This window comes from Isoptericola sp. NPDC019693 (assembly GCF_044389085.1).
In the GTDB taxonomy this organism is placed as follows: Bacteria; Actinomycetota; Actinomycetes; order Actinomycetales; family Cellulomonadaceae; genus Isoptericola.
Genome location: NZ_JBIRXP010000001.1, coordinates 56716 through 111125, shown reverse-complemented (window position 1 = coordinate 111125; position 54410 = coordinate 56716). Strand labels below are relative to the sequence as shown.

Annotated in this window: 57 protein-coding genes, 3 tRNA genes and 1 pseudogene (2 of these 61 only partly in view); 27 read left to right on the top strand and 34 right to left on the bottom strand. The window is 73.2% G+C overall.

The window, feature by feature from the left end; translation table 11 throughout:
* From ACH436_RS00550 to ACH436_RS00535, 4 genes are all read right to left on the bottom strand, one after another.
* Positions 1–1340, bottom strand: partial view of a DEAD/DEAH box helicase family protein gene (locus ACH436_RS00550; protein WP_430558233.1) — the 5' end (the start) only. It extends 1429 nt beyond the left edge of the window; 1340 of the gene's 2769 nt are visible here — the first part of the coding sequence; it begins with the start codon at positions 1338–1340; its stop codon lies off the left edge, out of view.
* Between the two features lie 226 nt (positions 1341–1566).
* Entirely contained in the window at positions 1567–4866 is a 3300-nt protein-coding gene (gene mobF, locus ACH436_RS00545; RefSeq protein ID WP_430558232.1) for a MobF family relaxase, read from the bottom strand.
* A gap of 63 nt (positions 4867–4929) precedes the next feature.
* Positions 4930–5106 carry a hypothetical protein gene (locus ACH436_RS00540; RefSeq protein WP_430558231.1) on the bottom strand — a complete coding sequence of 59 codons (177 nt, stop codon included), beginning with the start codon at positions 5104–5106 and terminating at the stop codon, positions 4930–4932.
* Positions 5107–5110: 4 nt separating this feature from the next.
* On the bottom strand, positions 5111–5392 hold the full coding sequence (locus ACH436_RS00535) for a hypothetical protein (protein ID WP_430558230.1): 282 nt from the start codon (positions 5390–5392) through the stop codon (positions 5111–5113).
* Between the two features lie 783 nt (positions 5393–6175).
* Here ACH436_RS00535 and ACH436_RS00530 point away from each other — a divergent pair.
* Both ACH436_RS00530 and ACH436_RS00525 read left to right on the top strand, forming a co-directional pair.
* Entirely contained in the window at positions 6176–7096 is a 921-nt protein-coding gene (locus ACH436_RS00530) for a hypothetical protein (RefSeq protein ID WP_430558229.1), read from the top strand.
* A 709-nt stretch (positions 7097–7805) separates the two neighbouring features.
* Positions 7806–8681, top strand: coding sequence for a CPBP family intramembrane glutamic endopeptidase (locus tag ACH436_RS00525; RefSeq protein WP_430558228.1), 876 nt, complete (start codon positions 7806–7808; stop codon positions 8679–8681).
* A 60-nt stretch (positions 8682–8741) separates the two neighbouring features.
* Here ACH436_RS00525 and ACH436_RS00520 read toward each other — a convergent pair whose 3' ends face one another.
* From ACH436_RS00520 to ACH436_RS00505, 4 genes are all read right to left on the bottom strand, one after another.
* Positions 8742–9257, bottom strand: coding sequence for a zinc-binding dehydrogenase (locus tag ACH436_RS00520; RefSeq protein WP_430558227.1), 516 nt, complete (start codon positions 9255–9257; stop codon positions 8742–8744).
* Positions 9215–9700: an alcohol dehydrogenase catalytic domain-containing protein gene (locus ACH436_RS00515; protein ID WP_430558226.1), complete on the bottom strand. Its 486-nt coding sequence runs from the start codon at positions 9698–9700 to the stop codon at positions 9215–9217. The genes ACH436_RS00520 and ACH436_RS00515 overlap by 43 nt, the downstream gene beginning before the upstream one ends.
* A gap of 360 nt (positions 9701–10060) precedes the next feature.
* Positions 10061–10372, bottom strand: coding sequence for a hypothetical protein (locus ACH436_RS00510; protein WP_430558225.1), 312 nt, complete (start codon positions 10370–10372; stop codon positions 10061–10063).
* Positions 10373–10416: 44 nt separating this feature from the next.
* Positions 10417–10863 carry a hypothetical protein gene (locus ACH436_RS00505; protein ID WP_430558224.1) on the bottom strand — a complete coding sequence of 149 codons (447 nt, stop codon included), beginning with the start codon at positions 10861–10863 and terminating at the stop codon, positions 10417–10419.
* 174 nt (positions 10864–11037) lie between these two features.
* On the opposite strand from ACH436_RS00505, the gene ACH436_RS00500 reads away from it, so the two are divergent.
* The 9 genes from ACH436_RS00500 (at position 11038) to ACH436_RS00460 (ending at position 17780) form a co-directional block, all read left to right on the top strand.
* Positions 11038–11271 (top strand): hypothetical protein, encoded by a 234-nt coding sequence (locus ACH436_RS00500; protein WP_430558223.1) that lies wholly within the window; start codon positions 11038–11040, stop codon positions 11269–11271.
* 67 nt (positions 11272–11338) lie between these two features.
* Positions 11339–11932, top strand: coding sequence for an RNA polymerase sigma factor (locus ACH436_RS00495; RefSeq protein ID WP_430558222.1), 594 nt, complete (start codon positions 11339–11341; stop codon positions 11930–11932).
* Positions 11929–12747, top strand: a complete 819-nt coding sequence (locus ACH436_RS00490; RefSeq protein WP_430558221.1) for a hypothetical protein — start codon at positions 11929–11931, stop codon at positions 12745–12747. The genes ACH436_RS00495 and ACH436_RS00490 overlap by 4 nt, the downstream gene beginning before the upstream one ends.
* Entirely contained in the window at positions 12744–13604 is an 861-nt protein-coding gene (locus ACH436_RS00485) for an ABC transporter ATP-binding protein (RefSeq protein WP_430558220.1), read from the top strand. The genes ACH436_RS00490 and ACH436_RS00485 overlap by 4 nt, the downstream gene beginning before the upstream one ends.
* Positions 13601–14146, top strand: a complete 546-nt coding sequence (locus ACH436_RS00480) for a hypothetical protein (RefSeq protein ID WP_430558219.1) — start codon at positions 13601–13603, stop codon at positions 14144–14146. Before ACH436_RS00485 ends, ACH436_RS00480 begins: the two co-directional genes overlap by 4 nt.
* Positions 14143–15039 (top strand): hypothetical protein, encoded by an 897-nt coding sequence (locus tag ACH436_RS00475; protein ID WP_430558218.1) that lies wholly within the window; start codon positions 14143–14145, stop codon positions 15037–15039. The genes ACH436_RS00480 and ACH436_RS00475 overlap by 4 nt, the downstream gene beginning before the upstream one ends.
* 15 nt (positions 15040–15054) lie before the next feature.
* Positions 15055–16014 carry an alpha/beta hydrolase gene (locus ACH436_RS00470; protein ID WP_430558217.1) on the top strand — a complete coding sequence of 320 codons (960 nt, stop codon included), beginning with the start codon at positions 15055–15057 and terminating at the stop codon, positions 16012–16014.
* A 517-nt stretch (positions 16015–16531) separates the two neighbouring features.
* Entirely contained in the window at positions 16532–16957 is a 426-nt protein-coding gene (locus tag ACH436_RS00465) for a sigma factor-like helix-turn-helix DNA-binding protein (RefSeq protein WP_430558216.1), read from the top strand.
* Positions 16950–17780 carry a zeta toxin family protein gene (locus tag ACH436_RS00460; RefSeq protein ID WP_430558215.1) on the top strand — a complete coding sequence of 277 codons (831 nt, stop codon included), beginning with the start codon at positions 16950–16952 and terminating at the stop codon, positions 17778–17780. The genes ACH436_RS00465 and ACH436_RS00460 overlap by 8 nt, the downstream gene beginning before the upstream one ends.
* Before the next feature lie 52 nt (positions 17781–17832).
* On the opposite strand, the gene ACH436_RS00455 is transcribed toward ACH436_RS00460, so the two are convergent.
* From ACH436_RS00455 to rnhA, 4 genes are all read right to left on the bottom strand, one after another.
* A complete protein-coding gene (locus ACH436_RS00455; RefSeq protein WP_430558214.1) occupies positions 17833–18048 on the bottom strand; it encodes an excisionase family DNA-binding protein in 216 nt (71 codons plus the stop codon).
* Between the two features lie 37 nt (positions 18049–18085).
* Complete coding sequence (locus ACH436_RS00450; RefSeq protein WP_430558213.1) at positions 18086–19381, bottom strand: tyrosine-type recombinase/integrase; 1296 nt, start codon at positions 19379–19381, stop codon at positions 18086–18088.
* Positions 19382–19555: 174 nt separating this feature from the next.
* Entirely contained in the window at positions 19556–20959 is a 1404-nt protein-coding gene (gene lpdA, locus ACH436_RS00445) for a dihydrolipoyl dehydrogenase (RefSeq protein ID WP_430558212.1), read from the bottom strand.
* Between the two features lie 65 nt (positions 20960–21024).
* Positions 21025–21444: a ribonuclease HI gene (rnhA, locus tag ACH436_RS00440; protein WP_430559124.1), complete on the bottom strand. Its 420-nt coding sequence runs from the start codon at positions 21442–21444 to the stop codon at positions 21025–21027.
* Positions 21445–21567: 123 nt separating this feature from the next.
* Between rnhA and ACH436_RS00435 the strand changes: the two genes are divergently transcribed.
* The 3 genes from ACH436_RS00435 (at position 21568) to ACH436_RS00425 (ending at position 23875) form a co-directional block, all read left to right on the top strand.
* Positions 21568–22431 carry an LLM class flavin-dependent oxidoreductase gene (locus ACH436_RS00435; RefSeq protein WP_430558211.1) on the top strand — a complete coding sequence of 288 codons (864 nt, stop codon included), beginning with the start codon at positions 21568–21570 and terminating at the stop codon, positions 22429–22431.
* A 92-nt stretch (positions 22432–22523) separates the two neighbouring features.
* Positions 22524–23471 carry a hypothetical protein gene (locus tag ACH436_RS00430; RefSeq protein ID WP_430558210.1) on the top strand — a complete coding sequence of 316 codons (948 nt, stop codon included), beginning with the start codon at positions 22524–22526 and terminating at the stop codon, positions 23469–23471.
* Positions 23468–23875, top strand: coding sequence for a GntR family transcriptional regulator (locus ACH436_RS00425; protein ID WP_430558209.1), 408 nt, complete (start codon positions 23468–23470; stop codon positions 23873–23875). Before ACH436_RS00430 ends, ACH436_RS00425 begins: the two co-directional genes overlap by 4 nt.
* A gap of 93 nt (positions 23876–23968) precedes the next feature.
* On the opposite strand, the gene leuD is transcribed toward ACH436_RS00425, so the two are convergent.
* Together leuD and leuC are read right to left on the bottom strand one after the other, a co-directional pair.
* Positions 23969–24607 carry a 3-isopropylmalate dehydratase small subunit gene (gene leuD, locus ACH436_RS00420; protein ID WP_430558208.1) on the bottom strand — a complete coding sequence of 213 codons (639 nt, stop codon included), beginning with the start codon at positions 24605–24607 and terminating at the stop codon, positions 23969–23971.
* A gap of 28 nt (positions 24608–24635) precedes the next feature.
* Positions 24636–26111 carry a 3-isopropylmalate dehydratase large subunit gene (leuC, locus tag ACH436_RS00415; RefSeq protein WP_430558207.1) on the bottom strand — a complete coding sequence of 492 codons (1476 nt, stop codon included), beginning with the start codon at positions 26109–26111 and terminating at the stop codon, positions 24636–24638.
* Between the two features lie 166 nt (positions 26112–26277).
* Here leuC and ACH436_RS00410 point away from each other — a divergent pair, with 166 nt between their 5' ends.
* The 3 genes from ACH436_RS00410 (at position 26278) to ACH436_RS00400 (ending at position 28135) form a co-directional block, all read left to right on the top strand.
* Entirely contained in the window at positions 26278–26997 is a 720-nt protein-coding gene (locus tag ACH436_RS00410; protein WP_079574616.1) for an IclR family transcriptional regulator, read from the top strand.
* Between the two features lie 143 nt (positions 26998–27140).
* Positions 27141–27308, top strand: a complete 168-nt coding sequence (locus ACH436_RS00405; RefSeq protein WP_176168850.1) for a hypothetical protein — start codon at positions 27141–27143, stop codon at positions 27306–27308.
* Between the two features lie 14 nt (positions 27309–27322).
* Complete coding sequence (locus ACH436_RS00400; protein WP_430558206.1) at positions 27323–28135, top strand: PH domain-containing protein; 813 nt, start codon at positions 27323–27325, stop codon at positions 28133–28135.
* A gap of 125 nt (positions 28136–28260) precedes the next feature.
* On the opposite strand, the gene ACH436_RS00395 is transcribed toward ACH436_RS00400, so the two are convergent.
* The 3 genes from ACH436_RS00395 to ACH436_RS00385 form a co-directional block, all read right to left on the bottom strand.
* Positions 28261–28333 (bottom strand) — tRNA-Glu (locus ACH436_RS00395).
* Positions 28334–28395: 62 nt separating this feature from the next.
* A tRNA-Glu gene (locus ACH436_RS00390) sits at positions 28396–28468 on the bottom strand.
* 78 nt (positions 28469–28546) lie between these two features.
* A tRNA-Gln gene (locus ACH436_RS00385) sits at positions 28547–28618 on the bottom strand.
* Positions 28619–28770: 152 nt separating this feature from the next.
* Here ACH436_RS00385 and ACH436_RS00380 point away from each other — a divergent pair.
* Positions 28771–29580 carry a class I SAM-dependent methyltransferase gene (locus ACH436_RS00380; protein WP_430558205.1) on the top strand — a complete coding sequence of 270 codons (810 nt, stop codon included), beginning with the start codon at positions 28771–28773 and terminating at the stop codon, positions 29578–29580.
* 30 nt (positions 29581–29610) lie between these two features.
* Here the strand turns inward: ACH436_RS00380 and ACH436_RS00375 are convergent, their stop codons facing one another.
* Positions 29611–30519, bottom strand: coding sequence for a LysR family transcriptional regulator (locus tag ACH436_RS00375; protein WP_430558204.1), 909 nt, complete (start codon positions 30517–30519; stop codon positions 29611–29613).
* A 69-nt stretch (positions 30520–30588) separates the two neighbouring features.
* On the opposite strand from ACH436_RS00375, the gene ACH436_RS00370 reads away from it, so the two are divergent.
* Positions 30589–31782, top strand: a complete 1194-nt coding sequence (locus tag ACH436_RS00370; RefSeq protein ID WP_430558203.1) for a YeiH family protein — start codon at positions 30589–30591, stop codon at positions 31780–31782.
* A gap of 20 nt (positions 31783–31802) precedes the next feature.
* On the opposite strand, the gene ACH436_RS00365 is transcribed toward ACH436_RS00370, so the two are convergent.
* From ACH436_RS00365 to ACH436_RS00345, 5 genes are all read right to left on the bottom strand, one after another.
* On the bottom strand, positions 31803–32543 hold the full coding sequence (locus ACH436_RS00365; protein ID WP_430558202.1) for an HAD family hydrolase: 741 nt from the start codon (positions 32541–32543) through the stop codon (positions 31803–31805).
* Positions 32540–34000 carry a glutamate--tRNA ligase gene (gene gltX, locus ACH436_RS00360; RefSeq protein WP_430558201.1) on the bottom strand — a complete coding sequence of 487 codons (1461 nt, stop codon included), beginning with the start codon at positions 33998–34000 and terminating at the stop codon, positions 32540–32542. The genes ACH436_RS00365 and gltX overlap by 4 nt, the downstream gene beginning before the upstream one ends.
* Positions 34001–34045: 45 nt before the next feature.
* Positions 34046–34612 (bottom strand): NUDIX hydrolase, encoded by a 567-nt coding sequence (locus ACH436_RS00355; protein ID WP_430558200.1) that lies wholly within the window; start codon positions 34610–34612, stop codon positions 34046–34048.
* A gap of 1 nt (position 34613) precedes the next feature.
* A complete protein-coding gene (locus ACH436_RS00350) occupies positions 34614–35396 on the bottom strand; it encodes a fumarylacetoacetate hydrolase family protein (protein WP_430558199.1) in 783 nt (260 codons plus the stop codon).
* A gap of 94 nt (positions 35397–35490) precedes the next feature.
* On the bottom strand, positions 35491–36402 hold the full coding sequence (locus ACH436_RS00345; protein WP_430558198.1) for a methyltransferase domain-containing protein: 912 nt from the start codon (positions 36400–36402) through the stop codon (positions 35491–35493).
* Positions 36403–36493: 91 nt separating this feature from the next.
* Between ACH436_RS00345 and ACH436_RS00340 the strand changes: the two are divergent.
* A pseudogene (locus tag ACH436_RS00340) lies at positions 36494–37576 on the top strand (heparan-alpha-glucosaminide N-acetyltransferase domain-containing protein); the annotation flags it as partial.
* Here the strand turns inward: ACH436_RS00340 and ACH436_RS00335 are convergent.
* The 4 genes from ACH436_RS00335 to ACH436_RS00320 all read right to left on the bottom strand — a co-directional run bounded on the left by ACH436_RS00335 (position 37572) and on the right by ACH436_RS00320 (position 41271).
* A complete protein-coding gene (locus tag ACH436_RS00335) occupies positions 37572–38708 on the bottom strand; it encodes a glycosyltransferase (RefSeq protein WP_430558197.1) in 1137 nt (378 codons plus the stop codon). The pseudogene ACH436_RS00340 and the gene ACH436_RS00335 overlap by 5 nt on opposite strands.
* Positions 38709–38711: 3 nt before the next feature.
* Positions 38712–39719 carry a phosphodiester glycosidase family protein gene (locus tag ACH436_RS00330; protein ID WP_430558196.1) on the bottom strand — a complete coding sequence of 336 codons (1008 nt, stop codon included), beginning with the start codon at positions 39717–39719 and terminating at the stop codon, positions 38712–38714.
* A gap of 108 nt (positions 39720–39827) precedes the next feature.
* On the bottom strand, positions 39828–40412 hold the full coding sequence (locus ACH436_RS00325) for a GNAT family N-acetyltransferase (RefSeq protein ID WP_430559123.1): 585 nt from the start codon (positions 40410–40412) through the stop codon (positions 39828–39830).
* Positions 40413–40416: 4 nt separating this feature from the next.
* Positions 40417–41271, bottom strand: a complete 855-nt coding sequence (locus ACH436_RS00320; protein ID WP_430558195.1) for a PhzF family phenazine biosynthesis protein — start codon at positions 41269–41271, stop codon at positions 40417–40419.
* Between the two features lie 55 nt (positions 41272–41326).
* Here ACH436_RS00320 and ACH436_RS00315 point away from each other — a divergent pair, with 55 nt between their 5' ends.
* Complete coding sequence (locus ACH436_RS00315; protein WP_430558194.1) at positions 41327–42253, top strand: 3-methyladenine DNA glycosylase; 927 nt, start codon at positions 41327–41329, stop codon at positions 42251–42253.
* Positions 42254–42327: 74 nt separating this feature from the next.
* Here the strand turns inward: ACH436_RS00315 and ACH436_RS00310 are convergent, their stop codons facing one another.
* Together ACH436_RS00310 and ACH436_RS00305 are read right to left on the bottom strand one after the other, a co-directional pair.
* Positions 42328–42780, bottom strand: coding sequence for a peptidoglycan-binding protein (locus tag ACH436_RS00310; protein WP_430558193.1), 453 nt, complete (start codon positions 42778–42780; stop codon positions 42328–42330).
* Positions 42781–42934: 154 nt separating this feature from the next.
* Positions 42935–43468 carry a CGNR zinc finger domain-containing protein gene (locus ACH436_RS00305; protein ID WP_430558192.1) on the bottom strand — a complete coding sequence of 178 codons (534 nt, stop codon included), beginning with the start codon at positions 43466–43468 and terminating at the stop codon, positions 42935–42937.
* Positions 43469–43506: 38 nt separating this feature from the next.
* Here ACH436_RS00305 and ACH436_RS00300 point away from each other — a divergent pair, with 38 nt between their 5' ends.
* The 4 genes from ACH436_RS00300 (at position 43507) to ACH436_RS00285 (ending at position 48738) form a co-directional block, all read left to right on the top strand.
* Positions 43507–44595, top strand: a complete 1089-nt coding sequence (locus ACH436_RS00300; protein ID WP_430558191.1) for an EamA family transporter — start codon at positions 43507–43509, stop codon at positions 44593–44595.
* A gap of 32 nt (positions 44596–44627) precedes the next feature.
* Positions 44628–45374, top strand: a complete 747-nt coding sequence (locus ACH436_RS00295; RefSeq protein ID WP_430558190.1) for a phosphotransferase — start codon at positions 44628–44630, stop codon at positions 45372–45374.
* 58 nt (positions 45375–45432) lie between these two features.
* Positions 45433–48192 carry a DEAD/DEAH box helicase gene (locus ACH436_RS00290; protein ID WP_430558189.1) on the top strand — a complete coding sequence of 920 codons (2760 nt, stop codon included), beginning with the start codon at positions 45433–45435 and terminating at the stop codon, positions 48190–48192.
* Positions 48193–48276: 84 nt separating this feature from the next.
* Positions 48277–48738: a hypothetical protein gene (locus ACH436_RS00285; RefSeq protein WP_430558188.1), complete on the top strand. Its 462-nt coding sequence runs from the start codon at positions 48277–48279 to the stop codon at positions 48736–48738.
* A gap of 13 nt (positions 48739–48751) precedes the next feature.
* Here ACH436_RS00285 and ACH436_RS00280 read toward each other — a convergent pair whose 3' ends face one another.
* Positions 48752–49507 (bottom strand): TSUP family transporter, encoded by a 756-nt coding sequence (locus ACH436_RS00280; protein WP_430558187.1) that lies wholly within the window; start codon positions 49505–49507, stop codon positions 48752–48754.
* Between the two features lie 108 nt (positions 49508–49615).
* On the opposite strand from ACH436_RS00280, the gene ybaK reads away from it, so the two are divergent.
* Entirely contained in the window at positions 49616–50128 is a 513-nt protein-coding gene (ybaK, locus tag ACH436_RS00275; RefSeq protein ID WP_430558186.1) for a Cys-tRNA(Pro) deacylase, read from the top strand.
* Between the two features lie 32 nt (positions 50129–50160).
* Here the strand turns inward: ybaK and ACH436_RS00270 are convergent, their stop codons facing one another.
* The gene (locus ACH436_RS00270; protein ID WP_430558185.1) at positions 50161–50559 is read right to left on the bottom strand and encodes a YccF domain-containing protein; all 399 of its coding nucleotides are present in this window, start codon (positions 50557–50559) and stop codon (positions 50161–50163) included.
* Positions 50560–50667: 108 nt separating this feature from the next.
* Here ACH436_RS00270 and ACH436_RS00265 point away from each other — a divergent pair, with 108 nt between their 5' ends.
* A complete protein-coding gene (locus tag ACH436_RS00265; RefSeq protein ID WP_430558184.1) occupies positions 50668–51441 on the top strand; it encodes a YggS family pyridoxal phosphate-dependent enzyme in 774 nt (257 codons plus the stop codon).
* Positions 51442–51696: 255 nt separating this feature from the next.
* Here the strand turns inward: ACH436_RS00265 and murQ are convergent, their stop codons facing one another.
* The 3 genes in view from murQ to ACH436_RS00250 are tightly spaced (each overlapping or abutting the next) and all read right to left on the bottom strand, a layout consistent with a single transcriptional unit that may run on beyond the window.
* Positions 51697–52683 (bottom strand): N-acetylmuramic acid 6-phosphate etherase, encoded by a 987-nt coding sequence (murQ, locus tag ACH436_RS00260; protein WP_430558183.1) that lies wholly within the window; start codon positions 52681–52683, stop codon positions 51697–51699.
* Positions 52680–53978: an anhydro-N-acetylmuramic acid kinase gene (locus ACH436_RS00255; protein ID WP_430558182.1), complete on the bottom strand. Its 1299-nt coding sequence runs from the start codon at positions 53976–53978 to the stop codon at positions 52680–52682. Before ACH436_RS00255 ends, murQ begins: the two co-directional genes overlap by 4 nt.
* Positions 53975–54410 carry the final stretch of a glycoside hydrolase family 3 N-terminal domain-containing protein gene (locus tag ACH436_RS00250; protein ID WP_430558181.1) on the bottom strand. It continues 1259 nt past the right edge of the window, so only the last 436 of its 1695 coding nucleotides appear in the window; its start codon lies beyond the right edge, outside the window — the gene reads right to left on this strand; it ends in the stop codon at positions 53975–53977. The genes ACH436_RS00255 and ACH436_RS00250 overlap by 4 nt, the downstream gene beginning before the upstream one ends.

Sequence of the window (54410 nt, the reverse complement as noted above, 5' to 3'; positions counted from 1 at the left end):
AGACGGATCTGGTTTGGGTTCGTGACCGCGCGGTCGAGCTGGCCCGCTGTGTAGTCGACGTCCTCGTCGATCTGCTCGATGCGTTGCACCCGAGTGCGCTTGTCCACCTTGGGGACGTACACGCCGGCGGGCAGGGTGGCACCCTCGTCGGTGACCTTGGTCTTGATGCGGTAGATGTCGAAGTCGACGTTCACCTGATCGGCGACCGACTCCTGGTACGTGTACGAGGAGACGAGGTTCTGGCGGAAGAACGCGAACGTCTGCTTCCCTGGCGTCGCCGTCAGCCCGACGACGTGAGCGTCGAAGTAGTCCAGGACACCGCGCCACACGCCGTAGATAGACCGGTGGGCCTCGTCGACGATGACCAAGTCGAACGTCTCCGGTGGCATGCCCGGGCTGTAGGAGACCGTGACCGCCGAGTCAGGGGTCCAGTCGTCAAGCTGCGGGTCGTCCGTGCCGGGGACGTCGTTGCCGTCCAGGACCTTGAAGACGCGCTGGATCGTGGAGATCACGACGTTCGAGGAGCCGAGCATGCCGGCGCCGGTGAGCTTGTCGACGTTATAGACCTCGGAGAAGCGTCGACCGTCGTCGGGCGTCGTGTAGTTCTGGAACTCCGCGAGGGTCTGGTCGGCGAGATTGTTGCGATCGACCAGGAACAAGATCTTGGAAAAGCCGCCGTACTTCAGCAGCCGGTACGCCAGCGTCACGGCCGTGTAGGTCTTGCCCGCACCGGTGGCCATCTGGATCAGCGACCGGTCGAACCGCTGCTGCGCCAGCGAAAGCTCGGTGCCCTTGATCGCCTTGATCTGCGCCGGGCGCAGGGGCGCCTCGTCCAACTCGGGGGGGACCTGGACCTTGGCCCGCCAGGTGGGGTGCTCGGGATCGGCGTCGGCGTCGCGCATCAGCCGGGCGAGCGTGGCCGGCTTCGGCAAGTTGAAGATCTTTCGGGCCCGCGGGTCGGGGTCGTAGCCGTTGGTGAAGTGGGTCTCCGATCCGGATGCCTCGAAAACGAACGGCAGACGACCCTCGACTACCCGTGCCCGCTTGCGGTGCGCGTCGGGAAGGCCGGTGGCGTACATGGCGGACTGCCACTCGACGCCCGAGAGTGTCGTCCCCTCGGGTTTCGCCTCGATGACGCCCACGACCCTTTTGTCGACGTACAGGAGGTAATCGGCTCGCCCGTGTCCGGCGGCCATCACTGCTTCACGGACGGCGATGCCCGGTCCCGCGAAGAGATTCAGAGATTTGCCGTCTTGGACTGCCCAACCTGCGGCTCGTAGCTGGGCGTCGATCAGGACACGCGCGCGCTGCTCCGCTGGGATGCGGACCTCGTCGGACACGTGCTCGAGTCTACGAAGGTCGGATGCGGTTCTGCTCGGAATGCCGCCGTGACGTCGAATTTCACCCTTGTCTCGGTTGGGGTGGCGTGACCGGTACGTTGAGCCCCTGTGGACGATCCACCGGGATGGGCGGGGCCGGCTCGAAAGGCCTCAAAGCGCCCCATACGCTCCGTCGGCCGGGTGTCGTCGGGTTCTTCCACACGGTGGTGCCGAACTCGCGAACGTCTCAAGCGATGGTCACACCGTCTGGGGTGGCCCTAGTCGCGTCGCGCGACGGGAGCGTCTTTATCAACATCCCCTGTTGCGCGGGGTCGAGGGCGCGCACCTCCTGCGTCTGGTCCTCGATGAGCATGCGGCGTTCCGCCAGGGCCACGGCGGTGTCTTCAGGTAGTGGGCCGCGGGCGGCGGAAATGCGGCCGGCGATGAGGTCGGGCATGACGCCGCGGCGGGGCTTTGCGGTCGCGCGGGCGAGGCGTGCGGTCAGGACTGCGGCGACGTCGTCGGCGTCGTGCAGGCTGCGCCAGGCGACAAGGCGTGGCATCAGCGTGTCGACGTCGTACCCGTACGCCTCGGCTCGCCGCAGGCCTGCGGCGAGCACGCCGAACGCGTCGGACTTAACCGCCCGGTCGGCCTCGACCTCCGTGAAGCCTCCTGCCTCGCAGAGGGCAGTGTGCACGAGCCGGGTCCACCGGTCACGTTGTGCTTCGGTGGCGATGGCGTCGTACCCGGCCAGGAGCTGCCGGATGCTGGCCCACCGGTCGCACTCGTCCTTCGCCACCTGGTGTGCGGACTGCTCGACGCCTGGGTGCGCCAGGACTCCGAGCAGGACGCCGCGCGCGGTCACGTCCGGGTCGGCGGGTGCGGAGTGCAGCGGGTCGGGCTTGTCCAGGGCGACATAGGCGGTATTGGTGTGCCGGCCGCGGGTCATGGAGACGTACAGGTTCTCGCGGGTGCTCGACGGGGAAACGACGACGTGCGCTGTGTCGACGGTCATCCCTTGGGAGCGGTGGGCGGTCACGACGTAGCCGAGGTCGACGTGCTCGGCCACGTAGGCCGCGGGCAGCATCACGCTCCCCCGCCGTCGCCCCTCGGGGCGGACGTCGAGCGCGCCGTCGCGGCAGACTCGGTCGATGGTCCAGCGGTCGCCGTTGCGCACCCACCCGTTCGCGCCGGAACGCAGACGGCGGTCGTTGCGGCGAGTGATGACGACATCGCCCGCGGACGCCCGGGTGTCGTCGTGCAGGACGACGTCACGCCCCGCGGACACCTCGCTGGCCTGGAGGCGTTCGGCGCGGGCGCGGTCGTTCAGCTGTCGAACGGTGTCGGCCGACTCGGTGACCAGGATGCTCGCCCGTCCGGCGTCGACGTCGCGCCGCCAGGCGGTGTAGGCGGCGTCGACCATCTCGTCGGTGGCGCCCTCGCGGATCCTGCCGCGGGACTCGTACTGGTCGATGACGGCGGGGTCGCCGTCACGCAGTGCCAGGGACGCGTCGCGCTCCCACGGACGCACGAAGCGGTGCACCTCGGTCAGGCGGGGCGTGTCTTCGCCGCGGGCGGCGGCGAGCATGGCGAACGCGCCGCCGGCGTCGACGGACTGCAGCTGGCCCGGATCTCCGACGAGAACGACCTTGGCGCCCACCCGCGCCGCCCGGGATGCGATGGTGTCCAGGGTGCAGGTGGAGGCAAGGGTCGCCTCGTCGACGATGACCAACTGCCCTGCGGTGAAGTCCGCACGGCCTGAGCGATGTTCGTGGATCCACTTCGCGGTGTTGTCACAGGCGATGTCGAGGTCGTCGGCCAGCACCTGGGCCGCGACCGCGGACGGCGCCATCCCGACCACACTCACCGATCCGTGCGCCGCCACCCAGGCCGTCATCAGCGCGCGCATCGTCGTCGTCTTCCCGGTGCCAGCGGGCCCGACCAGCAGGTCCAAGCGACGCCCCGACGTCAGGATCTGCTCGACCGCGCGCGACTGCTCGTCGTCCAGTCGGGTGCCGTCAGACGTCGTGCGGCCGACGGCCGGGCCGCCGACGTCATCCGCGAGGGCCAGGAGCCGGTCCTCCATCGCCAGCATCTCCTGGCTGGTGAACCGCTCGCCGTGGCGCGGGCGCAGCGTGCTTGTGCCGTCAGACCGACGCATGGCCGCCGGCGTGGATGCCAGCTCGCCGGGCGTGAGCCGAACGGACCGGCGCGTGGCGGCGTCCACCACGAGCGCCACGACCTGTTCCCGGTCGGCGGCGGACGCCATCCGCCAGCCCATCGTCTGTCGCGACGCCTCGGCCCACAGGTTCCAGTGCGTCCACGTGGTGCGCTTCTCCCCGACCGCAGCGAGGACCCGCCCCGCAGCGAGCCTGACCGTCCTCGGGTGGAGGTCGGCCGCGGTCACCATGGGCGCGGCCTGGCCGGCGGCGAGTCGGCGCGCCCACGCCGTCGGATCCGACCCGAGCCGCATCTCAGCGCGGCGACGCCAGTCGGCCGTCAGCTCCGCCAGCGAGTGGATCGTCTTGTCGGGACGGGTCTCGAGGGTAGCCTGAGCACGCAACCGCACGACCTGCCGCGCCGTCGGCCGGCGACCACGCGCAGCGACGAACTCCTCGATGAGCCGCCTCTTGGCGACCTCGATGTCCCGGCTGCGGGAGGAGAACTCCGCCAACAGCTCGTCCGGGACGCCCGCGATCTCCCACTGGGTCGAGCGCTCGGCCCCACGGTCGCGGCGGTCCCACCCGACGCCGAACGCGCCGGTGAGCCGGTCGGCCAGGACCGCGTTGTAGTGCTCGGACAACGCGACGAGCGCGTGGTGCAGCGCACGCGAGTCCAGGGTGCGCCACCGACCGTCATGAGCGGTCTTCACCTTGTTCGAGACGACCAGGTGGGTGTGCAGCTGCGGGTCGTTGGACCGCGAGTCCCAGTGGTCGTATGCCGTCGCCGCCACCCCCACCACCGGCACCTGCGCCACACCACCATGTCCCGTGCGCGTGGCGGCGACCTCCCGCTCCAGCAGGTCCAGCACCTGCCCGACGGCGTCATGATGGGCGGCGACGATCAGCTCCTGCGTCGTCGCGTCCGCCAACCCCCACAGCACCGACACCGACTTCGGCACCGAGAACGTCACATCGAACCCCGCCGTCGCGGTCTGGCTGCCGCGGGCCCGCTCCTCGACCTGGATGCACGCCACCTCGGCATCCGACTCCTCCGCCGACAGCGTCCGGTCGATCCGCTCGATCCGACGCCGGACGCGGTCGGCGACAGTCGGGTACTGCTGAAACGGCCGCCCCAGCGACTCACCGGTCACCGGATCGGCGCCGTGACCCAGCAACGCCTGCAGCTGCCCCGGCGCGACAGACATGCCGGGCTGCAGCACGCCGTCACCAAGGTGCTCCACACCGCGACCCATCCACACCCCAGGCGGCGTGCCCGCCTCCGTGAAGTACCGCGTGAACGCCGACATCCGCGGCTCGTCACCGTCGCCGGTCACCACCGACCGGAGCAGGTATGCGTACCCCTGCCCGGCGGAAATCACGCGCATCGAGACCGTCACACCTGGCAGGTGTGCGGCCTGCGCACTCAGCGAGGACCTACCTCAGTCGGTTCATCGCGCGCCGTACGCCGCCGAGGTGCCCCAACGCATCCGGGGCTTCCAGGGCATCTCCAGCAACGCGGCGAGAGCACCCTTCTCGCTGTCATCCATGACCGTGCCGTCGGGCATCGGGAGGCGGTAGGCGCGCACCCTGCGTCCGGTGCCGACCTCGACTCGTCCGGCCGCCACAGCATCAAATGATCGCGCGCACCACTGCCACGCTCTCCAGAGTCCGCGGCAACTGCCACCCCGGGCACCCGTCCAGTCCGACGACGACGCCGTCGGCGTCATGCATCAACCAGACCTCCACCGAGCCCTCCGTCGCCGACCTCACGGTGAGGCCCTCGACGCCACCGTCGACCGTGGGTCCGGAGATCTCCGCTCTCTCGCCCAGCTGGCTCCGCAGCGTCGTCGCCAACCGGCGTAGCTCAGTAGTCACCTGATCCATGGGCAACTCGCCGCCAGCACCCTTCATGCGGGCATCATGCCGCAGGTTCGCGAGTCCGTGATCGCGCCCGACTGGGGCTTGCCCCGCCTCAGGTGCCAGACGTGTGGAAGTCCGGGTTCGGTCAGGTCGGCGAGGACCCCGTGCGGGGTCGGAAGGGATCGCCAGCGGGGTGCAAGGACGGAGCACCTCGAGGTCGAAGGAGGCCCGGCGGACGTCGCGGGTTCGGGTGCCGAAAGGGGTGGGACCTCCGCGGGGCGAGGGTCCAAGCGGCAAGGCACTGGCAGAGCCGGCGCCAGTCAAGAAGACCGCTGTCGCCCTCGCCGGATGAAGAACATCCTGCGACCAGAAGGCTGTCCGCCACCTCGGTCCACCGGGCAGAGTGCCCGGCGGACCGAACTGACAACTCGCGATTCACTTGAGCCGAAGTTGAGCCCCAGACAGTGGTGTAGCGCGCCTGCTTTCCCGCCAGGGCCGGGTCGAGCCAAGAGCGCTCACGAGCACCTCCCAGCCCTGATGCACCGTACTGAGTGCCGCACCGATGACAGGCAGACCTAGCCGCCCATCGCTCATGTGGTGCCACTCCCACCCCCTAGCCACAACATCTTGTGCCTCGGCCGGCGTGTCCATGGGTTTTTGTACGTATGTTCGGGTAGGCTGTGTGATGTGCCACACAAGCGTCGAGCCCCATCTCGACGTTGCGGGATGGGGCTCGAACCTGCTTGGTAGGCAGTTCGGACTCTACTGCGCCCGCGTCGGCCCAATGACCGGTGCGGGTGTGTGTCGCGCTCGCTACACGAGACAGGAGTTCTCATGCAAGTGACGACGCACTACAACATCCCGGGCCCGGTCCCGTTCCTCGACGTCGACGTCAGCGCCGACAAGCCGATGTTCGTCGACCCCCACGCGATCCGCCTCTCTGGCGCCCCGCAACCGTTCGCCGCCGACGCGATCAGGTGCATGGAGACGTTCTTCCACGAGGTGACCGCCTGTGCCCTGAGCAACACACAGTCCGACCAGCGGCGCGGACTCGCGCTGCTCCAGCGGTTCACGGAGCCGTGGGAGACGCGCCTCGGTCTCGCGGAGTCCGGGATCCAAGGGCACGGCGGCTCCGACGACGTCGGCGAGTGGATCTGGGACGCGCTGCGCGGCGACGCGCGCATGCTGGTCGACGTGGGGATCCTCACCCAGATCGAGGACATCCCCCTGTTCGTCGAGGGCGTCGCAGAGGACATCACCTCGGACCTGACCACTCGCATCATCTTCGGGCCGCTGGCCGAGTTCACCGCTCAGATGGTGGCGCAGTTCCCGCAATTCACCGCTGCAGGCCACGGGACCAAGAAGGTGGAGCGACAGGTCTGGGACCCACAGGGCAGGCAGTGGATCAATGCTGTGCTCGACCTTCCCGTCGCGGACGGTAGAGCGCTCGTGCTCGTCCCCAGGAACTGGGCACGGGCCACCCTCCTCATGAGCGCGGGGCGCTTCTACGAGACGAGCACGCTGAGCTACGTCCAGCTGGAGCAGGCCACAGTCACCCAGGATGGCAAGGTCATCAAGACACGCAAGGAGGACCTGAAGAAGCAACAGGCTCTCGGACGTGGGCGCGCGACGATCCTCGAGGTCGTCCGCCGGGCTCACGCGAACGGCGAGAACCTAGTCGGGGTGTTCAAGTCGTTCGTGGACTCGAAGTACAAGCCGCTCGACGACGACCGCATCAACAGCAAGCTCGCGTAGCAATGGGACGAGGGTCGCGGCGAGAGTTGCGATCCTCGTCCGTGCACTTCCAAGAGCGTCGACGCCGGCCACGTCTGAACCTCGAGCACCCCGCCTTAGAACTCGCACCTCACGAGCACGCACCTCTACCAGTTTCTCCCCGTGCGCTCCCACACCTGCACAGATGCCAGGATCCGCTTCGCGCACCTGGTGCGCACGTGGTGCGCACGGGGTGCGCTTCCACGTGCGCCCCGAGCAGACGATCGACCCATGACGCGAATGCCGACGCAGGTACATGCGGAGCCGGTGCCGGGGGTTGCGCCGCGTGCGGCGTCGACCCGGTGTTCCTCCTGGTCGGACGGTCCCGTCACAATGACGGGACCGTCGATCCGGGTGTGGGGACTCTCCAACCGAGAAACTGCTGGTCACCACGGTGGTGCCACATTGGCACCACCGTCGAAGGCGATGTCCAGCTCGTCGCGGACAGCCCGCGTCGCCCGATTCTCCCCACTCAGGGAATCGTGCAGGTCGCACGGTGGTGGCCACGTGCCACCACCGTCAGCGGACGCCCACGCGGTCAGCCTCGGCAGTGCAGCTCCAAGTCGACCCACCCACCACTCCGGTCGCCGCGCGGATCGTGGTGCGAATCCCTACGCTCGCCCCTGTCGGTGCTGGTCGCTCGCTCCGACGTGGTCGCCGACCACCGGCGAGAGACGAGAGGACCACCACCGTGGCAGACCCGACGGGTTCGATCGAGCAGGCGTCGCCGACCTCCGGGTGGCAGCGGTTCTGGGGCCGCGGCGGCTGGTGGCGGGCCTTCCTCTTCGCCGCGCTCTACATCGCCGTCTATCTCGGCGTGGGCCGGCTGGTGGGCCTCCTGGGCCAGGGCCCCGACAGCCCAGACGAGCTGCTCGACTCGGCAGGGAGCGTGTTCTTCGGCCTGGCCCTGCCGATCCTCGTCATGAGCGTCCTGCTCCTCGTGTTCCTCCGGAGCATGCGGTGGCGGCGCGAGGTCTTTGGGCCGCAGCCCGTCGCCGGCCGCCCGTGGATGTGGGGCGCCGTCGCCCTGGTCCTCGCGCCGATCGCGCTGCACCTCGTCGGGACGAGCTGGTCGTCCTACAGCCCCACGGTCGTGCTGACCGTACTCTTCCTCGGCCTGTGCATCGGGTTCGCGGAGGAGGTGCTCACCCGCGGCGTCGCGGTCACGATGCTGCGCCGGGCCGGCTACGGGGAGAAGGCGGTGATGGTGCTGTCGTCGCTGCTGTTCGCGCTCCTGCACGCCAGCAACGCCCTGTCCGGGCAGGCCCTGCTCACCGTCGGCACCACGATCGTCTTCGCGTTCGGGTTCGGCACGATGATGTACCTCTCGATGCGCGTCACCGGGAGCATCGTCCCGGCGATCCTCCTGCACGCCGCGACTGACCCGACGACGATCCTCGCGACCGGCGGCGTCGACACGCACGGTACGAGCGCCGGGGCCGAGTCGATCAACGCCCTCGCCGGGACGTTCAACATCGTCTTCGTCGTCGCGGCCGTGGTCGCGGTCTTCCTGGTCTCGGGTCGCGCCCGCGCGCTCGACACGGCACCGGCGACGTCCCGGCCCTGACCTGGCGCCCCGCGTCGGTCGTCATCACTGCTCGAGCCAAGGGCGGTCGATCTCGGGTGCTCAGCGCACCTCGACCACGATCTTGCCGCGGTTGTCGCCCGCGGCGAGCCTCGCGAACGCGGCGGGGGCGTCCTGCAGGCGGACGACGGAGTCGACGCCGGGGACGACAGCGCCGTCGGTCACCAGGCCGGTGACCTCGGCCAGTGCGGTGGCCGACTGCGGCACCATCAGCACCCCGACGTGCTTGCCGGTCGCCAGGCCGATCAGCGTGCCGATCGTCGGCATCGCGAGCAGCAGGTCGGTGCGTCCACCGACCATCTGGTAGCGGCCGCGGGGGCGCAGCGCCCGGTGCACCCGCCACGGGGTCCGGCTCGCGACGAGGTCCACGACGCGGTCGTAGCGGTGACGGTGAGTGGCCCAGTCCTCGTCCTCGAAGGCGATCGTGCGGTCCGCGCCGAGCCGGCGCAGGTGCTCGGCCTTGTCGCCGTGGTCCACGGCCGTGACCTCGGCGCCCCGGTGCCGTGCGAGCCCGATCAAGAATGCGCCGCCGGCGCCGCCCGCGCCGTTGATGAGCACCTTGTCTCCCGGGTGGAGGCCGCGTGTAGCGCGCAGCGCGCGATGCAGCCGGACTGCGGGATGGCAGCGGCCTCGGCGAACGACAGGGCCGGCGGCTTGCGGACCAGGTTCGTCGGCGACGTCGCCACGAGCTCGGCCAGGCCGCCCCGGTACCCGGGCAGTTCGCCGAAGACCTCGTCGCCGGCCGCGAAGCCGGTCACGGCGCTGCCGGTCGCCACGACGACACCGGCGACGTCGGACCCGGGGACCGGGTTCCTGGGCCGCCGCAGCCCCGCCACCCGGGAGTAGAACGGACGGCCCACCAGGTTCTCGCGGTCGGAGCCGTTCAGGGAGCAGGCGTGGATCTCGAGGAGCACCTGGTCGTCCGACGGTGTCGGGTCAGGCAGCTCCCCGACTCGCACGACGTCGGGCGGCCCGTAGACGTCCTGGATCACCGCAAGCACCGGGTCTCCGCTCCTCGCGCCACGTGGACGGACTCACCGTAGCGGTCGCCGTCGGCCCGGCGCGGTGCCGCCGGGTCAACCGGCGCGGTGTCCAGGGGTGACGGCTCGAACGCCCGCGGGGACAGCTCCGGCCGTCTGACGCACCGGGATCTGCGCCGACGCGCATGCGAGCCTCGCGTTCACGGCGTTCGGGAGTCGCTGTACCCCGGCCCTGCTCCCGCGCACGACCTGGCACCGAAATAACCGGCTCGCCGAGCTGGGCGACGACGCCGGCCTCGTCGAAATGGCCGACCAGGTTGTGCAGCAGGCGCTCTCCGCCTACGCGCCGTCGTTGCGCTGGTAGACCCGTATGCGTTGGCGCTATTTCGACGGGTTCACGAAAAGTCCCAGCAGTCCGGCAAGTGCGGTCGAGAAGGCCGTGAGCAGCAAGTCAGGACTCGTGCTGTCGTTTCCGTCGAGTATCGCGTAGACCAGGCCGCCCAAGGAAATTGCGGCGAGGAGCACCAAGCCTCGGATCAGCAGGAGCCAGATCTTGTCGGAGACTACTGGGCTTGCCTCGGCGACTCCTTGGCTTGCCCTGCACAACACGGCGTCGACCAGCCTTTCCTTCTGGTCGCTGGCGAGGTTCGGGTCGCCGGTGATGATGGTCGCTTGCTCTTGGAGAGTTGACATCATGACACTCCTTCTCGAACTGGAGATGGCTCGCTCGCCTTCAGTCACGGCAGTGTTGCGCTGCATTCTTGCCGCAGGGCTTCGACCATGGCGAGAAACGCTGCGCCGCCGTCGCTGAGCTCCGGATCCTCGCGCAGGGCCAGATACCCCTGCCACGCGTCGGCCATGCTCCAGACCGCGGAGACGACTCCCATCGTCGGATCCGCTTGAGGGTCGTCGAGGCTGAGGTCACGGATCCGCTGGACGTGGCCTCCGATCTCGTCCTCGGCGGCCCCGGCGTTCACCGCTCCGATGAGCTCGCCGGTCGCTTGGCAGATCAGCAAGACGGTGGACGGTGGCGGGTCCGTTTCGCCGCCCCCGCCACCGCCACCGCCTCCTCCGCCGTTGTCGCCTGGACCGCACGCGCTCAGGACGAACGCGGCGAGGGCGGTGATCAGGAACCCGGCGCGGCGTCGTGTCGGGCGTCCGCGCCGCGAGTGGTGGGTGGACATGAGGGTCTCCTCTCGCCGGGCCGAAGGTCTCGGCTCGACGGTCTGTGCCGCGCCGCGTCGGTTTCGGTTCCGCACGCGGCTGGTGGCCGCGAACCACCCGGGACGCGCGGTGGCACAAGGAGGTAACCGCAGGGGGCCGGGTGTCCGACCCGGCCCACCCGCGAAGGAGGAGCCATGTCCTTCAGCTTCGAGCTCGCGCTCGGTCGCGAGGAAGAAATCCGCCACCAGGTCTGGACGCCCGAGCGACTGGGGGCCTGCGAGCAGCGGTTCCAGCAGGCGACGCGGGGCAGTGTTGCCCGGGGCATCCGCGACCTCGTCGCGGCCGCCGGCCGCCGGGTCGCGCGCCTGAGGCACCACGCTCACGTTCGCCCCGGCGTCCCCCACAGCGGCGCCCCGTCAGCGCGCTGATCGAGCCCGAGCCCTGATCGTGCCGGTGCGCGGGATGCTGTCACCATCGGAAATAGCCCTTGACGCGGTGAACCAGCCGGAGTCCTGGGCGGCACAGGTGAGTGTGATGTCCGACGAGGGTCCGCTGAGCCTGGGCGAGGAAGCCACCGACGCCCAGCTCTTGCGCGCGATCGCCGACGGCGAGCGGGACGCCCTGCATCTGCTGTTCCGACGGCACGAGCCATGGCTGTCGGCCCGACTGTCGTACCGGTGCCCGGACCGGGCCGTCGTCGATCAGGCCGTCTCCGAGACGTTCCTGGCGGTCTGGCGCAAGCCGACGGGCTGGCGCGGCGACGGACAGGTCGGTGCCTGGATCTGGGGCATCGCGATCCGCGCGCTGCTGCACCAGCTGCAGCCGCGCAAGAACGTGATCGAGCGCCTGATCCAGCTTCGGCACGAGACCGAGCCATCGCCCGAGGAACAGGTGCTCCAGCGCCTCGAGCACAGCGACGTCGGTGCGGCGCTGCAGTCCCTGTCGCCCGAGCTGCGCGCCGTCGTCCAGGCCATCGTCCTCGACGGGATGTCGACCCGAGAGGCATCGGCCTGGCTGAGGATCCCCAGCGGCACGGTCAAGAGCCGCATGAGCCGCGCCCGCGCGGAGCTGAGAGGAGCGCTCGCATGACGACGTGGCATCCCGGGGCCGAGGACCTGGCGACCTACCGCGGCGGTGCCGCAGGTCTGCTCCTCGCCGCCTCGCTGGAGACCCACTTGCTGAGCTGCGCGCGGTGCCGGCGGGCTCTCGGTGCGGTCGACATGCCCGACGCGGTCACCGACTCCGAGCGCCGGTGGCAGACCGTCAGCGATGCCCTGGACGCTCAGCTCGACATCGCCGGCGGGCGCCACTTCCTGGTCCGGGTGGCGGCCTCGACAGGACCGCTGGCCGCGGCGCTGGCCATCAGCGTGGTCCTCGTGCTGGCCCTGCCGCTCGTCGCCCTCTGGTCCGGGGAGCAGTACGTGGCGACCGCGCTCCTTTCCAGTGCCCCGCTCGCCCCCATGGTCGCGGTCCTGTTCGCCTTCCGGCGCGAGACCGACCCCGCGGGGGAGCTCTCGGAGGCGACCCCGGTCGCCGGGATCCGGCTGGTGGCCCGGCGTGCGGTCCTGGTGGCGGCCATCGCCGCACCGATCGGAGTCGTCGGTGCGCTGGCCTCTGGCCTGTCCCCCCGCTTCGCACTGGCCTGGCTGCTGCCGGGCCTGGCGCTGTCCGGCCTCGTGCTGCTCGCCGGGACGACGCGCGTCGAACCGGCCGTCGTCACCGCCGTCGTCGGGGCCACCTGGGCCATGGGCGTGCTGATCGCCAGCATGCACAACGGCCCAGCGATCGTCGCCGGACTGATCGCGAGCCTGCCGGTGCAGGCCACAACCCTGCTCGTAGCGCTCGCCGCCGCGGCCCTGGTCGCGGCACGCCGCGACCGCCTCGACTACCGGAGGTACCCGTGACCACGAGACACGCCACGGCGGGCGTGACCGCCTCCGGCCTCACCAAGAGGTTCGGCAGCACGGTCGCCGTCGACGAGATCGACCTCAGCGTCACCGGCGGTGTCGTCGGCCTCCTCGGCCCGAACGGCGCCGGGAAGACCACGGTGCTGCGGATGCTCGCCACCGTGCTCGCCCCGGACGCCGGCAGGCTCGACGTCCTGGGCCACGACCCGGCCGTCGCGTCCGAGCGACTGGAGATCCGCCGCCGCCTCGGCTACCTGCCGCAGAGCCCCGACCTGTATCAGTCGTTCACCGCGTTCGAGCTCGTCGACTACGTCGCCGTCCTGAAGGAGCACGCCGACCGTCGTTGGCGCCACCGCGAGTGCCTCCGCGTGCTGGAGCTGGTCGGTCTCGGCGATCGCAAGCACGCCAAGATCCGATCGCTGTCCGGCGGGCTGCGGCAGCGCGTCGCCCTGGCCGCAGCGCTCGTCGGCAGCCCTGACCTCCTCGTCCTCGACGAGCCCGCCGGCGGCCTCGACCCCGAACAGCGGCTCGAGCTCCGCTCACTGCTGGCCGCGACGGCAACCCGCGGCACCGTCGTGGTCTCCACCCACAACACCGCCGAGGTCGCCGCCCTCTGCGACACCGTGGTGATCCTGGTGGACGGCACGGTCCGGTTCCACGGCTCGCCCGACGGCCTTCGCGACCTCGCCGCCGGGCGGGTGTGGGAGTCGGACCAGCCGGCGGCGGACGGCGCCAGGTCGTGGGCCACTCCCCACGGCGCCTACCGACACCTGGGCACGCTGCCCGCCGGCGTCAGCCCGGCGGCGGCCACCCTCGAGGACGGGTATCTGCTCGCGGTCCGGGATCCGTCGTGAGCCCGGCCACGGCACGGCAGGCGCTCCGGCCGACGGGGAGGGCTCTGCGCTGGCCGTTCACGGTCGCCGTCGCCGCAGCGGCGGTGGTGGCGGCACTGCTGGCCCGCTCGGCCGAGGGGATGTCGGTGGCGCCGATCGTCGCGGCGGTGCTCGCCAGCGTGGCGGCCACTGCCCTGCACGACCCGGCGGACGAGCTCCTCGCCGCCGTGCCGACCGGCCGGCTGGCCAGGCGGATGCTCCGGCTCGCAGGCGTCGGCGGGGTCGTCGTCCCGGCCGGAGCAGCCGTCTCCGCGATCGACATCGGGCCCGACGTCGTGCTGCCGATGCTCGCGCTGACCGCTACGGGGCTCGCCGTCGCGACCTGGCTTCCGCCGCGGCGCGCGGCGGTCGCCGCAGCCGTCCCTGCAGGCTGGCTGGCCGCGGCGCGGCTGCTCGACACCCTGCCCGCGCCTGTCCGAGACGTCACCACCTGGTGGTTCACCCACCCCTGGCACGTTCTCGCTGTCGCCGGAGCCGCCATCGCATTCGGGAGGTCACGATGAGCACGGTCCTCGCCCCGCAGCCGGGCGTCGTCGCTCGACAGCGCACCCACGTCGTCGCTCTGGCCCGCCTCGAGGCCGGTCGCATGGTGCGGAACCCGCTCCTGGCGCTCGCGGTGCTCGCGTGCGCCTGGGGGACGTGGGCCTACGGCGAGCCCGAGCCCTGGCCCGGAGCCCACTACCAGGGCTTTCCGTGGCCCGCCATCGGTCTCCAGTTCGCCACCGCTGCCCTGGCCGCCCTGTCGTTCCACCGCGAGCGCCTGAACGTGGGCGAGGCGACCCCGGTCCGTGAGGGCCACCGGGCGCTGGCGCGTCTCCTGGCGTCGGTCGTACCCGTGGCCGTCTCGGTCCTGGCCCTCGCTGCCATGGTGGTCCGGATCTGGAAGCTCGGCGGCCTCACCCTGGGCAACCCGCCGGGCGCGACCGCGCACGCCTACTTCACGGCCGGCGAGCTGGCGCAGCCCGTCGCGGGCCTGATCCTCGCCGTCGCGGTCGGCGCCGCGGCGGGACGACGGATGCGTTCCCTCGCCGCGGCGCTGACGGCGTTGGCGACCGGGTACTTCATCACGCACGTCTACTGGCTGTTCACCGGTCCGCTCGCACCCTTCTCCATCTTCCAGTCTCAGCCGGTCTACGTGGACCTCGGGCCGGGGGTCGACCCGGCCACGCTGCCCGGGGACTGGCTGCTGTCAGCGCCGAGCCAGTACCAGGAGGACTGGGTCCGGCTCGTCGTCTCCGAGCCGCTGGCCTGGTGGCACGACGGCTGGCTTCTCGGCCTCGCACTGCTCCTTCTCGCCCTGGCCCTCCCCCGACCGTGGCGCCGCCGCTGTGCCATCGCCGGTGGCCTGCTTGCCGTCGTATCCGTCGTCGCCCAGTACGTGGTCTACCCGAGATAGCGGGAGGTGGGTCGGATGGGGCTGCCGTGGCGGGTGCGGATCCTCAGCGCGGCGTTGAACGCGGCCGTGGGCCCGGCCGCGACGATGTCGGACGCGAAGCGACGGATCCTCCGCGCTCACGCCGGGCCGCGATGGATCGGCGAGTTCCTCAACGGCCGCCCGGAGTCCACGGTCGTCGTCGAGGAGATCACCATGCCGGGGCCGGCCGGGGACATCCCCGCGCGGCTGTACCGGCCGCCCGGTCGTGACGTCGACGCCCGCCCGCTCATCGTGACGCTGCCCGGCGGCGGCTTCGTCTACGGCGATGAGTACATGACGACGTGGCTGTCGAGCCACGTCGCGGCACGGCTCGGCGCCGTGGTCGTCTCGCCGGGCTACCGCCTGGCTCCCGAGCACCCGGCGCCTGCGGCGGGCGAGGACTGCTTCGCCGTCACCTGCTGGGTCGCGGACGAGGCCGGCGCGCTCGGTGGCGATGCAGCAAGGCTCGCCGTCGTGGGCGAGAGCGCGGGAGCAACGCTCACCGCAACGGTCACGCTGATGGCGCGCGACCGGCGAGCGCCACGGATCCGCGCGCAAGGCCTGCTGCAGGGGGCGTTCGACCTCCGTCCGGACGCGCCGATGATGAATCCCCGGTCGACCTGGCCCTTCGGGCGACCCGCCGACGCCCCTTGGTCGGTCTCCGCCTACCTCGGCGACCACGGCGACCCGAGCGACCCGCTTCTGTCACCACTGCTCGCCTCGGACCACGCGAACCTTCCCCCGGCGTTCGTCCTCACGGCTGACCACGACTACCTGCGCCAGGACGGCGAGCGCTACGCCGCCGCCCTGAGCCACGCCGGCGTGCGGGTCGATCACGCGCACTTCACGGACAGCCCGCACGGCATCTTCTCGTTCCCCGGGTGGTGCGCCGCGTCGGGACCTGCCCTCGATCGACTGGTGGCGTTCCTCGACCGCGAGCTCTCGGCCACCGCCTGACGCAGGGCCCCGTTCGCCGCGCTCCGAGAACGCGGAGGACGGCCTCTCCGAGGAGCAGGTCACCCTGAACGAGGCGCTCGGCGAGCCGGGCGACGTCCTGCCCACGTGCGCGACGTCGCGAGGGAGCACGCACGCCGCCAGCTCGGCCGGGCGGCATGCGACGCCGCCCACACTCCCGGGAACCTGGTGCGGAGCCTCGCCGCTGTCGTCGGCGCCCGAGGGCCCGAGCTGTAGCCCTTCGCCAGCCGATCGGGCGAACCACACCACGAGACGTCGCAGCCTCGGGACCGATGGCCGTGGATAGAAACCACTCACGCTCGACCGTTCCCGGAGAGGTTCCTATCCCAAGTCAAGGCGCAGGGGGTGGGCGGCCGTTCACGCGGTCCAAGTCCGCGCGACTGCTGCCACGTGCGCCACTCCACCCTGCGGTGCGGAGCAGCTCCGCCGGCGAACAACATCGAGACCTTGATTCAGATTGAATCACTGGATACCCTGTCGGTGAAGAAGGAGGTCAGCCATGAGCATCGCACCCGTCATCGAGCACAGATCCGAGCTGAAGCTGGCGTACGCGCGCGCCCGTCTGGCCGAGATCGAGCAGATGCGCCAGGTCTACCTCGCCTCGCTCGACGGTATGCCCCAGCGAGAGATCGCCCGCTTCGCGCACCTTTCGCAGCCGAGCGTGCATCGCCTGATCGTCCGAGCACGTGCGCTGTCCGCGGAGAAGGAATCGGTCGAGGAGATCGTGCTGCGGCGGTTCGTCGAAGGCGGCTCATCCGACGCGATGGTGGAGCAGCTGGTCGCCTCCGAGAACTGGGTCCCCCGCGTCGTCGACCCGGTCGACGGCGTCCTCTCCGAGGACTCTCAGCAGGAGCTCGAGTCGTTGTGCGAGGACGGCTTCCTCTCCGAAGAAGAGATCGACCGGATTCTTGAGGCGCGTGACTGACTCGCGCGACGAGACCTACGACGCGGCGCTCGCCCTGGTGCGGGGTGGTACATCGCTCGACTCGCTCCTGACTCGCGGCGACCTACGTCGCGTCGTCCGCGAAGCGCGGGACTGGTACCTCGAGGTTCACGCGGAGGGCGTGACGAGCCGAGGCACCTGCGTCGTCGTCACGGCCGGCCCACCCGGAGCCGGCAAGTCGAGCATCCTCACCACCGCCGTCCGCGACCTGTCGACACGTCTCGTGATCGATGCGGACGTCGCCAAGACGTTCCTCGCGTCCTGGTGCGCCGAGCGAGGCGATTACACCGACCTGGTCGGTGCACCTCTCCCGGACGGTGGCACCTTTCGCCCCCTCGAGCTGAGCCCTCTCCTGCAGACGGTGTCGACCGAGGTATGCAACGCCGTCCGCCGCACTGCGCTCGCGGACCGACTGGATGTCGTCATCGAGGGAACGATGGCGTCGCCTGCGTACGGTGAGCGGCTGCTCCAGTCGCTCGCCAAGGCCGACTACGACCGGCTGCACATCATCTCGGTCGAGGTCGACCGCGATATCGCGGGTAGGCGTGCCGTCGAGCGATGGTGGGAGGGCCGGACGAAGGACCCCCAAGTAGGCGGCCGGCTCGTCCTTCCCGAGACGATCGACCGTGCCTACCCCACGGGGCGGGAGCAAAGTGCCTGCCGGGCCAACGCTCGCACCCTGGCGGCCACGATCCGATCGGGCGGAACAGCCGTCGAGCACGTGACCCTCGCCGAGTACGACAACGGCACACTCGCCCGGCTCGATGCCGACCCGCCAAGGATCGTTGGTGGCTCCGAGCGATGACCCCTGCAGGATGGTCAAGCTCACCAGAGCGCGCTGAGCAAGCACCCGGCAGCTACCGGCGCACTGCCGGCATGACGACCGCCAGCCGCTCGCGCAGCTCGTCGAGGTCGACGCGGATGAGCCGCCCCACTTGGTACCCGGTCACCGTGCCGTCGGCGATGCGTCGTCGGACGGTCTTGACCGACACGCTGAGCTCGTCGGCCGCGACGGCGAGGGCGACGAGTCGCCCTCGCCCGGTCGGCCGTTCCTGAACGCGCGCGGTTGCCATGGCCCTGCTCCTCCCCGGCGGCACGCTCGTGCCGCCGTCACGACATAGGTGTGCCGTCGTCGCCACGGGTGGACTCGAGCTCCGACAGCACGGTGGCGCTCATCCGCGCGGCGAGGTCGATGTCCCGCGCCATGGTCGCCTTCTGGTACCGCAGCACGACGTTGACGTCCGAGTGGCCTCCGCGCCGCATCAGCTCGGCGAGGGTCGCGCCCTCCTGCGCGAAGCGGGTGAGCCCGGTGTGCCGAAGGTCGTGGAACCTGTATCCCTGGGGCAGCCCGGCCACCTGCTCGCGCGCCTCCGCCCAGGCGTTGTTCCACGTCGTCGTCGACAGGTGCTGGTTGCCCCGCTCCCGCAGCGGCACGACCGGCGCGTTCTTCCCCGTCCCGACGAACGTGTCGAGGTGCTCCCGCAGCCGCTCGACCATCAGCGGCGGCACCGCCATGGACCGCACGCCCTTCTCGGACTTCGGGTCGGAGAGCTGCCCGGTCAGGCCGTTCTTCTGCCGCCGCACGTACAGCGTGGCGGCGGTGCGGTCGAGGTTCCAGACGACGTCGCGCCGCTGCAGCCCGAGCACCTCGCCGCGGCGCAGCTGGCACCACGCCGCGAGCAGCACGGCGATGCGCCAGTGCGGCGGCGCGGCCGCGTAGAGCGCGTCGACCTGCTGCGGCGTGGCGACGTCGTCCTCGGGCGTGTGGTCGGCGTCGTGCCGCACGGAGCGGCGGGACGGCGTTGGGACGTCCGGCATCGTCTCGAGCAGCCCGTCGCGCATGGCGGCGCGCAGGATCATCTTGAGCAGGTCGACGGCGTCGCCGGCGATCCCGTTGTGGTCGGCGCCCGGCTTGAGCACCGACGGCCGCGCCGCGAGCTGGGTCGACACCGCGCGCACGACGGCGGAGTCGATGTCGCGCACCCGCATGTCGCCGAGCGGTCCCAGCAGGTGGTTGCGCACCCGCCCGCGGTACACCATCACGGTCCCCGGCCGCCGCGTCCGGCCGCCCTTGCCCGGCTCGTGCTGGACCCGGTCCAGCCACGCCAAGGCGTACTCGCGGAACGTGACGTCCCGCCGCGCGGCTTCCGCCGCCTCGGCCTCCCGCCGTCGGGCCGCGTCCTCCGGCGACTCCCACTCCCCACGCACGATCGCCGCGTGCGTCTGGTTGAGGAACCCTCGCGCGTCGGTTTTCGTGAGGAACGTCAGCGGTTGCCCGCCCTCCGTGCGCGCCGAGTACACCTTGCCGTCGGGGCCCGTGTACCGGGCCTGCCACCGCTTCGACGGCAGCTGACGGAGCATGCCCCACGACTCGCGGCGCTGGCGCGCCGTACCCTTCCCAGCCATCTCGACCTCCTGGTCTCGTGCCACCTGCGTGCCACTTCTAGTGGCACGGAGGGGGTACTCCTGTCTCTAGGTGTCCGGGCCGCACCACGACAGAAAAGAGGCCCGGACCTGCGAAAACTCGCAGATCCGGGCCTCTGACCAGTCGATCGGACGGTGTCCGATTTGACCTACTTCCTAGAAGTTGATCATGTGCCCCACGATGCCGTGGATGGACTCCTGGATGGCCTCGGAGAGCGTCGGGTGCGTGTGCACGTTCCGCGCGACCTCGTCGGCGGTGAGGTCCCACTTCTGCGCGAGGGTGAGCTCGGGCAGCAGCTCGGAGACGTCGGGGCCGATCATGTGGGCGCCGAGCAGCTCGTTGTACTTGGCGTCGGCGACGATCTTGACGAAGCCGGTGGGGTCGCCGAGGCCGTGGGCCTTGCCGTTGGCCATGAACGGGAAGGAGGCGACCTTCACGTCGTAGCCCTCGTCCTTGGCCTGCTGCTCGGTGAGGCCGAACGACGCGACCTGCGGGGAGCAGAACGTGGCGCGCGGCATCATGCGGTAGTCGCCGAGGGTCTGGGTCTCGGCCCCGCCGATGGTCTCGGCGGCGACGACGCCCTGCGCCTCCGCGACGTGCGCCAGCATGAGCTTGGCGGTGACGTCGCCGATGGCGAAGATGTGCGGCACGTTGGTGCGCATGTGGTCGTCGATGGCGATGGCGCCGCGCTCGGTGAGCTGCACGCCAGTGTTCTCGAGGCCGAAGTTCTCGACGTTCGGCGCGAAGCCGACGGCGGAGAGCACCTTGTCGACGACGATCTCGCCGGGCTTGTCGTCCTTGACGCCCTTGTAGGAGACGGTGACGGACGAGCCGTTGTCCTTGATCGTCTGGACGGCGGTCGACGTGAGGAGCTTGATGCCGAGCTTCTTGTACTGCTTGGCGATCTCCTTGGAGACGTCGGCGTCCTCGTTCGGCAGGGCGCGGTCGAGGAACTCGATGATCGTGACGTCCACGCCGTAGTTCTTGAGGACGTACGCGAACTCCATGCCGATGGCGCCGGCGCCGACGATGGCGATCGACTCGGGCAGCTCGCGCGTCATGATCTGCTTCTCGTAGGTCACGACGTTCTCGGACAGCTCGACGCCCGGGAGCAGCTTGACCTGCGAGCCGGTGGCGATGATGGCGTTGTCGAACGTGACCGTCTCGGTGCCGCCCTTGTTGAGCGCGACCTCGATCGTGTTCGCGTCGCGGAACGTGCCGCGGCCGTCGAGCTCGGTGATCTTGTTCTTCTTCATGAGGAAGTGGACGCCCTTGGTGCGGCCGTCCGCGACCTCGCGGGACCGGTCGAACGCCTTGCCGAAGTCGAACGTCACGTCACCGGACATGCCGAAGAAGTCGGCCTGGTGGTTGAAGATGTGGGCGAGCTCCGCGTTGCGCAGCAGCGCCTTGGAGGGGATGCAGCCCACGTTGAGGCAGACACCACCCCAGTACTTCTCCTCGATGATGGCGACGGACTTGCCGAGCTGGGCCGCACGGATCGCGGCGACATAGCCGCCGGGGCCAGCCCCGAGGAGGACGACGTCGTAGTGGGAAGCCATGGGCCCAGCCTATTAGCGCGCGCCACCCCCTGCGGCGTGACGTCCGTCGCACCTTCCCCGCCGGCTCAGCGGACGGAGTCGACCCCGAGGTTCGCCAGGGCGTCCGCGCGCTCGTTCCCCGGGTCGCCGGCGTGCCCCTTCACCCACACCCAGCGCACGTCGTGCTTGGTGACCTCGGCGTCCAGCGCCTGCCACAGGTCCACGTTCTTCACGGGCTTCTTGGCGGCGGTGGTCCAGCCGTTGCGCTTCCAGCCGGCGATCCAGGTGCGCATGCCGTTCATCACGTACGACGAGTCGACGTGGATCACCACGGTGCTGGGCCGCTTGAGCGCCCGCAGGCCCTCGACGACGGCGGTGAGCTCCATGCGGTTGTTCGTCGTGACGGTCTCGCCGCCGTAGAGCTCCTTGGTGTGCTCCCCGGAGCGCATCAGCGCACCCCAGCCGCCGATGCCGGGGTTGCCCTTGCAGGCACCGTCGGTCCACATCTCGACCAGGGGCTTCTCGTTCTCGTCAGGCACCCGCACACCCTACGTTCCCTGGATTCCACGGCCGTGTCGGACGCCGCGCGTAGCGTCGGCAGAGATCCCTGGACGACGAAGGAGACGCGCATGAGGTTCGGGTTCGTCGGCAGCTTCGGCACCCCGCAGCAGAACGTCGCTCTGGCCCGGGAGTGCGAGGCGCACGGCTGGGACGGCTTCTTCAGCTGGGACGGGATGAGCATGGGCGACTGGGGCGGCGACGCCCTGACCGCCTGGGACCCGTTCTCGGTCCTCGCGGGCGCCGCGGCCGTCACGGAGCGCATCACGCTGGGCGCGATGGTCTTCGCGGTGCCGCGGCACCGTGCCTGGGAGCTCGCGCAGCGCGCGCTGACGGTCGACCACCTGTCCGGCGGCCGCCTGGTGCTCCCGGCCGGTGTCGGCGTGCTCGACGACCGCGGCTTCACGTCCGTCCCCGGGCAGGTCACCGCCCTGAAGGAGCGGGCACAGGCACTCGACGAGACCCTGGAGTGGCTCCGCACCTCGTGGTCGGGCGAGGAGTTCGAGGCCGACGGCGCGCAGGTGCGCACCGGTCCGTTCCGGTTCGCCGCTCCTCCGGTCCACGGCGGGATCCCCGTCTGGCCCGTCGGTGTCTGGGACGCCGCGAACCCACCGCTGAAGAACCTGGAGCGCACCCTGCGCTGGGACGGGATCGTCGTGCAGGTGCGCGGCGCGACGCCGGAGGAGGCGGAGGCCGGGCCCGAGGCCGTCCGCGAGCTCACCGGATGGATCGCCGAGCGGCGCGGGCCCGACGCCGGACCGTTCGACGTCGTCGCCTCGGGCCTGCTCTCCCCCGACCGGGGCGAGGCCCGCGAGCAGGCCCGCGCGTTCGCGGACGCCGGCGCGACGTGGTTCATCGACTCCTGGTGGGACCCGGAGGCCGCGACGCCGGAGCGCCTGCTCGAGCGGGTACGCCAGGGACCGCCGCGTCTCTGACGGGTCGGCGCACAGCTCTCGCTGGACGCACGCGGCAACCAATGGTTCACTCCATTGATTCATTGGTCTCGTCGCTCGGTCAGGAGGTTCGCATGTCCGCTGTGGTCGTGCTGGTGGGGATGGTCTGGGTCGTGCTGCCGGCGTTCCTTGTGTGGTTCGTCCTGCTCCTCACCTCCCGGCGCACGACCGACGACGGCGGCGACCCCGCCCGCGCGGCGCGTCGGCACGAGGCGCTGATGTCCTGGGGCGCATTCGCGGCGGCTGCCGTCTGCGCCGTCGCGCTCGCCGCCCAGCCGGTCGTCTGGCCGGGCTGGGCCCCGGCACCCGGGCTGCTCCAGGCGATGGCGCCGTTCTCCATTGCCCTCGTGTTCTGCGCGGTCCGCGCGATCGGCGAGCGGACCTGGCCCCGGCCCGCGGGCGAGGTCCGCGCCGCGCCACTGGGACGCCGCACGGCCCGTTCCGTGGGCGGGGCCCGCCTGGTCGTCGTGCTGGTCACGGCCACACTGCTGGCCGTCACGCTGGTCGTGTGCGGCATCACGGCTGACGCGTCGGGTCGGGCGTACGCGACGGGCCCCGTGACGCTCCCCGACGGCGGCGTGACCACCGGCTCCTCCGGCCCCTACCCCGGCTGGCCCTACGGCGCGCCGATGCTGCTCGGGATCGTCGCCACGGTCCTCGCGACGCTCCTCGCACTCCGCGCCGTCGTCCGCCGTCCGCCGCTGCACGGCGTACCCGCCCCGCACGACGACGCCGTGCGCGCCACGAGCGCGGCGCGCCTGCTGGGCGCCGTCCAGGTGTGCCTCGGGGTCGCGCTGGCAGGCACCCTGTTCATCGCCGGCAGTGCCGTGCGGTCCCGGGGCGAGAGCCTGGTGTACGACGGCGGACCGGTGCAGCTCGGCGCCACCCTCGGCTCGGTCGGCCAGGCCGCGATCGTCGCGGGCCTGGTCATCGCCGTAACCTCCGTGATCGCGGGGCTCCTCGCCGCACGCCGGCGCCCGGCGCGCCCGCGGACCATCGTCGCGACCACCGCCGCTGCATGAGCGACCTCGTCGTCTCCCTCGCCTCGCCGGTGCCGGTCTACGAGCAGATCCGGTCACAGGTCGCCGCCGCGGTCGCCGTCGGCACGCTCGTTCCCGGCGACAGGCTGCCCGCGTCCCGCGACCTCGCCCGCGACCTGGGCATCGCCGTCGGCACCGTGCAGCGGGCGTACCGCGAGCTCGAGGCCGCCGGCGTCGTCGTCTCCCGGCGCCGCACGGGGACCGTCGTCGCTCCGCCCTCCCCCACCGACGCCGCGCCGGGCGCGCGGGCGGCGCCCGGCACACCGCCCGAAGAGATCGTCACGGGGGCGTACACCCTGGTCGCCGCGTCACGCGACGCGGGCCTAGACGACGATGCCCTGCTCGACGTCGTCCGCGGCGCCCTGGCCGCGCACCGCACGCCGTAGGACGGCGACCGGAGACGCATCGAGCGTGCTGACTTGTTCCTCAAACGGTGTGTTTGAGGAACACGTCAGCACGCTCGTTGCGGCGGACCGGGGTCAGCCGACGGGGCGGGCCGGCTCGATCGGGACGCTCGGCAGGTGCTTGGCCGGCAGCGTCTTGGGCCGCCAGGCCGCGCGCTCCGCCTCGAAGGCCGCGATCTCGCCCTCGTGCTGCAGTGTGAGGCCGATGTCGTCGAGGCCCTCCATGAGGCGCCAGCGCGTGTAGTCGTCAATCTGGAACGGCACGGTGACGTCGTCGGCGTGCGCGGTGCGGGCCTCGAGGTCCACGGTCACCTCGGTGCCGGGCTTGGTCTCGAGGATCTTCCAGAGGATCTCGATGTCCTCCTGCGCGACGACGCCCGCCACGAGGCCCTGCTTGCCCGAGTTGCCGCGGAAGATGTCCGCGAACCGGGGCGCGAGCACCACGCGGAAGCCGTAGTCCTTGAGCGCCCAGACGGCGTGCTCGCGGGACGAGCCGGTGCCGAAGTCAGGGCCGGCGACCAGCACGGAGCCGGCCTTGTAGGCGTCCTGGTTGAGCACGAACGACGGGTCGCCGCGCCAGGCCGCGAACAGCGCGTCCTCGAAGCCCGTGCGGGTCACGCGCTTGAGGTAGACGGCGGGGATGATCTGGTCGGTGTCGACGTTGCTGCGGCGCAGCGGCACCCCGACGCCGGTGTGGGTCGTGAACTTCTCCATGGGGGGTTCTCCTCGAAATGCGGGGTGCTCAGACGAACGACGGCGCGGACAGCGGCGCCAGCGGGCTGCCGTCGAACGTCGTGAGGTCGACGTCGCCGTCGAACTCGAGGTCGGCGACCGACGACAGCGTGCCCCGGATGGCGGTGGCCGCGGCGACCAGCGGCGACACGAGGTGGGTGCGCCCGCCCTTGCCCTGGCGCCCCTCGAAGTTGCGGTTCGACGTCGACGCCGCCCGCTCGCCCGGGGCGAGCTGGTCGGGGTTCATGCCGAGGCACATCGAGCAGCCGGCGTTGCGCCACTCGGCGCCGAACTCCTTGAAGATCACGTCCAGGCCCTCGGCCTCGGCCTGCAGGCGCACGCGTGCCGACGCGGGCACGACGAGCACGCGCACGTCGTCGGCCTTGTGCCGGCCCTGGAGCACCTTGGCCACGGACCGCAGGTCCTCGATGCGGCCGTTGGTGCAGGAGCCGATGAACACGGTGTCGACCTTGACGTCGCGCAGCGGCATGCCGGCGTCCAGGCCCATGTACTCGAGGGCACGCTCGGCGGCGACGCGCTCGTTGGCGTCGGCGATCTCGGCCGGCACTGGCACGGACGCCGACAGGGGCAGGCCCTGGCCGGGGTTGGTGCCCCAGGTGACGAACGGCTCGAGGTCCGCCGCCTCCAGCACGACCTCGGCGTCGAACTCCGCGTCGTCGTCGCTGCGCAGCGTCTTCCAGTACTCGACGGCGGCATCCCAGTCCTCGCCCTCGGGGGCGTGCGGGCGGCCCTGGAGGTAGTCGAACGTGGTCTGGTCGGGCGCGATCATGCCGGCGCGGGCGCCCGCCTCGATGGACATGTTGCAGATGGTCATCCGCGCCTCCATCGAGAGCTTGCGGATGGCCTCGCCGCGGTACTCGAGCACGTAGCCCTGGCCGCCGCCGGTGCCGATCTTGGCGATGATCGCCAGGATGATGTCCTTGCTGGTGGCACCCGGGGGCAGCTCGCCGTTCACCGTGATGGCCATCGTCTTGAACGGGGCCAGCGGCAGGGTCTGGGTGGCGAGGACGTGCTCCACCTCGGAGGTGCCGATGCCGAAGGCCAGCGCGCCGAACGCGCCGTGCGTCGAGGTGTGCGAGTCGCCGCAGACCACGGTCAGGCCGGGCATCGTCAGGCCGAGCTGCGGGCCCACCTGGTGGACGATGCCCTGGTCGGCGTCGCCCAGCGAGTGGATGCGGACGCCGAACTCACGCGCGTTGTTGCGCAGCGTGTCGATCTGCGTGCGGCTGGTGAGGTCCGCGATCGGCAGGTCGATGTCGAGCGTCGGGGTGTTGTGGTCCTCGGTCGCGATCGTGAGATCGGGACGGCGGACGGGACGCCCGGCGAGGCGCAGCCCCTCGAACGCCTGGGGGCTCGTCACCTCGTGCACGAGGTGCAGGTCGATGTAGAGGAGGTCCGGCGCCCCGTCGCTGCCACGACGCACCAGGTGCGCCTCCCAGACCTTCTCCGCCAGCGTGCCGGCCATCATGTGCTCCTCGTCCGCCGCGTCCCCGCGGCCGTCGTGCGTGTGCTGTGAACTCGGTGGATACCGCCGGTCGGAACCCGCCGGGCTCGTACCGTGAGACGGTCCCGTCCCGTGAGATGCGGTCCTCGACTTGCAATCTCAGTGACTGAGACGTCAATATCGTCCTATGGACGATACTAGCGGAGTCGGCGTACTCGACAAGGCCGCGTCCGTGCTGGGCGCTCTGGAGGCTGGTCCCGCCACCCTCGCGCAGCTGGTCTCCTCGACCGGCCTCGCCCGCCCCACGGCGCACCGCCTCGCCGTCGCCCTCGAGCACCACCGTCTCGTGGGCCGCGACATGCAGGGCCGGTTCGTGCTCGGACCGCGCCTCAACGAGCTCGCGACGGCGGCCGGCGAGGACCGGCTGCTCGCCGCGGCCAACCCCGTGCTCACGGCGCTGCGCGACCACACGGGCGAGAGCGCCCAGCTCTACCGGCGCCAGGGCGACCACCGCGTGTGCGTGGCCGCCGCCGAGCGCCCGGTCGGCCTGCGCGACTCGATCCCCGTGGGCGCCACGCTCACGATGCACGCGGGCTCCGCGGCCCAGATCCTCCTCGCGTGGGAGGAGCCGGACCGTCTGCACCGCGGCCTGCGCGAGGCCGTGTTCACCGCGACCATCCTGTCCGGCGTCCGACGCCGCGGGTGGGCGCAGTCGGTCTCCGAGCGCGAGCTCGGCGTCGCGTCCGTCTCCGCGCCCGTGCGCGGGCCGTCGGGCCGCGTCGTGGCGTCCGTGTCCGTCTCCGGCCCGGTCGAGCGCCTGACCCGCCAGCCCGGGCGCCTGCACTCCGCCGCCGTCGTCTCCGCCGCCAACCGTCTCACCGAGGTGCTGCGCCGCGCCGGCGAGTGACCCACGACCGACCCCGCCGGGCCCGGCCCGCCGCCACTCCGCGCGGCGCGCCGGGCCCGGTGCTGTCGGGTCCCCGCCCAGGTCAGTACGCTCCTGGCTGATGGGGCAGCCCTGCCCCGAGACCCGAGAGGCGTGAGGACCTGATGCCCGCGAAGGCCAAGACCCTGCTGATCTGGATCGTCGTGATCTTCCTGATCTACGCGATCGTGAGCAGCCCTGACCGTGCGGCGAACATCGTCACGGCGATCTGGGACTTCATCACCAACGCGTTCTCCAGCTTCGGGCAGTTCTTCGCGAACCTGACCGACTGACGACGGCCCCACCCGTGACGACCGACGAGAGGCGCCAGCGGGAGGCCGTGCGCACGCACGCGCACCTGCGCCGGTACGTGCTGCCGAACGAGCGGGTCATCGTCGCGACGCGGCACCACTGGGCGCTGCTCCTGGAGCCCATCGCGACGACTGCCGCCGCCTTCCTGCTCATCGGCACCATCGTCATGTCGACGCCGGTCGGCGTCCGCGACACCGTGCAGTGGCTGTGGGTCGCGTGGTTCGTCGTCGCGGGGCGCCTCGCCTGGAAGTGGCTCGAGTGGCGCTACGAGTGGTTCGTCGCCACGGACAAGCGGCTGCTGCTGCTGTACGGGCTCGTGGTGCACAAGGTGGCGATGATGCCGCTGAAGAAGGTCACCGACATGGGGTACTCGCGCAGCCCCACGGGCCAGGTCCTCGGGTACGGGCGGTTCGACATGGAGTCCGCCGGCCAGGACCAGGCGCTCCGCACGATCCGGTACGTCCCGCAGCCCGACGCCACCTACCGCACCCTGTGCGACACCCTCTTCACGCCCGGCGGCCCGCCGCGCGACGACGAGGACGACGCCCCGTCGGGCGGCGGGCAGCGCCCGCCGGACGGCGCCCCCGTACCGGTGCCCGGCGGCCCGACGATCGTCCCGGGCCGCGGGTCGTCGGAGGGCCCGCGGCCCACCACGCAGCCGATCGCCGTCCCGCCGTCGAGCCCCGCACCTCGCCCGCCCGAGGCCCAGCCCAGCGACGGGGCGCACCCGGTCTCGTGGAAGCCCACCGGGGCGAGCTACGACCCCCCGCGCAGCGACGGCGCGATCGTGCCCGACCCGTTTCTCTGAGGAGGACGCCCCGGCCGGGCGTCGGCGCCGTGCGCCGCCATCCCCCGCCAGGTCGTCGTCGACCCCGGGAACGACGAAGGCCCGGTCCGCCTGGACCGGGCCTTGCCTGTGAGATGCCTGCTGTGTACCCCCAGCGGGATTTGAACCCGCGTTACCGCCGTGAGAGGGCGGCGTCCTAGGCCGCTAGACGATGGGGGCCTGGAACTGTCCGGGCCGTGAGGCCGGACCGTGCGACCGTCCGCCGAGACGGACGACCTGCGTACCCCCAGCGGGATTTGAACCCGCGTTACCGCCGTGAGAGGGCGGCGTCCTAGGCCGCTAGACGATGGGGGCCTATGACTCGTCGGCCCCGAGGGACCGCCGTGCCGAGCACACTCTACACACCGCCGGAGCGGGGAGAAGAGCGTTGCGCTGGGGTACCAGGACTCGAACCTAGACTAAGTGGACCAGAACCACTCGTGCTGCCAATTACACCATACCCCAATGGATCGAACCTTCCGGGCAAATCCGACACTGTCGGAGCGCCTTCGTCAGGCCCAACGTCGGAAAACATTACCGGACGGGTGGCCGTCGGCCAAAACGCGCACGAGGTGCCGTACGTCACGCCCGGGCGTCACCCGTGGCAGGCTCTCGACATGACCTCCCGGACTCCCCCACCGCCCGCACCCGCGCCCCGGCCCGGCGAGCAGGACCCGCACGACCACGCCGAGCGCGCGGCGTCGTTCGACCGGGACGCGGACGTGTACGCCCAGGTCAGGCCCACGTACCCCCGCGAGGCGCTGGAGTGGCTGCTGCCCGACGGTGCACGACAGGTCCTCGACCTCGCCGCCGGGACCGGCAAGCTCACCGCGGGCGCCGTCGGGCTCCTCGGCGACGGCGCCGACGTGGTGGCCGTCGACCCCTCGGCCGCCATGCTCGCCGAGCTGTCCGCCCGCCTGCCGGGCGTCGCCACCCACCGGGGCACGGCCGAGCACATCCCGCTCCCGGACGCGTCCGTCGACGCCGTCCTCGTGGGGCAGGCCTGGCACTGGTTCGACGCCGAGGCCGCCGTGACGGAGATCGCCCGCGTCCTGCGGCCGGGCGGCACGCTCGGCGTCGTCTGGAACGACCGCGACACCGACGTCGACTGGGTCGCGCGCTTCGGCGAGATCCTCCACCGGGGCGACCACCTCGAGCCCGTCGAGGGGCACCAGCCCCTGATGGAGCTCGGCGACCGGTTCACGGCCGTGGAGGCCGGCACGTTCCGCTGGGCCGACCGGCTCCCTACCGGAGCGCTGCGCACGCTGGCGGGGACCCGCAGCTACCTCCTGACGCTGCCCGACGACGAGCGCGCCGCCCGGCTGGCCGAGGTCGACGCGCTGGTGCGGACGCACCCCGACCTGGCCGGACGCGCCGAGCTCGACCTGCCGTACGTCACCTCCGCCTACCGGGCCCACCGGCGCTGAGCCCCGGCGCCCAGGGCGCGCGGGCGACCGTCAGCGCGCCCCGGCGACGGCCGCGAGCCGCCTGGCGGGCGCGGACAGCGACGCGCCGTCGCGCCACACCACGCGCAGCCGCCGGGAGAGGTCGAGCTGCGCGATCGGCACGGTCACCAGGTGACCGGCCGCGACGTCGTCCGCCACGGTGAGCGCGGACAGCACGGTCGCGCCCTCCCCGTGCCGGACGGCGGACTTCACGGCCGCCGTCGAGCCCAGGGCCGTGACGTGGGTCGGCAGCCGCACCCCCGCCTGGCCCAGCGCGTCCTCGAGGACGTCCCGGGTGCCCGAGCCGGCCTCGCGCAGCACGAGGTGCCCCGCCACGAGCCCCGCGGGGCTGACGGACCGTCGTCGTGCCCACGGGTGCGCGGGCGCGACGACGGCCACGAGCTCGTCGTGCGCGACCGTGCGCGAGCGCAGGCCGCGGCGCACGGTCGGGCTCTCCACGAAGCCGAGCTCGGCGGCGCCGTCGAGCACGAGCTCCATGACCTCGCGGGAGTTGCGCACGACGAGCTCGACGTCGGGGGCCGCACCGGACCGCTCCCGCTCCCCACGCCCGAACTCGGCGAGCCAGCGCGGCGCCAGGTACTCGGCGATGGTGAGGCTCGCGGCCACGCGCAGCCCGGGGACGGGGGCAGACCGCAGGGCGGCGGCCGCCGCCTCGAAGCGGTCGGTCGCGTCGACGACGTCCCGCGCCGCCTCCGCCACCTGACGCCCGGCAGCGGTGAGCGCCGTGCCGCGCGGCCCGCGGGCCAGCAGCTCGAGGCCCAGCCGCCGCTCCAGCCGGTGCAGGCCGGCGGACGCCGTGGGCTGGGACACGCCGGCGGCCCGCGCGGCGGCGCTGATCGAGCCGTGGGCGTCGAGGGCCACCAGCAGCTCCAGGGCGGCCAGCGGAGGACGTTCTGCCATAGCGTCAGTCTATGGATCGATCGGCACCTGGCGCTTCCGGGCCGCCGCGCGGGCCGCGAGCCTGGTCAGGTGCCCACCGCCCCACCCACCACCTCCTCCACCGCCCCGACGGCCGAGCCCGCCCCTGCGCCGCGCCGGCCCCTGCGCGACTCCTCGCACCTCGTGCCGGGCCTCGCGCTGGCCGCCGTGGCGACGGTGGTCCTGCTCGGCGCCAGCCGGCTGCTCGCCCCGGTGACGCACGGCGCGCTGTCCCCCCTGGTCCTGGCCCTGGTGGTGGGTGCGGTCGTCGGTTCCGTGCTGGGCCGGTACGTCCCGCGAGGCGGCCGCGCCGCGCGCTTCGCCACGCGGGTCGCGCCGGGCACCGACCGGGTGGCGCGCACCGTGCTGCGGGCCGGCGTCGTGCTGCTCGGGCTCCAGCTCTCGGTGCCCGACGTGCTCGCGCTGGGCTGGCGCGGGATCGCCGTCGTGGTGATCACCGTGACGTGCACGTTCGCGGCTGTCCTCGGCCTCGGGCGGCTGTTGCGGGTGCCCCGCACGACCTCGCTGCTGGTCGCCACCGGGTTCTCCATCTGCGGCGCCGCGGCGGTCTCGGCGATGACGAGCGTGCTGGAGCGCGACCCGCGCACGGGCGCCGCGGCCCCGGCCCGCCTGCGCGACGACGTGGCCGCGGCGCTCGCCCTCGTGACCGTCTACGGCACGGTCGCGGTCTTCGCCCTGCCGGCGCTGGCCGGCGCCATCGGGCTCACCGACCACCAGGCGGGGCTCTGGATCGGCGCGAGCGTGCAGGAGGTCGCCCAGGTGGTCGCCGCCGCGGGCACCGTCTCGGCCGCCGCGCTGGCCACGGCCACCGTCACCAAGCTCGCCCGGGTGGTGCTGCTCGCGCCCCTGGTGGCCGGCGTCGGCGCGCTGCACTCCCGACGGGCGGCGCTCGCCGCGACGCCCGGGCACGACGGCCCCGCCCTCGACGCCGAGGGCTCGGCGCGGGCCGGGCGCGGGGCGCGCGCCCCCCTGGTCCCCGGCTTCGTGCTCGGCTTCCTCGGCGCGGTGCTCCTGCGCAGCACGGGCCTGCTGCCCGACGCCGTCACCGACACCGCCCAGCAGCTCACGACGATCCTGTTCGTCGCCGCGATGTTCGCGCTCGGCACCGGCGTCGACGTCCCGCGCCTGGCGCGCACCGCCCGCCGTCCGCTCGTGCTCGGCGCGCTGGGCGCCGTCGTCGTCAGCGGGGTCGGCCTGGCCGCCGTCCTGCTGCTCGCCCCCTGAGTTGTCAGGAGGGGCGCGGGTCAGAGGCCGAGGGCGGCGGGCAGGTCGACGAGGCCGGGCAGCACGACGATGCCGTCCGCGCGCAGGGCGTCCGCGTCGACGTGCTGCTCATCGTCGCGCCGCGCCCCGGGCCGATCGAGCCAGACGCCGACCAGTCCGGCGTCGTGCGCCGCACGGGCGTCGGTCGTGGGCTCGTCGCCCACGTAGGCGGTGCGCGCGACGTCGGTGCCCAGGCGCCGGGCCCCCTCGACGAAGACGTCCGGGTGCGGCTTGCCGTACCCCAGCGTGTCCACGCCCACGAGCACGGCGAGGCCGTCGAGGCCCGCGGCGCGCAGCTTGCGCTCCTGCAGCTCCACGTACGCGTTCGTCACGACGCCGACCGCGACGCCGGCCGCACGCAGCGCGTCGAGGGCAGCCGCGGCATCGTCGAACGCGGCCCACGACCGCTCGAACGTGCCCCAGAACAGGGCGTCCCAGTCGGCGAACGTGTCCTGCGTGACCGGTTCGCCGCCGAACGTGCGGTGCAGCAGGTCGGCGCGCAGCCGCCGCTGCGTGAGCGCGTCCGTCTCCCCACGCGTGAAGCGCTTGTAGTAGCCGCCGGGGTCGGTGCGCCAGTGCGCCAGCAGCTCGGGGTACCGGTCGGCCGGCACGTGCGGCAGGTACTCGACGGCGACCGCGGTCAGCGCCTGGGCGAACCCGCCCTTGGTGTCGACGAGCGTGTCGTCGACGTCGAGCAGGACCCCGTCGACGCGCGCCGTCACGCGGTGGCGCCGTCGGCCGTGGCCTCCGCCTCGCGGGCGAGCCGCGCGAGGGCGGCGTCGACCCGTGCGAGGGTCCGCTCGCGCCCGAGCACCTCGAGCGACTCGAACAGCGGCAGGCCGACGGTGCGGCCGGTGACGGCCACGCGCACGGGCGCCTGCGCCTTGCCGAGCTTGAGGCCGTGGCTCTCCCCCACCGCGGCGACGGTGTCCTTGAGCGGCTCCGCCTCCCACGTCGCGAGGTCCGCGAGCGCCGTACGCGCGTCGGCGAGCAGCTCCGCCGCCCCGGCCTTCATGGCCTTGGCCCACGACCGCTCGTCGTCGGCCGGCTCGTCGAGGAAGAGGAAGTCGACGTTGTCGGTGATGTCGGCCAGCAGCGCGACACGCGACTGCGCGAGCGGGGCCACCTTGGCGAACGCAGCGGCGTCGTACTGCTCCTCGGTCCACGGCGCCTTCGGGGCGTGCAGCCACGGGTCGACGGCGGCCACGAAGTCCTCGACCGACATCGCGCGGATGTACTCGCCGTTGAACGACAGCAGCTTCTTGACGTCGAAGAACGCCGACGCGCTGTTGACGTCCTCGATGCGGAACCGGGAGACCAGCTCGTCGAACGGCAGGATCTCCTCGTCGTTGCCGGGCGCCCAGCCGAGCAGCATGAGGTAGTTCACCATCGCGTCGGGCAGGTACCCCTCGGCGAGGTAGTCCTCGAGCGCGACCTTGTCGCGGCGCTTGGAGAGCTTCTGGCGCTTCTCGTTGACGATCACCGGCAGGTGCGCCCACGTGGGCGGCTGCGCGCCGAGCGCCTCCCACAGCAGCTGCTGCTTGGGCGTGTTGGGCAGGTGCTCCTCGCCGCGGATGACGTGCGTGATGCCCTCGTCGAGGTCGTCGACGACGTTCGCGAGCAGGAAGACGGGCGACCCGTCCCCGCGCGCGACGACGAAGTCCTCCATGGCGGAGTTCGGGAAGGTCGGGTTGCCGCGGATGAGGTCGACGACCTGCGTCTCGCCCTCGTCGGGGGTGCGGAAGCGCAGCGCGCGCCCCGGCGCGTAGTCCAGGCCACGCTCGCGGCAGAAGCCGTCGTAGCCCGACTGCGGGTTGCCGGTGCGGGCGGCGACGTCGTCGCGGGTGCAGTCGCAGTAGTACGCGCGCCCTGCCTCGTGCAGCCGGGCGGAGGCCTCGCGGTGCTTCTCGACGTTCTGCGACTGGAAGTACGGGCCCTCGAACGTCGGGTCCTCGGCGTGCATGCCGAGCGCCGCGAGGGCGTTGAGGATGCCGTCCACCCACTCGGGCTTGTTGCGCGCGGCGTCGGTGTCCTCGACGCGCAGCACGAACGTGCCGCCCTGGTGCTTGGCCACCGCCCAGTTGAACAGTGCCGAGCGGGCGCCGCCCACGTGGAACATGCCCGTCGGCGACGGGGCGAAGCGGACACGGACGTCGGAGGAGCCTGCAGCGGGGATCACGGGACAAGCGTAGTTGGCCGTCCGCGGACCGCCGCACGGTCGGCGTCAGCCGGCCCGCACCCGCGCGACGGCCAGCGCCACGGTCTCGGCGAGGTCCGGGTTCGGCAGGTCGTCGACCGGCCACCACCGCACGTCGAGGGACTCGTCGCTCACGGCGTGCCGGGCGCCCTCGGGCGCGACGGCCACGAACCGCACGTCCAGGTGGTGCGCGTCGCCGCCGGGCCCGCAGAACGGCACGGCGTGCTCGTCCAGGTGCACGGGCACGGGGTCGAGCACGACCTCGAGCCCGGACTCCTCGACCGCCTCGCGCCGGGCGGCGCCGACCAGTGTTTCGTCGGCGGGCTCGACGTGCCCGCCGAGCTGGAACCAGCGGCCCGCCTTCGCGTGCAAGGTCAGCAGCACGCGCGAGGCGTCGGGCGACAGCACCACCGTGGACGCCGTGACGTGGTCCGGGCGGCAGGAGCGCAGCACGCCGTCCGGGTGGGCGTCGAGGTGCGCGACGAACCTGTCGCGCAGCGCTCGCTGCCCGTCGTCGGCCGCGGGCATGCGCGCCAGCACCTCGCGGGCGTCGGCGTGCAGGCCGGCGACGGCGGGGAGGTCGGTCGCGGTCACCTCAGTCGCGCCGGAACACGGGGTTGGCGAGGACGCCGATCCCCTCGACCTCGCACTCCACGCGGTCGCCGTGGTCGATGCGGCCCACCCCTGCCGGCGTCCCGGTGAGGATGACGTCGCCGGGGAGGAGGGTCATCGCCTTGCTGATGTACGACACGAGGAACGGCACGTCGAAGACCATGTCGGCGGTGCGGCCGTCCTGCTTGAGCTCGCCGTTCACGCGGGAGCGCACGGCGACGTCCTCGGGGTTCAGGTCGGTGTCGATCCACGGGCCCAGCGGGCAGGACGTGTCGAAGCCCTTCGCCCGGGCCCACTGGCCGTCGGTGCGCTGCGCGTCCCGCGCGGTGACGTCGTTCGCGACCGTGTAGCCGAGGATGTACGACCGCACGTTCTCCGGCTCCACGTCCTTGGTGACCTTGGAGATGACGACGGCGAGCTCGGCCTCGTAGCTGACCTCGCGCGTGAACTCCGGCAGCACCACCGGGTCGTCCGGGCCGACGACGGCGGTGTTGGGCTTGAAGAACAGCAGCGGCGTGGCCGGGACCTCGCCGCCCATCTCCTTCGCGTGGTCGGCGTAGTTCTTGCCGACGGCGACCACCTTGGAGCGGGGGATCACCGGGGCGAGCAGCCGGACGCCGTCGCCCAGCTCGATGCGCTCCCCGGTCGGCATCGCCGGCATGTACAGGGGGTCGCCGCCGAGGACGGCGAGGAACGTCTTGTCGCCCTCCTGCTGGACGAGGGCGAAGCGGGGGTCGTCTCCGGTGGTGAATCTCGCGATGCGCACGCGCCCAGGTTACGCGGGGCGCGTGCGCCGCACAGTCAACGGCACAGTGAACGGCACCATCGACGGCACAGTCAACGGCGCCGTCGACGGCACGTCAGGCGCGGGCGAGCACCTCGCCGTGCAGGATGGCGAACCAGCCGTCGGGCGCCTGCGCCCACGCCTGCCAGTCCTGCGCGATCTGCTCGAGGGCGACGTCGTCGGCGAGGCCCGACTCCTTGGCCTGCACCGCGAAGTTGGACTCCACGCAGCGCTCCGCCCACAGCTCGCCCCACCACTGGCGGTCGGTGGGGGTGGCGTAGCACCACGACGACGCGGAGGGCACGATGCCGTCCAGGCCGGCGTCCTGCACCCACGACATGAGCCGGCGGCCTGCGTCGGGCTCGAACCCGTACGCGTGCGTGACCTCGTGGTACAGCTCGTTCCACTCCGTCAGGCCAGGGGTCTCGGGGTACCAGGCCATGCCCGCGTAGTCGGCGTCGCGCACCGCGACGAGGCCGCCCGGCCTCGCGACGCGCTTCATCTCGCGCAGCGCCGCGACCGGGTCGGACAGGTGCTGCAGCAGCTGGTGCGCGTAGACGACGTCGAACGAGTCGTCGTCGAACGGCAGCTCGTAGGCGTTGGCCTGCTCGAAGCGGACGTTCGCGTACCCGAGGGCCGCGGCGTGCTCGCGCGCCGCCTCGAGCACCTTGGGGCTCGCGTCCACGCCTACGACCTCGCCGCCGGCGAGGATGCGCCCGAGGTCGGCGGTCACCGTGCCGGGGCCGCAGCCGACGTCGAGCAGGGACATGTCGTCGCGCAGGTGCGGCAGCAGGAAGCCGGCCGAGTTCTGGGCGGTGCGGCTGCGGTGCGAGCGCAGCACCGACTCGTGGTGGCCGTGCGTGTACGACTCGGACTCCTTGCTGGGCACCGTGTGGTGGGTGCTGGGTGCCTCGATCGCGTCGTTGAGGTCGGCACCGGCGGGTTCGGGGGCGCCCTGGGGTGCGGGCTCCGCGCTGAGGTCACTCATGCTCCTACCGTAGTGACCGCGCGCCCGGCAAGCCGGGGCGTTCTCACGCACCGGGACGACGCGCACCGGCCGGCGGTGGCATCATCACGCCATGACCGCGGCCACCGGCGTGCCGACCTCCCGTCTCCGTGCCGGCCTCCAGGCGGGCGGACGCCGCCTCGTCGGTGGGCCGGGGCGCGTCCCGGGCGTCGACGTCGCCCGCGGGATCGCCGTCCTCGGCATGTTCACCGCCCACGTGGGCGTCACGACGCCCGACGCCGGGCCCGCCTGGTGGCTGCTCGAGCTCTCGCACGGGCACTCGTCGATCCTGTTCGCGCTGGTCGCCGGCGTCTCGGTCGCGATCGTCTCGGGCGGCACCCGGACCCTGGACGGCGAACCGCTGCGCCGGGCGCGCACCCGCCTGCTCGTGCGGGCGGTGCTGCTGCTCGCGCTCGTCGCGCTGCTCGACCTCCTCGGCACGCGCGTCGCCCTCATCCTGGGCTTCTACGCCTGCTACTTCGTCCTCGCTCTGCCGTTCCTGCGCTGGCGGCCGCCGCGCCTCCTCGCCCTGGCTGCGCTGGTCGCGCTCGTCGGGCCGCTGCTTGCCTACTGGGGACCGGAGGCGCTGCTGCGGGCCGGGCTGCGGCTGCCGCACGACGGCTCCGGCGCCGCCACCGACTTCGTGCTCACCGGCCACTACCCGGCGGTCGTCTGGATGGCGTACGTCCTCGCGGGGATGGCGATCGGGCGCTGCGACCTGGGCTCGCCGCGACTGCGCCGCGGGCTCCTCCTGGGCGGGCTGGCCGCGTGGGGCGCCTTCTCGGTCGTGTCGGGGATCGTCGTCGGCGCGGCCGGCGGGGAGGAGGTCGTGCTGACGTCCCAGGTCATGGCCCGGCAGTCGGTGGACGGGGCGCCGGCCGGCTGGGGCGACCCGTGGCCCGGCGTCGCCGGCCTGTTCCTCGACGGCCCGCACGACGACACGACGATCGAGGTGCTCGCGTCGGGCGGGTTCGCGGCCGCCGTCGTGGGGCTGTGCCTGTACGTGGGGCGGGTCGGGCGGCGGGTGCTGGCGCCGCTGGCCGCGGTCGGGTCGATGGCGCTGACCGTCTACTCGCTGCAGATCGTCGCCATCTGGCACTGGGACCTGCTCGGGTCCACCACCAACGGCCCGCTGCTCGTGCTGGTCGTCGTCACGCTCGTCGCGGCGACGGCCTGGCGGTTCCTGCTCGGTCGGGGGCCGCTGGAGCGGCTGGTGGGGCGGGTCGCGGACCTGGCGGCGGGAACACGACCTGGCGCTGCACCGTCCAGCTCGCCAGGAACAGCGCCGCGTCCGTGAGCACCTTGGCCACCAGCAGCGGGACGCCGAGCGTGCCGTGCAGGGCGTCGAGCATGCCGTAGCTCGCGGCGAGCAGGAGCAGCGCCAGGGCCGCGTACCGGGCGGCGGACTCGCGCACCGGTGCCGCCCGCCCGGTCGCCCTCGTCGTCGCGCGACCGAAGACGACGGCGCGGTTGACCCCGAAGTTCACGACCGCGCTGAGCACCCGCGCGCCGACGACCGCGAGCGCCAGGCTCCCGGTCACCGACTGGAGCGCGAGCAGGGCCGCGGCGTCGACCCCGAAGGCGAGCAACCCCGACGCGGCGAACGCGAGCAGCGGCGCCGTCACGGTGAGCGAGTCGCGGACCGGCCGGAAGTGGGAGGAGGCGTTGTGGTCGACGTAGACGGTCTCGATCGGCACGCTCGCGACGACCGCGCCTCGCGCCGACGCCTCGAGCAGCACGCGCAGCTCGTACTCGTAACGGTCGCCGCTCACCCCGGTCAGCCAGGTCAGCGCGTCGGCGCGGAAGCCCCGCAGCCCGGTCTGGGTGTCGCGCACGGGCAGGCCGGTCGCGGTACGGAACGCGGCGCCGCTCAGCGCGTTGCCCACGCGGCTGCGCAGCGGGACGCCCGGGCCGGCGAGGTCCCGCTCCCCCACGACGACGTCCGCGTCGCCGGCCGCGAGCCGGTCGGCGACGGCGCGCACGCCGGCCGGCGTGTGCTGGCCGTCGGCGTCCGCGGTGACGACGTCGCGCCCGGGGTCGCGCTCGAGCGCGTGCGCGAAGGCCGTGCGCAGCGCCGCACCCTTGCCGCGGTTCGACCCGTGCCGCAGCACGTCGACGCCGCGGAGGGCGAGCGCGTCGAACACGGCGGCGAACGCGGGGCCGGAGCCGTCGTCGACCACGAGGACGTCGGGCAGGCCGAGCGCCGCGAGGTCGCGCACGAGCGCGGGCAGCGCCGCGTCGGGCCGGTAGGCGGGGACGACGACGAGCGGCGGTCCGGGGGCGGTCACCGCTCAGCCCGCCACGTAGAGGATGTCGGAGGTGCCGCGCTCGCCGCCGTTGGACGGCCGGTTGACGACCTCGCCGTCGAAGTAGAGCGTCGAGGAGCCGCCGCCGTCCAGGTTGTAGGCCGTGACGGCGCCCTGGTCGATCATGATCTGCGCCAGCTCGGTCATGGTGGCGCCCCGGCTGTACCCGGTGTCCCGGCCGTCGACGACGACGATGACGAGGTTCCCGTCCGCGTCCACGCCGATCGCCGTGCGGGGCTGCTCGCCCTGGATGGAGTGGTTGCCCACGTTGGTGTCGACCTCGACGTCCTCGATGCCGTCGACCACCTGGCCCTCCTCGACCACGGCCGGGCCGAAGGACAGGGTGTTCCACACCCCGTCGGCGACGAGCTCGTCGGCCGTGGTGGCCGTCTCGTCGTACACCTCGACGCGACCGTCCGTGTAGAAGGCGAGGCCCTCGCGGGCGCCCTCGTCGCGGTAGACGACGCCGTTGCGGATGACGATCCCCGTGTCCCGGAAGCCGTAGTAGTCGCCGTTGACGGCGAGGATCGCGCCGTTGTCCTGCGCGATGTCGCTCGTGTCCTCGGTGATGTTGGTGCCGAACTGGTCCTGGGCGAACGCCGACCGCAGCTGGGTCGCGTCGTCGAGCGCGACGTGGGCCACGTAGTAGGTGACCGTGTCGTCGCCGGAACCCTCCGTGACGGTGTCGAGGGAGATCGTCGTGTCGTCGGAGGTGTACCCGTCGTCGGTGACCGTGCCGTCGGCGCCGGCGGCCGTGCCGTCTTCGGTCGTGGTACCGGACGCGACGCCCGTCTGCGCGGCCTCGTAGGCGGAGACGTCGTCGATCTCGACGTGCTCCACGAGGAAGCGGTTCGCCGCCCAGGCGGTGACGCCGCCCACGGGCAGCAACAGGGCCAGCGTGGTGACCAGGACGACGAGCCGGCGCGGGCGGCGGGGCCGGGCGGTCGGTTCGGTGGGTTCTGTGGGTTCTGTGGGCTCGGTGGGTTCGGTCATGCCCGCCATGGAAGGCGACCCGCCTGCGACGACCGTCGGCGGACGCTGCGGGCCGGCCGGGAACGCTGACCGCCGCCTGGACGCGGGGCGGGCTCGGCGTGTGCGCGGTCAGGCGCTCTCGGCCGGGTGGTCCAGGGTGAGCCACTCCTCGTCCCGGACGTACCCCAGCGACTCGTTGACCGCGATGATCGCCGCGTTCTCGGCGGCACCGCCGGTGCGGAAGCGGCGCACGCCGGCGGCACGCAGCTCGCCGAGGGACAGCGCCTTGACCGCGGCGGCGAGCCCCCGGCCGCGCCAGTCCCGGGCCACGACGGTGAGGTCCGTCTCCCCGCGCTCCCCGTCGACGTCGACGAACGTCATCGCGACGAGCGCGTCACCGGCGAGCGCGCCGAACGCCCGGCGTCCCGGCGTCGGGGTGGCGCCGGCCGCCGTCAGGGGCGCGCGGCTGGTCGCGACGTCGCCCGGATAGTCGGCCACCGTGGCCCGGTCGAGGGCGAGGATCGCCTCCCGGTCCGCCGGCCCCAGCTCGCGCAGCACCGCCAGTCCCGCCACGGCAGCGCGGGCGCGCTGCCACGACCGCGGGTCGGCGTCGGCCACGTCCAGCCCGGCGCCCCAGGAGCGCGCGACGACGCGGGCTCCGGCCGCGAGCGCCGCCTCCGCCTGCACGGTGCCGGCCCGCGCCACGACCTTCATCACGCTAGATCGTCACCGTCCCGGCGATGGTGGTGACCGCGGCTCCGGCGACCCACACGTCGCCGTGGGCGTCGCGACGCACGTGCACGCGACCGCGCCGGCCCAGGGCGGTGCCCTGCGAGGCGACGTAAGACGGCGGCAGCAGGCCGCCCGCGAGCCACTGGCCGAGGCCGGCGTTGAGGCTGCCCGTGACCGGGTCCTCGGCGACTCCGATGTCGGGCACGAACGCGCGCACCTCGACGGCGGCGTCCGACTCCCCCGGCGCGTAGGCGCCGACGACGCCGATCTTCAGGTCGCCGAACGCGGCGAGGTCCGGCTCGACGGCGAGCACGGCCGCGGCGTCGCGCAGGCGGGCCGCGACCCAGCCCGGTCCGTTGTCCACCCAGGCCGCGTCCTCGATGTCCGCGACGCTCACCCGCAGGCCGCGGGCGATCCGCGCGAGGTCCTCCGGGCCCACCGGGCCGGAGCGTCGCAGCGGCGGGGCGGCGAACGCGAGCCGGTCGCCGTCCTCGGCGGCGTCGCGCCGGACGGTGACGAGCCCGACGCCGCACTCCTGGACGATGTGGTCCGCGGAGCGGGGCGTCCCGCCCGCCTCGAGCCACGCGTGCGCGGTGCCGAGCGTCGGGTGCCCGGCGAAGGGCAGCTCGCCGCCGGGCGTCCAGATCCGCAGCCGGTAGTCCGCCGCGGGGTCGGTGGGGCGCAGCAGGAACGTGGTCTCGGAGAGGTTGGTCCAGCGCGCGAAGGCGGCCATCTGCGCGTCGTCGAGGTCGTCGGCGTCGTGCACCACGGCCACCGGGTTACCGGTGAGCGGGCCGGTGGCGAAGACGTCGACCTGGCGGAATCCGTAGGTGTGCGGCACGGGTCACACGCTAACGGGGCCGGGGGTGTGCTCGCCGCGCTCGTACCCTGGTGGGGTGCGCGCGACGACTCTCGACGACCCGGCGGTCCCCGCCGACGTCGTCGTGCTGCGCGACACCTGGGAGCCGCTGGCCGCCGCGCACGCTGACCGCGCGGACGCGCTGACGGCGGTGTGGCGCGCGGCGCGCGACCGGGGCGACAAGCACGCCATCGAGGACTTCCTGTTCACGTACTACCCGACCCGCGTGAGCCACCTGCGCCGGTGGCACCCGGGCCCGGGCGTGGTGCTCGCGGGCGGCGCCGAGCACGCCGGGTGGCGCTGGTACCGCCCGGTGGCGCTGTCGGACGGCGGCACGGGCGTCACGCTCGACGCCGAGGCGTTCGTGGCGGACCGCGGCGACACCGTGCGCTACGTCCGGGCGCTCGTGTCCGCCACGGCGGGTCGCCCGGGCACGTTCGGCTGCTTCGGCCTGCACGAGTGGGCGATGGTCTACCGCGACCGCGCGGCAAAGCGGGACCACCGCCACCCGCTGCCGCTGCGGCTGGGCCACGACGGCACGGACGCGGTCGTCGAGTCGCACCGCATCGGCTGCTCCCACTTCGACGCCTACCGGTTCTTCACGCCCGAGGCCGAGGGCCGCAACCAGCTGCGCCCCACCCGCGAGCGCCAGCCCGCGATGGAGCAGCCCGGCTGCCTGCACGCCGGCATGGACCTGTACAAGTGGGCGCTCAAGCTCGGCCCCGCCGCTCCCGGGGACCTGCTGCTCGACGCCTTCGAGCTCGCCCGCGACATCCGGTACACGGACATGGCGGCCGCGCCGTACGACGTCTCGTCGTACGGCGTCGAGGCCGTGCCGATCGAGACGCCGGAGGGCAAGGCCGAGTACGTGCGCCGGCAGCGCGGGTTCGCCGCGCGCGGGCAGGAGCTGCGCGCGCGGCTGGTCGGGGTGTGCGACGCGGTGCTCGAGGCCGTCGAACCGTAGCCCCGCGTCCAGGCCGACCGCCCGGACCGGGACGGCGCCGCGCCCGGCGGACGACGGGGCTCTCGCACCGTGTCTCAGTCGGAGACCATCCCGCTGACCAGGGCTCGCCACGTCACGGGGCCGACGACGCCGTCCACGAGCACGCCGAACCCGGACAGGGCCCGCTGGAACCCGCGCACCGCGCTCTCCGTCCTCGGGCCGAAGACCCCGTCGACCACGAGGTCGACGTCGGGGCGGACGTCGAGCTCGGACTGCGCCCCGCGGACGGCGTGGCCGCGGCTGCCGAGGCGCACCGTGACGACGATCGCGCCCCAGGTCCGCGGGCCGACGACGCCGTCGGCCTCGAGGCCGAAGTCGCGCTGGGAGGCGCGCACGGCGGCCTCGGTGAGCGGGCCGAACGTCTCGTCCACCTCGAGGTCGTGGCCGTGCTCGTCGAGCAGGTGCTGCAGCGTGCCGACGGGGTGGAACCGGTCGCCGGGACGCACGACCGGCCAGGGGTCGAGGGCCATGCTCGTCGTGACGGACATCGCCGCCTCCTTCGTGGGGCCGGGCCGGGCGGGTCGTCGCCCCGGGAAAGCCTGGCGCCCTCGCGGGGAGGGAGCGCGTCGCCCGAGGCCAGATACGTCGGCAGCACGGGACGAAGACGGAGGGGCGCCGGAGGGACGCCGGACGGCGACGGCCTCAGCCCGCCCGACGCGCCCGCAGCGCCGCCTGGGCGTTGCGGTTGGTGCACGCTGTGGAGCAGTACCGCCGGGACCGGTTGCGCGACAGGTCGAGCACGAGGCCCAGGCAGTCGTCGTCGGCGCACACGGCGAGGCGGGAGTGCTCGTCGGCGCGCACGACGTCGATCATCGCCATCGCCGTCTCGACGGTGATCCGCTCGTCGAGCGGCGCGTCCGGGGAGACGGCGTGGACGTGCCAGTCCTCGCCCTCGTGCCGCACGAGCCGCGGCGAGGCGCCGGCCTGCTCGAGCAGGACGTTGACGAGCGCGGCCGCCTCGTCCCGGCCCGCCAGCAGCAGCCCGCGCAGCCGCGGCGCCAGCGCGCGCACCCGCGCCAGCTCGGCCTCGGTGCCGTCGTGGCGCCCGGTGTACCCGTGCCGCACGAGGAACGCGTCCAGGTCGGCCGTCGTCGTGAGCGTCAGCGGGGGCTCCTCCGCGTTGACGAGGTCGACGGCCGCGCGCAGCGAGTTCACGGTGTCATGTGCGAAAACCACGTTGACACATTAGCCCACTCGCCCTACCGTCATGCGTCATGAGCAATGACGCACATGACACCCCCGGTGCGCCCGCCCCGCCGGCGGTCGCGCGCGGCGGGCTGGGCACGGGCCTCGTGCTCGCCGTCGTCTCCGCCGTGACGTTCAGCCTGTCCGGCCCGCTCGCCGCCGGGCTGTTCGCGACCGGCTGGAGCCCGGGTGCCGTCGTCCTCGTGCGCGTCGCTCTCGGCGCGGTCGTGCTGCTGCCGTTCGGCGTCGTCGCCCTGCGCGGCGACTGGGCGCCCGTGCGCCGCAACCTGCGGCTGCTGGCGCTCTACGGCGCGCTCGGCGTCGCCGCGACGCAGTTCTGCTACTTCGCGGCCGTGCAGCACATGCAGGTGGGGCCCGCGCTGCTCATCGAGTACTCGGCGCCGGCGGCGGTCGTCGCCTGGCTCTGGCTGCGGCACGGCCAGCGCCCCGGACGGGCGACGCTCGCCGGCCTCGCGCTCGCCGCCGCCGGGCTGGTGCTCGTGCTGGACCTCACCGGCGCCCGCCTCGACCCCGTCGGGGTGGCGTGGGCGCTCGGCGCGATGGTCGGCGCCTCCACCTACTTCGTGCTCAACGCCCGGTCCGGCACCGGCCTGCCGCCCCTGAGCCTCGCCGCGGGCGGGCTGGTCGTGGGCGCCGTGCTGCTCGCGGTGCTCGCCGCCGTCGGCATCCTGCCCGTGACCGCCTCGACCGCCGCCGTCGGGCTCGCGGGAGCCGTCGTCCCCGTCGGGGCGGTGCTCGCCGCGCTGGGCGTCGTGACCGCGGGCGTCGCGTACGTCACCGGCATCGCGGCCGGGCGCAGGCTGGGGGCACGGCCGGCGTCGTTCGTCGCGCTGCTCGAGGTGGTCAGCGCCGTGTGCTTCGCCTGGGTGCTGCTCGACGAGCTGCCCCGCCCCGTCCAGCTGGTCGGCGGGCTGCTGGTGCTCGCCGGGGTGGTCGTCGTGCAGCAGGGCGAGGCCGCCACGCGGCGCACACCGCCCGCGGTCGGGCCGAGCCTCGGGACCCGCCCCGAGGCAGAGGCCGGGACGGCCACCGGGACCATCGAACCGGCCGCCGGACCGGCCGCCGCGACCGACGTCGAACCGACGGGAAAGCCCTAGCCCGGAGCGACACGGGATGCCACGATCGGCGCATGTCCCGCGTCCTCGCCGCCACCCCGTCCGAGCCCGTCGTCGTGCCCGAACGGGTGCGCCTGCTCGCCGGCGACGACGCCGTGACACCGGTGTGGCGCAACGAGCTCGGCGGCCTCACGTTCCGCCTGACCGCGGCCACGGGCGCCGAGCGCTACGTCAAGTGGGTCGCCGCCGGCACCCCCGAGCTGGACCTCGACGCCGAGGCGGAACGGCTCGCCTGGGCCGCCCCGCACACCCCGGTGCCGCAGGTGCTCGAGCGCGGCGCGGACGCCGCTGGGTCCTGGCTGCTCACCGCGGGGATCGCGGGCCGCTCCGCCGTCGACCCCCGCTGGCTGGCGCACCCGGAGACGGCCGTGCGCGCGATCGGCGCCGGGCTGCGGGCCCTGCACGACACGCTCCCCGTGGACGACTGCCCGTTCTCGTGGAGCGTGGCCGACCGCGTCGGACGCCTCTCCCCCGCCGCTCGCGCCCAGGTCGGCGCCGTGCCGGACGTCGACCGTCTCGTCGTGTGCCACGGCGACCCGTGCGCCCCCAACACCCTGCTGGACGACGGCGGCCGGTGGACGGCGCACGTCGACCTCGACGCGATGGGCGTCGCGGACCGCTGGGCCGACCTCGCCGTCGCCAGCTACAGCCTGGAGTGGAACTACGGCGACGGGTACGAGCCCGCCTTCTTCGACGCGTACGGCATCGCGCCCGACGAGGAGCGCATCGCCTTCTACCGGCACCTGTGGGACCTCGGCTGACACGTCGTCGCCCCCGCGCCGCGAAGCCGCCTGCCCGGGCTGGAAGAATGGCCCGACCATGACTTCCCCGACCGGCACCCCCACCGAGACCGCCACCGAGACCGCCACCGTCCCCCGCCCCGCCGGCACGCTGCTGCCGTACCTGCCCGCCCCCACCGGCGGCGCGCCGGACCCCGACGTCCTCTTCGAGGGGTTCGGCGAGTGGGCCGCCGGCACCGGCCGGCCGCTGTACCCCCACCAGGAGGAGGCCCTCCTGGAGCTCATGACCGGCTCGCACGTGGTCCTGGCGACGCCCACGGGATCGGGCAAGTCGATGGTCGCGATGGGCGCGCAGTTCGCCGCGCTGGCGAACCGCCGGTCGGGCCGCGGCGGCCGCACGTTCTACACCGCGCCGCTCAAGGCCCTGGTGAGCGAGAAGTTCTTCGACCTCGTCGCCGCGTTCGGGTCGCGCAACGTGGGCATGATGACCGGCGACTCCGCCGTCAACGCCGACGCCCCGATCATCTGCTGCACCGCGGAGATCCTCGCGAACCTCGCCCTGCGGCGCGGGGCGGACGACGACGGCGTCGGCGCGGACGGCACGGCGGGCGACGACGCCATCGCCCAGGTCGTCATGGACGAGTTCCACTTCTACGGCGACCGGCAGCGCGGCTGGGCGTGGCAGGTGCCGCTGCTGGAGCTGCCGCGCACGCAGTTCCTGCTCATGTCGGCCACCCTGGGCGACACCACCCGGCTGCGGGAGGACCTCGAGGAGCGCAGCGGCCGCCCCGTCGCGGAGGTCGCGGGCGCCGAGCGGCCCGTGCCGCTGACGTTCTCCTACGTCGTCGAGCCGCTGACCGAGGTCATCACCGAGCTCGTCACGACGCACCGCGCCCCCGTCTACGTCGTCCACTTCACGCAGAAGGACGCCGTCGAGCGCGCCCAGGCGCTGCTGTCCACGAACCTGGCGTCCAAGGACGAGAAGGCCGCGATCGCCGCCGAGATCGGCGCGTTCCGCTTCGGCACGGGCTTCGGCAAGACGCTGAGCAAGTTCCTGCGCGCGGGCGTCGGCGTGCACCACGCGGGGATGCTGCCCAAGTACCGGCGGCTCGTGGAGCGGCTCACGCAGCGCGGCCTGCTCAAGGTGGTCTGCGGCACCGACACGCTCGGCGTCGGCATCAACGTGCCCATCCGCACCGTGCTGATGACGTCGCTGGTCAAGTACGACGGCGAGCGCATGCGCCACCTCACCGCGCGTGAGTTCCACCAGATCGCCGGCCGGGCCGGGCGCGCGGGCTTCGACACCGTCGGCGAGGTGCTCGTCATGGCCCCCGATCACGTCATCGAGAACCGCAAGCAGCTTGCCAAGGCGGGCGACGACCCGAAGAAGCTCAAGAAGGTGGTGCGCAAGAAGGCGCCCGCCGGCGCCGTGAACTGGACCGACTCCACGTTCGAGCGGCTGCGCGACGCCGACCCCGAGCCCCTGACCAGCCAGTTCCACGTCAACCACGCCATGGTGCTCAACGTGCTCGCGCGGGATGCGGCGGGCACGGGCGGCGACCCCGTCGAGGCCATGCGTCACCTCCTCACCGCGAACCACGACACCGAGACGCAGCAGGCCAGGCACGTGCGCCAGACCTTCCGCATCTACCGGTCGCTGCGCGTCGCGGGCGTCGTGGAGAAGGTGCGCGTGCCCGACCCGTCGCGCCCCGCCGGGTACCGGCCCAGCGTGCGGCTCGTCGTCGACCTGCCGCGCGACTTCGCGCTGAACGCCCCCCTGTCGCCGTTCGCGCTCGCGGCCATGGACCTGTTGGACGTCGAGAGCCCGACGCACGTGCTCGACGTCGTCTCCGTCATCGAGGCGACCCTCGACGACCCGCGGCAGATCCTCTACGCCCAGCAGAGCAAGGCCAAGGGCGAGGCCGTCGCGGCGATGAAGGCCGAGGGCCTGGAGTACGAGGAGCGCATGGAGGCGCTCGAGGACGTCACGTGGCCGCGGCCGCTCGCCGACCTCCTCGAGCCGGCGTTCCTGACGTACAAGCGGTCCAACCCGTGGGTGGCCGACGCCGAGCTGGCGCCCAAGTCCGTGGTGCGCGACATGCTCGAGCAGGCCATGACGTTCGCCGAGCTCGTCAGCGTGTACGGGCTCGAGCGCACCGAGGGCGTCGTGCTGCGCTACCTCGCCGACGCCTACCGCGCGCTGCGCCAGGTGGTGCCGGAGGAGCACCGCACCGAGGAGGTGCAGGAGGTCGTGGAGTGGCTCGGCGAGCTGGTGCGCGGCGTCGACTCGTCGCTGCTCGACGAGTGGGAGCGGCTGCAGAACCCGGTCGACGACGACGCCGACACCGTCGTCGAGGGCGAGCTCGCCGAAGCCGGCGCCGAGGCGCCGACACGCCCGGTCACGGGCAACCCGCGCGCCTTCCGCCGCCTGGTGCGCAACGCAACGTTCCGTCGCGTCGAGCTCGCCGCCCGCGAGGACTACGACGCGCTCGGCGCCCTGGACGGCGCGCACGGCTGGGACGGCGACGCCTGGGCCGCCGCGCTCGACCCGCTGTTCGAGGCGCAGGGCGACGACGCGGTCGGCATCGGCCCCGCCGCCCGTGCGGCCGGGCTGCTCACCATCCGGGAGCCCGGCACGGAGCTGCCCGGCGGCGCGACCACCACCACGCGCGACGGCGTCGAGGTCGCCGAGGTGCCCGCGGGCACCTGGTGGGTGCGCCAGGTGCTCGACGACGCGGACGGCGACCACGACTGGGCGATCACCGCCGTCGTCGACCTGGCCGCGAGCGACGAGGCCGGGACGGTCGCGCTCACCGTCGTGGACGTCGGGCGGATCTGAGCGGCGGCGGTTGCAAGCAACCGGCGACGGCCGTGTGATCGACCCAGGGCGCCGCCCCGGCACCCCTGACGTCAGGAGTCCGCCATGGACACCACGACCATCGTCTGGATCGTCGTCGCCGTCGTCGTCGTGCTGCTGATCGTGCTCGTCGCGATGGCCCTCGCCCGCCGCTCCCGGGCCGCCGAGGCCCGCCGCCGCGAGGAGCGACGCGACGAGGCCGCCGAGCTGCGCCGGCAGGCGGAGCACGACCGGATCGCCGTCCAGGAGCGCGAGGCGGCCACCGCCAGGCTCGACGCCGAGGCCCGGATGTCGCAGGCGGAGGCCGACCAGAAGGCCGCCGAGGCGGCGCGCCTGCAGGAGCAGGCCCGCGCCAGGGACGCGAGCCTCGCCGAGCACCGGGCCGAGGTCGACGAGCGCCTGCGCCGCGCGGACGAGCTGGACCCCGACCAGGGCACCCAGGGGCACGCGCCCGAGCACCGCGCCGACGGGCCGGCGGACGGGCCCGCGGTCGCCCCGCGCCGCGACGAGGGCGACCGGCCGGTCTGAGCCCGCCCCCTCCTCAGCCGAGGCGCAGCAGGCCCTGCACGAGGGTGGCGACCCCGCCGACGTAGGCGAGCACGATCAGCCCGCGTCGCACCGCGGGCGCGGGGACGCGCGGGGTGAGCCAGTCGCCGACGGCGAGCCCCACCACGATCGCGGCCAGGACGGCCGCCCACTGCCAGACGTCGAAGGGCGGGAAGGACGCGTCGGTGAGGGTCAGCTTCGCGACCAGCGCGGCCAGCGCGTTGGTCGCGAAGAACGGCTGCGCCGTCGCGGCGAAGGCGCGTGGCTCCCAGCCGCTGAGCACGGAGTAGATCGCCACGGGCGGGCCGCCGATGCCCGCCGCCACGCTGCCCACGCCGCTCGCGACGCCGGTGACGACCAACGGCACGCGGGCCTCCGGCCGCACCGGGCGACGTCCGGCGCGCCGCAGCCGGGACGTGACGACGGCGAGCGTCATCGCCACGACGACGAGGGCACCCACGGCGACCTCGAGCGCCGCGCGGCTCGCGTCCCGCAGCAGCAGCGCGGCGGGCACCATGACGGCCACCGACGTCGCGGCCAGCCAGGCGTACCGCCGCCAGTCCACGTCCCGCGCGACTCGCCCCAGGATGAGCGCGGAGGCGATCGCGCCCGTCAGGTTGACGAACAGCACGCCCTCGAGCGGCCCGGCCAGGAGCACGATGAACGGGCCGGCCACGAGGCCGAACCCCATGCCCGTCACCCGCTGGAGTGCCCCTCCCACCAGGATCGCGAGGACGAGAAGGAGGAGCACCGCCCCACCGTACCCGGGCGCAACGTGCGTGCTGGCTTGTTCCTCAAACCTCCTGTTCGAGGAGAAATTCAGCACGCACGTTGCTTTCGGCAGGGCACAATCGGCGGCGTGTCGAAGAAGGTGCCGAAGACGAAGCCGCACGCCTCGCACGGGACGCCCGCGGTCGTCGCGCTCGACCGGGCCGGCGTGGCCTACGGCCTGCACACCTACGAGCACGACCCGGCGTCGGACCTGAGCTACGGCCTGGAGGCCGCCGCTGCGCTGGGCGCGGACCCGGCGCAGGTCTTCAAGACGCTCCTGACGGACGTGGACGGGCGGCTCGTCGTCGGCATCGTCCCGGTGGACGGCAGCCTCGACCTCAAGGCGCTGGCCCGTGCCGTGGGCGGCAAGCGGGCGACGATGGCGGACCCGGCCGCGGCGCAGCGCGCCACCGGCTACGTGGTGGGCGGCATCTCGCCGCTCGGGCAGAAGCAGCGCCACACCACCGTGCTCGACGAGTCCGCGGCGCGCTTCGACGTCGTCTACGTCTCCGGGGGACGGCGCGGCCTGGACGTCTCGCTCGCCCCCGACGACCTGCTGCGCCTCACGGGCGGGACGACGGCGCCGATCGGCCGGGCCTGACAGGTCGGTGCCGGCCCGTCAGTACTGGTCGGTCAGTGCTGGTAGGTCGGGTACCGCGCGTCGCTGGGCACGATGTCCTTGCCGAGCGGCAGCAGCGAGATCGGGATCATCTTGAGGTTCGCGATCGCCAGCGGGATGCCGATGATCGTGATCGCCTGGGCGACCGCGGTCGTGATGTGCCCGATGGTGAGCCAGATGCCCGCGAAGATGATCCAGATGATGTTGCCCAGCACGGACCAGCCGCCGGCGCCCGGCTTGTCGACGACGGCGCGACCGAACGGCCACAACGCGTACCCCGCGATGCGGAACGACGCGATGCCCCACGGGATCGCGACGATCGTGATGCAGCACAGGATGCCCGCCGCGGCGTAGCCGAGCGCGAGCCAGAAGCCGCCGAAGACGAGCCAGATGATGTTGAGCAGGGCCTTCACGCGACCATCCTCCCCGCTCAGCCACGGACCGCACCACCGGGGATGCCCCTGAGCGGACCCTGGTCGCCGCCTCTCGGGCACGGTCGTGGTCGTTCGTAGACTGGCGCCATGCCCACCGAGTGTTCCGGGATCCCCGCACGCCTGGCCGCCGTCCACGACCGTGTCGCCGACGCCGCGCGCGCCGCCGACCGCGAACCGCGCGAGGTCCGCGTCCTGCTGGCCACCAAGACCCAGGACGCCGAGACGGTGCTCGCCGGCGTGCGGGCCGCGCTCGAGAGGGCCGCCGCGGCGGGCGACGACCGGCCGGTGCTGATCGGCGAGAACCGGGTGCAGGAGCTCGTCGCCAAGGCGCCGGCCCTGGCGGACCTCGTCGGCGCGGGCCGGGTCGAGGCCCACCTCATCGGCCACCTGCAGAAGAACAAGGTCAACCAGGTGCTCTCGTCGGCCACCGCCGTCGACTCCGTGGACTCCCTCGCGATCGCGCGCGCCCTGTCCACCCGCTGCGAGCGCGACGGCCGCACGCTCGACGTCCTCGTGCAGGTCAACGTCTCCGGCGAGGAGAGCAAGTCCGGCGTCGCGCCCGACGACGCCGCGGCGCTCGCCGTCGACGTCGCGGCGCTGCCGGGCCTGCGGCTGAGCGGGTTCATGACGATCGGCGCGCGCCTGGGTGAGCATCGCGACGAGGCGCTGGTGCGCGCCGGTTTCGCCCGGCTGCGGGAGATTCGCGACGGCGTCCTCGCCGGCGGGGCGCCGGGTACCGCCGACGCCCGAGAGCTCTCCATGGGCATGACCGGCGACCTCGAGCTCGCCGTCGCCGAGGGCGCCACCGTCGTCCGCGTCGGTACCGCCGTCTTCGGCGCCCGTCCCGCCCCCGCGAGGTAGTCCATCCCCCGCCGAGGTAGTTCATCTCCTGCCGAGGTAGTTCATCCCTCGCCGAGGTAGTCCGAGCCCCCACGAGGTAGTTCATCCCTCGCCGAGGTAGTCCGAGCCCCCGCGAGGTAGTCCCACCTCCGCGCGATGGCGCCGCGATATGCCGCGAAAATGCTTTTTGCCCGAACTACCTCGGCACGATTCGAACTACCTCGGCGAGGGCTGAACTACCTCGCGGGGAGTCGGACTACCTCGCGGGGGCTCGGACTACCTCGGCGGGGCGGCGCCCAGCCTTCCGAGAGCGCCGCGGACGCCGTCGCCGCCGTCGAGGGCGGCGCGCCCGTGCTCGGCGTCCACCCCGGCGAGCAGCATGACCAGCGCGACCTGGACGTCGCCGCCGGCGTCGGCGAGCACCGGCGCGCAGACCTCGGGGGCGAGGCCGGTCGCCTGGCTCAGCAGCCGCACGAGGCGGGCACGGAGCTTGGCGTTCGACGCGCGCACGTCGACCATGAGGTTCGAGTACGTCTTGCCGAGCCGGATCATCGTCGCGGTGGAGAACGTGTTGAGCACGATCTTCTGCGCGGTGGCGGCCTTCATCCGGGTCGATCCGGTGACGGCCTCGGGCCCCGTGTCGAGCAGGATCGCGACGTCGACCTGGTCGGCCAGCGGCGCGGCCGGGTTGGCGCTGACCAGGGCGGTGCGCGCCCCGCGCTCACGCGCGAGGTCGAGCGCGCCGCCCACGTACGGGGTGCGCCCGGAGGCCGCCAGCCCGACGACGAGGTCGTGCGGGCCGACGTGGTCGAGGTCGCGCCGGCCGCCCGAGGCGTCGTCCTCCGCACCCTCCACCGAGACGGTCATCGCGTCGGGCCCGCCGGCGAGGTGCGCGTCGAACCACTCGGGGCCGACCCCGTAGGTGGGCAGCAGCTCGACGGCGTCCAGCACGCCGAGGCGTCCCGACGTCCCCGCCCCCACGTAGTGCACGCGGCCGCCGGCGCGGACGGCGGCGACGGCCAGCTCCACGGCCTGCGTGACGCGGAACCGCTCGGCGCGCACCACGCTGGCGACGCCGGCGTCCTCGTCGAGGATGAGGCGCACCACGTCGGCGGACGGGAGCAGGTCGATGTCGGTGGTGCGCGGGTTGCGCTCCTCCGTCGGGGAGACGAGGCGCGCGACGGCGAGCAGGTCGTCCGAGGGCGCGTCCGGGGGCACGGCGTCCGGGGGCACGGCGGGGTCGGGCAGGGTCGCTCCGCTCATCGGGTGCTTCCTCTCGTCAGGTCGCGCGCGGTCGTCGTGACGCTCGGCGCCGGGTCGCGGGGCACGACCTGGCTCGGTGCGGTGGTGAGCGCGAGACGCCGCACCGGGACGCGGGCCGCCTCCACGGGCAGCGGGCTCGGCGGGGTGAGCGAGCCCAGCACCACCGGCCGGCGGGCGCCGGTCGCCTGCCGCCGGTGCGGGCCGGGGGCGGTCCCCGGCACCCCGTGCACGCCGAGGAAGCCGAGCAGCGCGAAGAGGTACGCCTCCTTGGCGTCGCCGGGCAGCCCCAGCTCGTCCGCGGTCACGAGGGCGGTGCCGGCCGGGAGCCGCGCCCGCAGCCGCTCGCGCAGCACGGGGTTCCGGGCCCCGCCGCCGGAGATCACGACGCGCCCGACCGGCCCGTCCGGCGCGTGGTCGGCGAGCGACCGTGCCACGGTGACGGCGGTGAGCTCGGTGAGCGTGGCGACCAGGTCGGGCGTGCTGAGTCCGTCGGCCCGCAGGCCCGCGGCGGCGAGCCGCGTCGCGACGTACTCGCCGTCGTAGAGCTCGCGGCCGGTGGAGCGCGGCACCGGCAGGGCGTAATAGGGCTCGTCGAGCAGCGCGTCGAGGGCCGCCGGGTCGACGACGCCGCGGGCCGCGAGCTCGCCGTCCCGGTCGAAGGGCTGCCCGGTGAGGCGTTGCACGGCGGCGTCGAGCAGGCAGTTGCCGGGCCCGGTGTCCCACGCGAGCACGGGCTCGTCGTGCGCGCCGACGACGGTCACGTTCGCGATGCCGCCCACGTTGAGCGCCGCGGTGTACTCCGTGCCCGCCGGCCCGTCGTGCCCCAGCCACAGCGCGTCGAGCACGCTCACGAGCGGCGCGCCCTGCCCGCCCGCGGCCACGTCGGCCACCCGGAAGTCGTTCACCACGGGACGCCGGGTCCGCTCCGCGATCCAGGCCGGGTTGCCGAGCTGCAGGGTGCCGCGCGCACGGCCGGCCACCACCCAGTGGTGCAGCGTCTGGCCGTGCGACGCCACGAGGTCCGCGTCCCCGCCGGCGAGGTCGTCGACGGCGCGGCGGGCGGCGGCGCCGAGCTCCTGCCCGACGAGGGTGTCGAGCTGGCACACCTCGCCGAGGTCGGCGGTGGCCGGCGGCAGCGCCGCGAGGATGCGGCGGCGCAGGTGGTCGGGCCAGGCGTACTCGGCATGCCCCAGCGGGCGCAGGGACAGCGTGCCGTCCGGGCGCAGGTCGAGGTCCGCGGCGGCGGCGTCGATCGCGTCGACGCTGGTGCCGGACGAGATGCCGATGACGATCATCGCGCCACCCCCGGGGCACCGGCCGCGGGGACGGGCCCGGCGAGGAGGTCCACGGCGGCCTCGGCGTTGGCCCGGCCGGTGCCGCAGGCCAGCACGGTCGCGGGCAGGCCACCGGGGAGGTCGGCGAGCCATCGCTCCCCCGCGGCCGGGGCGCCGGTGTGCACGACGACGAGGTCGGGGCGGGCCTCCTGCAGCACGGCCAGCCGGGCGTGCTCGGGCCCGCCGGGCACGGGTTCGCGCGTGACGACGACGAGCGGTCGCGCCGCGCCGGGGACAGCGCCCGCGGCGTCGGCCGGACGGGTCGGCACGGCCGGGCCGGCGAGCCCCCGCAGGAGCGCGGCGACACCGTCGTCGTCGAGGGCCGGGTGCACGACGGCGTCTGGCCACCGCGCGGCCAGCGCCCGCAGCACGTGCTGCGCGGTCCGGCCGGCG

What these genes read in the sequence shown, in the direction of transcription:
- ACH436_RS00300 (WP_430558191.1), top strand. Translation starts at nt 43,507, where the DNA reads ATGAGCAATGACGCACATGACACCCCCGGTGCGCCCGCCCCGCCGGCG.
- ACH436_RS00310 (WP_430558193.1), bottom strand. Translation starts at nt 42,780, where the DNA reads ATGTCCGTCACGACGAGCATGGCCCTCGACCCCTGGCCGGTCGTGCGT.
- ACH436_RS00450 (WP_430558213.1), bottom strand. Translation starts at nt 19,381, where the DNA reads ATGGCTGGGAAGGGTACGGCGCGCCAGCGCCGCGAGTCGTGGGGCATG.
- ACH436_RS00325 (WP_430559123.1), bottom strand. Translation starts at nt 40,412, where the DNA reads ATGAAGGTCGTGGCGCGGGCCGGCACCGTGCAGGCGGAGGCGGCGCTC.
- ACH436_RS00475 (WP_430558218.1), top strand. Translation starts at nt 14,143, where the DNA reads ATGAGCACGGTCCTCGCCCCGCAGCCGGGCGTCGTCGCTCGACAGCGC.
- ACH436_RS00455 (WP_430558214.1), bottom strand. Translation starts at nt 18,048, where the DNA reads ATGGCAACCGCGCGCGTTCAGGAACGGCCGACCGGGCGAGGGCGACTC.
- leuD (WP_430558208.1), bottom strand. Translation starts at nt 24,607, where the DNA reads ATGGAGAAGTTCACGACCCACACCGGCGTCGGGGTGCCGCTGCGCCGC.
- leuC (WP_430558207.1), bottom strand. Translation starts at nt 26,111, where the DNA reads ATGGCCGGCACGCTGGCGGAGAAGGTCTGGGAGGCGCACCTGGTGCGT.
- ACH436_RS00380 (WP_430558205.1), top strand. Translation starts at nt 28,771, where the DNA reads ATGACCTCCCGGACTCCCCCACCGCCCGCACCCGCGCCCCGGCCCGGC.
- mobF (WP_430558232.1), bottom strand. Translation starts at nt 4,866, where the DNA reads ATGCGCGTGATTTCCGCCGGGCAGGGGTACGCATACCTGCTCCGGTCG.
- ACH436_RS00435 (WP_430558211.1), top strand. Translation starts at nt 21,568, where the DNA reads ATGAGGTTCGGGTTCGTCGGCAGCTTCGGCACCCCGCAGCAGAACGTC.
- rnhA (WP_430559124.1), bottom strand. Translation starts at nt 21,444, where the DNA reads ATGTGGACCGACGGTGCCTGCAAGGGCAACCCCGGCATCGGCGGCTGG.
- lpdA (WP_430558212.1), bottom strand. Translation starts at nt 20,959, where the DNA reads ATGGCTTCCCACTACGACGTCGTCCTCCTCGGGGCTGGCCCCGGCGGC.
- ACH436_RS00505 (WP_430558224.1), bottom strand. Translation starts at nt 10,863, where the DNA reads ATGTCCACCCACCACTCGCGGCGCGGACGCCCGACACGACGCCGCGCC.
- ACH436_RS00535 (WP_430558230.1), bottom strand. Translation starts at nt 5,392, where the DNA reads ATGAAGGGTGCTGGCGGCGAGTTGCCCATGGATCAGGTGACTACTGAG.
- ACH436_RS00430 (WP_430558210.1), top strand. Translation starts at nt 22,524, where the DNA reads ATGTCCGCTGTGGTCGTGCTGGTGGGGATGGTCTGGGTCGTGCTGCCG.
- ACH436_RS00295 (WP_430558190.1), top strand. Translation starts at nt 44,628, where the DNA reads ATGTCCCGCGTCCTCGCCGCCACCCCGTCCGAGCCCGTCGTCGTGCCC.
- ACH436_RS00500 (WP_430558223.1), top strand. Translation starts at nt 11,038, where the DNA reads ATGTCCTTCAGCTTCGAGCTCGCGCTCGGTCGCGAGGAAGAAATCCGC.
- ACH436_RS00345 (WP_430558198.1), bottom strand. Translation starts at nt 36,402, where the DNA reads ATGAGTGACCTCAGCGCGGAGCCCGCACCCCAGGGCGCCCCCGAACCC.
- ACH436_RS00410 (WP_079574616.1), top strand. Translation starts at nt 26,278, where the DNA reads ATGGACGATACTAGCGGAGTCGGCGTACTCGACAAGGCCGCGTCCGTG.
- ACH436_RS00255 (WP_430558182.1), bottom strand. Translation starts at nt 53,978, where the DNA reads ATGATCGTCATCGGCATCTCGTCCGGCACCAGCGTCGACGCGATCGAC.
- ACH436_RS00470 (WP_430558217.1), top strand. Translation starts at nt 15,055, where the DNA reads ATGGGGCTGCCGTGGCGGGTGCGGATCCTCAGCGCGGCGTTGAACGCG.
- ACH436_RS00290 (WP_430558189.1), top strand. Translation starts at nt 45,433, where the DNA reads ATGACTTCCCCGACCGGCACCCCCACCGAGACCGCCACCGAGACCGCC.
- ACH436_RS00425 (WP_430558209.1), top strand. Translation starts at nt 23,468, where the DNA reads ATGAGCGACCTCGTCGTCTCCCTCGCCTCGCCGGTGCCGGTCTACGAG.
- ACH436_RS00530 (WP_430558229.1), top strand. Translation starts at nt 6,176, where the DNA reads ATGCAAGTGACGACGCACTACAACATCCCGGGCCCGGTCCCGTTCCTC.
- ACH436_RS00375 (WP_430558204.1), bottom strand. Translation starts at nt 30,519, where the DNA reads ATGGCAGAACGTCCTCCGCTGGCCGCCCTGGAGCTGCTGGTGGCCCTC.
- ACH436_RS00465 (WP_430558216.1), top strand. Translation starts at nt 16,532, where the DNA reads ATGAGCATCGCACCCGTCATCGAGCACAGATCCGAGCTGAAGCTGGCG.
- ACH436_RS00265 (WP_430558184.1), top strand. Translation starts at nt 50,668, where the DNA reads ATGCCCACCGAGTGTTCCGGGATCCCCGCACGCCTGGCCGCCGTCCAC.
- ACH436_RS00285 (WP_430558188.1), top strand. Translation starts at nt 48,277, where the DNA reads ATGGACACCACGACCATCGTCTGGATCGTCGTCGCCGTCGTCGTCGTG.
- ACH436_RS00490 (WP_430558221.1), top strand. Translation starts at nt 11,929, where the DNA reads ATGACGACGTGGCATCCCGGGGCCGAGGACCTGGCGACCTACCGCGGC.
- ACH436_RS00405 (WP_176168850.1), top strand. Translation starts at nt 27,141, where the DNA reads ATGCCCGCGAAGGCCAAGACCCTGCTGATCTGGATCGTCGTGATCTTC.
- ACH436_RS00330 (WP_430558196.1), bottom strand. Translation starts at nt 39,719, where the DNA reads ATGACCGAACCCACCGAGCCCACAGAACCCACAGAACCCACCGAACCG.
- murQ (WP_430558183.1), bottom strand. Translation starts at nt 52,683, where the DNA reads ATGAGCGGAGCGACCCTGCCCGACCCCGCCGTGCCCCCGGACGCCGTG.
- ACH436_RS00510 (WP_430558225.1), bottom strand. Translation starts at nt 10,372, where the DNA reads ATGTCAACTCTCCAAGAGCAAGCGACCATCATCACCGGCGACCCGAAC.